The sequence below is a fragment of the Kribbella sp. NPDC054772 genome, assembly GCF_053611945.1.
In genome coordinates this window covers 80,929-136,068 of the sequence record NZ_JBSHBJ010000014.1, presented here as the reverse complement: position 1 = coordinate 136,068, position 55,140 = coordinate 80,929, and the positions used below count along the sequence as shown (strand labels likewise).

56 protein-coding genes (1 of these 56 only partly in view) are annotated in these 55,140 nt (G+C 68.7%); 16 read left to right on the top strand and 40 right to left on the bottom strand.

Annotation, left to right across the window (positions count from 1 at the left end):
• The 5 genes in view from ACWGID_RS22605 to ACWGID_RS22585 are tightly spaced (at most 2 nt apart) and all read right to left on the bottom strand, a layout consistent with a single transcriptional unit that may run on beyond the window.
• Positions 1–473: the 5' end (the start) of an ABC transporter ATP-binding protein gene (locus ACWGID_RS22605; RefSeq protein ID WP_452199485.1), read on the bottom strand. 487 nt of this gene lie to the left of the window's left edge; the window shows 473 of its 960 coding nt (coding positions 1–473); its start codon is at positions 471–473; its stop codon lies beyond the left edge, outside the window.
• Between the two features lie 2 nt (positions 474–475).
• Positions 476–1,435: an ABC transporter ATP-binding protein gene (locus ACWGID_RS22600; RefSeq protein WP_452199483.1), complete on the bottom strand. Its 960-nt coding sequence runs from the start codon at positions 1,433–1,435 to the stop codon at positions 476–478.
• Positions 1,435–2,319, bottom strand: a complete 885-nt coding sequence (locus ACWGID_RS22595) for an ABC transporter permease (protein ID WP_452199481.1) — start codon at positions 2,317–2,319, stop codon at positions 1,435–1,437. Before ACWGID_RS22595 ends, ACWGID_RS22600 begins: the two co-directional genes overlap by 1 nt.
• The gene (locus ACWGID_RS22590; RefSeq protein WP_452199479.1) at positions 2,316–3,338 is read right to left on the bottom strand and encodes an ABC transporter permease; all 1,023 of its coding nucleotides are present in this window, start codon (positions 3,336–3,338) and stop codon (positions 2,316–2,318) included. Before ACWGID_RS22590 ends, ACWGID_RS22595 begins: the two co-directional genes overlap by 4 nt.
• Positions 3,335–5,131: an ABC transporter substrate-binding protein gene (locus ACWGID_RS22585; RefSeq protein WP_452199477.1), complete on the bottom strand. Its 1,797-nt coding sequence runs from the start codon at positions 5,129–5,131 to the stop codon at positions 3,335–3,337. The genes ACWGID_RS22590 and ACWGID_RS22585 overlap by 4 nt, the downstream gene beginning before the upstream one ends.
• 381 nt (positions 5,132–5,512) lie before the next feature.
• Here ACWGID_RS22585 and ACWGID_RS22580 point away from each other — a divergent pair, with 381 nt between their 5' ends.
• From ACWGID_RS22580 to ACWGID_RS22570, 3 genes are read left to right on the top strand one after another with little or no spacing between them, the layout of a single operon-like run.
• Positions 5,513–6,121, top strand: coding sequence for a TetR/AcrR family transcriptional regulator (locus ACWGID_RS22580; RefSeq protein WP_452199475.1), 609 nt, complete (start codon positions 5,513–5,515; stop codon positions 6,119–6,121).
• 2 nt (positions 6,122–6,123) lie between these two features.
• Positions 6,124–7,020, top strand: coding sequence for an ABC transporter ATP-binding protein (locus ACWGID_RS22575; protein WP_452199473.1), 897 nt, complete (start codon positions 6,124–6,126; stop codon positions 7,018–7,020).
• Positions 7,017–8,603, top strand: coding sequence for an ABC transporter permease (locus tag ACWGID_RS22570; protein ID WP_452199472.1), 1,587 nt, complete (start codon positions 7,017–7,019; stop codon positions 8,601–8,603). Before ACWGID_RS22575 ends, ACWGID_RS22570 begins: the two co-directional genes overlap by 4 nt.
• A 5-nt stretch (positions 8,604–8,608) precedes the next feature.
• Here the strand turns inward: ACWGID_RS22570 and ACWGID_RS22565 are convergent, their stop codons facing one another.
• Positions 8,609–9,358: a DUF1206 domain-containing protein gene (locus ACWGID_RS22565; protein WP_452199470.1), complete on the bottom strand. Its 750-nt coding sequence runs from the start codon at positions 9,356–9,358 to the stop codon at positions 8,609–8,611.
• A 47-nt stretch (positions 9,359–9,405) separates the two neighbouring features.
• Positions 9,406–10,401, bottom strand: a complete 996-nt coding sequence (locus tag ACWGID_RS22560; RefSeq protein ID WP_452199468.1) for a stage II sporulation protein M — start codon at positions 10,399–10,401, stop codon at positions 9,406–9,408.
• Between the two features lie 82 nt (positions 10,402–10,483).
• Here ACWGID_RS22560 and ACWGID_RS22555 point away from each other — a divergent pair, with 82 nt between their 5' ends.
• Complete coding sequence (locus ACWGID_RS22555; protein WP_452199466.1) at positions 10,484–11,470, top strand: RDD family protein; 987 nt, start codon at positions 10,484–10,486, stop codon at positions 11,468–11,470.
• Positions 11,471–11,533: 63 nt separating this feature from the next.
• Here the strand turns inward: ACWGID_RS22555 and ahcY are convergent, their stop codons facing one another.
• Positions 11,534–12,964 carry an adenosylhomocysteinase gene (ahcY, locus tag ACWGID_RS22550; protein ID WP_452199464.1) on the bottom strand — a complete coding sequence of 477 codons (1,431 nt, stop codon included), beginning with the start codon at positions 12,962–12,964 and terminating at the stop codon, positions 11,534–11,536.
• 122 nt (positions 12,965–13,086) lie between these two features.
• On the opposite strand from ahcY, the gene ACWGID_RS22545 reads away from it, so the two are divergent.
• Positions 13,087–13,446: a MerR family transcriptional regulator gene (locus tag ACWGID_RS22545; RefSeq protein WP_452199463.1), complete on the top strand. Its 360-nt coding sequence runs from the start codon at positions 13,087–13,089 to the stop codon at positions 13,444–13,446.
• Between the two features lie 68 nt (positions 13,447–13,514).
• On the opposite strand, the gene ACWGID_RS22540 is transcribed toward ACWGID_RS22545, so the two are convergent.
• The 8 genes from ACWGID_RS22540 to ACWGID_RS22505 all read right to left on the bottom strand — a co-directional run bounded on the left by ACWGID_RS22540 (position 13,515) and on the right by ACWGID_RS22505 (position 20,791).
• Positions 13,515–14,474: a cation diffusion facilitator family transporter gene (locus ACWGID_RS22540; RefSeq protein WP_452199461.1), complete on the bottom strand. Its 960-nt coding sequence runs from the start codon at positions 14,472–14,474 to the stop codon at positions 13,515–13,517.
• A 22-nt stretch (positions 14,475–14,496) separates the two neighbouring features.
• The gene (gene manA / locus ACWGID_RS22535) at positions 14,497–15,651 is read right to left on the bottom strand and encodes a mannose-6-phosphate isomerase, class I (protein WP_452199459.1); all 1,155 of its coding nucleotides are present in this window, start codon (positions 15,649–15,651) and stop codon (positions 14,497–14,499) included.
• Positions 15,645–16,721: an SIS domain-containing protein gene (locus ACWGID_RS22530; protein ID WP_452199457.1), complete on the bottom strand. Its 1,077-nt coding sequence runs from the start codon at positions 16,719–16,721 to the stop codon at positions 15,645–15,647. Before ACWGID_RS22530 ends, manA begins: the two co-directional genes overlap by 7 nt.
• Positions 16,721–16,924: a Trm112 family protein gene (locus tag ACWGID_RS22525; RefSeq protein WP_452199456.1), complete on the bottom strand. Its 204-nt coding sequence runs from the start codon at positions 16,922–16,924 to the stop codon at positions 16,721–16,723. Before ACWGID_RS22525 ends, ACWGID_RS22530 begins: the two co-directional genes overlap by 1 nt.
• Positions 16,925–18,310: a phosphomannomutase/phosphoglucomutase gene (locus ACWGID_RS22520; RefSeq protein ID WP_452199454.1), complete on the bottom strand. Its 1,386-nt coding sequence runs from the start codon at positions 18,308–18,310 to the stop codon at positions 16,925–16,927.
• Between the two features lie 86 nt (positions 18,311–18,396).
• Entirely contained in the window at positions 18,397–19,149 is a 753-nt protein-coding gene (locus tag ACWGID_RS22515) for a ThuA domain-containing protein (protein ID WP_452199453.1), read from the bottom strand.
• Positions 19,142–20,230: a Gfo/Idh/MocA family protein gene (locus tag ACWGID_RS22510; RefSeq protein WP_452199452.1), complete on the bottom strand. Its 1,089-nt coding sequence runs from the start codon at positions 20,228–20,230 to the stop codon at positions 19,142–19,144. Before ACWGID_RS22510 ends, ACWGID_RS22515 begins: the two co-directional genes overlap by 8 nt.
• Before the next feature lie 114 nt (positions 20,231–20,344).
• The gene (locus ACWGID_RS22505; RefSeq protein ID WP_452199450.1) at positions 20,345–20,791 is read right to left on the bottom strand and encodes a metallopeptidase family protein; all 447 of its coding nucleotides are present in this window, start codon (positions 20,789–20,791) and stop codon (positions 20,345–20,347) included.
• 31 nt (positions 20,792–20,822) lie between these two features.
• Between ACWGID_RS22505 and ACWGID_RS22500 the strand changes: the two genes are divergently transcribed.
• On the top strand, positions 20,823–21,206 hold the full coding sequence (locus ACWGID_RS22500) for a DUF3499 domain-containing protein (RefSeq protein WP_452199449.1): 384 nt from the start codon (positions 20,823–20,825) through the stop codon (positions 21,204–21,206).
• A 1-nt stretch (position 21,207) separates the two neighbouring features.
• Here the strand turns inward: ACWGID_RS22500 and ACWGID_RS22495 are convergent, their stop codons facing one another.
• The 4 genes from ACWGID_RS22495 to ACWGID_RS22480 all read right to left on the bottom strand — a co-directional run bounded on the left by ACWGID_RS22495 (position 21,208) and on the right by ACWGID_RS22480 (position 27,642).
• Positions 21,208–22,686 carry a DUF5719 family protein gene (locus ACWGID_RS22495; protein ID WP_452199447.1) on the bottom strand — a complete coding sequence of 493 codons (1,479 nt, stop codon included), beginning with the start codon at positions 22,684–22,686 and terminating at the stop codon, positions 21,208–21,210.
• Positions 22,683–25,598 (bottom strand): glycosyltransferase, encoded by a 2,916-nt coding sequence (locus tag ACWGID_RS22490; protein ID WP_452199445.1) that lies wholly within the window; start codon positions 25,596–25,598, stop codon positions 22,683–22,685. Before ACWGID_RS22490 ends, ACWGID_RS22495 begins: the two co-directional genes overlap by 4 nt.
• 169 nt (positions 25,599–25,767) lie before the next feature.
• Positions 25,768–26,019, bottom strand: coding sequence for a WhiB family transcriptional regulator (locus tag ACWGID_RS22485; RefSeq protein ID WP_020389877.1), 252 nt, complete (start codon positions 26,017–26,019; stop codon positions 25,768–25,770).
• Positions 26,020–26,340: 321 nt separating this feature from the next.
• Entirely contained in the window at positions 26,341–27,642 is a 1,302-nt protein-coding gene (locus ACWGID_RS22480) for a hypothetical protein (RefSeq protein WP_452199443.1), read from the bottom strand.
• 115 nt (positions 27,643–27,757) lie between these two features.
• Between ACWGID_RS22480 and cofD the strand changes: the two genes are divergently transcribed.
• The 3 genes from cofD (at position 27,758) to ACWGID_RS22465 (ending at position 30,521) form a co-directional block, all read left to right on the top strand.
• On the top strand, positions 27,758–28,735 hold the full coding sequence (cofD, locus tag ACWGID_RS22475) for a 2-phospho-L-lactate transferase (protein WP_452199441.1): 978 nt from the start codon (positions 27,758–27,760) through the stop codon (positions 28,733–28,735).
• Positions 28,732–29,706 (top strand): coenzyme F420-0:L-glutamate ligase, encoded by a 975-nt coding sequence (locus ACWGID_RS22470; RefSeq protein ID WP_452199440.1) that lies wholly within the window; start codon positions 28,732–28,734, stop codon positions 29,704–29,706. Before cofD ends, ACWGID_RS22470 begins: the two co-directional genes overlap by 4 nt.
• Before the next feature lie 149 nt (positions 29,707–29,855).
• Positions 29,856–30,521: a DUF3105 domain-containing protein gene (locus ACWGID_RS22465; protein WP_452199438.1), complete on the top strand. Its 666-nt coding sequence runs from the start codon at positions 29,856–29,858 to the stop codon at positions 30,519–30,521.
• A gap of 221 nt (positions 30,522–30,742) precedes the next feature.
• On the opposite strand, the gene ACWGID_RS22460 is transcribed toward ACWGID_RS22465, so the two are convergent.
• The 9 genes from ACWGID_RS22460 to ACWGID_RS22420 all read right to left on the bottom strand — a co-directional run bounded on the left by ACWGID_RS22460 (position 30,743) and on the right by ACWGID_RS22420 (position 38,798).
• Positions 30,743–31,096 carry a hypothetical protein gene (locus ACWGID_RS22460; RefSeq protein WP_452199436.1) on the bottom strand — a complete coding sequence of 118 codons (354 nt, stop codon included), beginning with the start codon at positions 31,094–31,096 and terminating at the stop codon, positions 30,743–30,745.
• A complete protein-coding gene (locus ACWGID_RS22455; RefSeq protein ID WP_452199435.1) occupies positions 31,062–31,379 on the bottom strand; it encodes a hypothetical protein in 318 nt (105 codons plus the stop codon). The genes ACWGID_RS22460 and ACWGID_RS22455 overlap by 35 nt, the downstream gene beginning before the upstream one ends.
• Positions 31,376–31,900, bottom strand: coding sequence for a hypothetical protein (locus ACWGID_RS22450; protein ID WP_452199433.1), 525 nt, complete (start codon positions 31,898–31,900; stop codon positions 31,376–31,378). The genes ACWGID_RS22455 and ACWGID_RS22450 overlap by 4 nt, the downstream gene beginning before the upstream one ends.
• A 432-nt stretch (positions 31,901–32,332) precedes the next feature.
• Positions 32,333–33,427, bottom strand: a complete 1,095-nt coding sequence (locus ACWGID_RS22445) for a mannose-1-phosphate guanylyltransferase (protein WP_452199432.1) — start codon at positions 33,425–33,427, stop codon at positions 32,333–32,335.
• A gap of 11 nt (positions 33,428–33,438) precedes the next feature.
• Positions 33,439–34,509: an NAD(+)/NADH kinase gene (locus ACWGID_RS22440; RefSeq protein ID WP_452199430.1), complete on the bottom strand. Its 1,071-nt coding sequence runs from the start codon at positions 34,507–34,509 to the stop codon at positions 33,439–33,441.
• A gap of 99 nt (positions 34,510–34,608) precedes the next feature.
• The gene (locus ACWGID_RS22435) at positions 34,609–35,676 is read right to left on the bottom strand and encodes a hemolysin family protein (RefSeq protein WP_452199428.1); all 1,068 of its coding nucleotides are present in this window, start codon (positions 35,674–35,676) and stop codon (positions 34,609–34,611) included.
• Entirely contained in the window at positions 35,673–37,010 is a 1,338-nt protein-coding gene (locus ACWGID_RS22430) for a hemolysin family protein (protein WP_452199426.1), read from the bottom strand. Before ACWGID_RS22430 ends, ACWGID_RS22435 begins: the two co-directional genes overlap by 4 nt.
• A 9-nt stretch (positions 37,011–37,019) precedes the next feature.
• Positions 37,020–37,907 carry a siderophore-interacting protein gene (locus ACWGID_RS22425; protein ID WP_452199425.1) on the bottom strand — a complete coding sequence of 296 codons (888 nt, stop codon included), beginning with the start codon at positions 37,905–37,907 and terminating at the stop codon, positions 37,020–37,022.
• 42 nt (positions 37,908–37,949) lie between these two features.
• The gene (locus tag ACWGID_RS22420) at positions 37,950–38,798 is read right to left on the bottom strand and encodes an SDR family NAD(P)-dependent oxidoreductase (RefSeq protein WP_452199423.1); all 849 of its coding nucleotides are present in this window, start codon (positions 38,796–38,798) and stop codon (positions 37,950–37,952) included.
• 70 nt (positions 38,799–38,868) lie between these two features.
• On the opposite strand from ACWGID_RS22420, the gene ACWGID_RS22415 reads away from it, so the two are divergent.
• A complete protein-coding gene (locus tag ACWGID_RS22415) occupies positions 38,869–39,780 on the top strand; it encodes a LysR family transcriptional regulator (protein WP_452199421.1) in 912 nt (303 codons plus the stop codon).
• On the opposite strand, the gene ACWGID_RS22410 is transcribed toward ACWGID_RS22415, so the two are convergent.
• Positions 39,739–40,092, bottom strand: coding sequence for a twin-arginine translocase TatA/TatE family subunit (locus ACWGID_RS22410; RefSeq protein ID WP_452199419.1), 354 nt, complete (start codon positions 40,090–40,092; stop codon positions 39,739–39,741). The two genes, ACWGID_RS22415 and ACWGID_RS22410, sit on opposite strands and share 42 nt — an antisense overlap.
• A 74-nt stretch (positions 40,093–40,166) precedes the next feature.
• On the opposite strand from ACWGID_RS22410, the gene ACWGID_RS22405 reads away from it, so the two are divergent.
• Positions 40,167–40,847 (top strand): TIGR03089 family protein, encoded by a 681-nt coding sequence (locus tag ACWGID_RS22405; protein ID WP_452199417.1) that lies wholly within the window; start codon positions 40,167–40,169, stop codon positions 40,845–40,847.
• A gap of 2 nt (positions 40,848–40,849) precedes the next feature.
• Positions 40,850–41,629, top strand: coding sequence for an SDR family NAD(P)-dependent oxidoreductase (locus tag ACWGID_RS22400; RefSeq protein ID WP_452199415.1), 780 nt, complete (start codon positions 40,850–40,852; stop codon positions 41,627–41,629).
• Here ACWGID_RS22400 and galE read toward each other — a convergent pair.
• The 4 genes from galE to ACWGID_RS22380 form a co-directional block, all read right to left on the bottom strand.
• Complete coding sequence (galE, locus tag ACWGID_RS22395) at positions 41,626–42,579, bottom strand: UDP-glucose 4-epimerase GalE (protein WP_452199414.1); 954 nt, start codon at positions 42,577–42,579, stop codon at positions 41,626–41,628. The two genes, ACWGID_RS22400 and galE, sit on opposite strands and share 4 nt — an antisense overlap.
• A 61-nt stretch (positions 42,580–42,640) precedes the next feature.
• Positions 42,641–43,273, bottom strand: coding sequence for a class I SAM-dependent methyltransferase (locus ACWGID_RS22390; protein WP_452199412.1), 633 nt, complete (start codon positions 43,271–43,273; stop codon positions 42,641–42,643).
• Entirely contained in the window at positions 43,270–45,357 is a 2,088-nt protein-coding gene (locus tag ACWGID_RS22385; protein ID WP_452199410.1) for a spermine/spermidine synthase domain-containing protein, read from the bottom strand. The genes ACWGID_RS22390 and ACWGID_RS22385 overlap by 4 nt, the downstream gene beginning before the upstream one ends.
• A gap of 63 nt (positions 45,358–45,420) precedes the next feature.
• A complete protein-coding gene (locus ACWGID_RS22380; RefSeq protein ID WP_452199408.1) occupies positions 45,421–46,251 on the bottom strand; it encodes a S1 family peptidase in 831 nt (276 codons plus the stop codon).
• Between the two features lie 122 nt (positions 46,252–46,373).
• Between ACWGID_RS22380 and ACWGID_RS22375 the strand changes: the two genes are divergently transcribed.
• Complete coding sequence (locus ACWGID_RS22375) at positions 46,374–48,005, top strand: LCP family protein (protein ID WP_452199406.1); 1,632 nt, start codon at positions 46,374–46,376, stop codon at positions 48,003–48,005.
• Between the two features lie 6 nt (positions 48,006–48,011).
• Complete coding sequence (locus ACWGID_RS22370) at positions 48,012–49,016, top strand: glycosyltransferase family 2 protein (protein ID WP_452199404.1); 1,005 nt, start codon at positions 48,012–48,014, stop codon at positions 49,014–49,016.
• Between the two features lie 6 nt (positions 49,017–49,022).
• On the opposite strand, the gene ACWGID_RS22365 is transcribed toward ACWGID_RS22370, so the two are convergent.
• The 6 genes from ACWGID_RS22365 to ACWGID_RS22340 form a co-directional block, all read right to left on the bottom strand.
• Positions 49,023–49,781 (bottom strand): ABC transporter ATP-binding protein, encoded by a 759-nt coding sequence (locus ACWGID_RS22365; protein ID WP_452199402.1) that lies wholly within the window; start codon positions 49,779–49,781, stop codon positions 49,023–49,025.
• Positions 49,768–50,667: an ABC transporter permease gene (locus tag ACWGID_RS22360; protein WP_452199400.1), complete on the bottom strand. Its 900-nt coding sequence runs from the start codon at positions 50,665–50,667 to the stop codon at positions 49,768–49,770. The genes ACWGID_RS22365 and ACWGID_RS22360 overlap by 14 nt, the downstream gene beginning before the upstream one ends.
• A gap of 42 nt (positions 50,668–50,709) precedes the next feature.
• The gene (locus ACWGID_RS22355) at positions 50,710–51,411 is read right to left on the bottom strand and encodes a tyrosine-protein phosphatase (RefSeq protein WP_452199553.1); all 702 of its coding nucleotides are present in this window, start codon (positions 51,409–51,411) and stop codon (positions 50,710–50,712) included.
• A gap of 5 nt (positions 51,412–51,416) precedes the next feature.
• Positions 51,417–52,124 (bottom strand): hypothetical protein, encoded by a 708-nt coding sequence (locus ACWGID_RS22350; protein ID WP_452199398.1) that lies wholly within the window; start codon positions 52,122–52,124, stop codon positions 51,417–51,419.
• 106 nt (positions 52,125–52,230) lie between these two features.
• A complete protein-coding gene (locus tag ACWGID_RS22345) occupies positions 52,231–52,554 on the bottom strand; it encodes an AzlD domain-containing protein (protein WP_452199396.1) in 324 nt (107 codons plus the stop codon).
• Complete coding sequence (locus ACWGID_RS22340) at positions 52,551–53,237, bottom strand: AzlC family ABC transporter permease (protein ID WP_452199394.1); 687 nt, start codon at positions 53,235–53,237, stop codon at positions 52,551–52,553. The genes ACWGID_RS22345 and ACWGID_RS22340 overlap by 4 nt, the downstream gene beginning before the upstream one ends.
• 54 nt (positions 53,238–53,291) lie before the next feature.
• Here ACWGID_RS22340 and ACWGID_RS22335 point away from each other — a divergent pair, with 54 nt between their 5' ends.
• On the top strand, positions 53,292–53,867 hold the full coding sequence (locus tag ACWGID_RS22335; protein ID WP_452199392.1) for a helix-turn-helix domain-containing protein: 576 nt from the start codon (positions 53,292–53,294) through the stop codon (positions 53,865–53,867).
• A gap of 107 nt (positions 53,868–53,974) precedes the next feature.
• Entirely contained in the window at positions 53,975–55,051 is a 1,077-nt protein-coding gene (locus tag ACWGID_RS22330) for a ricin-type beta-trefoil lectin domain protein (protein WP_452199390.1), read from the top strand.
• The last annotated feature ends 89 nt before the right edge of the window (positions 55,052–55,140 follow it).

Genomic DNA, 55,140 nt, shown 5'->3' with positions numbered 1-55,140 from the left:
AGCGCGCCGGCGATGACCACGCGTTGCCGCTGGCCGCCCGAGAGCTCGTGGGGATAGCGGTGGAAGAAGCGCTCGGGCGGGCGCAGGCCGGCTCGGGACAAGGCCGAGGAAACGACCGATTCCTCGTCCGCGAGGCCGTGGATCCGTGGGCCCTCTGCGACCGCCTCATAGACGGTATGGCGGGGGTTCAGCGACCCCATCGGATCTTGCAGGACCAGTTGTACCTCGCGGCGGAACGCGCGCAGGGACCGGCTGGAGTAGCTCAGCGGCGTGCCGTCGTACGTGATCTGGCCCGACGTCGGGCGTTCCAGGCCGAGGAGGGTACGGGCGAGGGTGGTCTTGCCGCAGCCGGACTCGCCGACCAGGGCGACGATCTCGCCGGAACCGATCGACAGGTTGACGCCGTCGACGGCGCGGGCCCGGCGGCCGCCGCGGCCGGAGAACTCGACTGCGAGGTCTGTTGCTTCGAGCATCGTCATTCCCCCACTCGGACGCAGGCAGTGGATCGCTCCGCGCCCGCGGGCCGGAGATCGACATCGACGGTCGCGCAGGTGTCGAGCGCGACCGGACAGCGCGGGTGGAAGCTGCAACCTTCAGGCAGCTTCTGCGGATCGGGCGGATCGCCGGCCAGGCCCCGCGGCGCGAGCCGGGACGACGGGTCGCCGACGGTCGGGAACGCTGCGGCGAGCGCCTTGCTGTACGGGTGCTCGAAGGAACCTGACGAAGGACCGAGTTCGACCAGGCGACCGGCGTACATGACGGCGAGCCGGTCGCAGACGTCGGCGAGCACCGACAGGTCGTGCGAGATCATCAGCAGCGAGATGTCGTGCTCGGCGATCAGCTGGCGGATGAGGGCGAGGACCTGCGCCTGGACCATCAGGTCGAGGGCGGTGGTGGGTTCGTCGGCGATGATCAGTTGCGGCGAGCAGGCCAGCGCCATCGCGATCATGACTCGTTGCCGTTGGCCACCACTCAGCTCATGGGGATAGCTGCGAGCGCGCCAGGCTGGCAGACCGACCTGTTCGAGGAGCTCGCGGACCCGGGCGTCCGCGGCGGCTCCGGAGGCCAGCCGGTGGACAAGCAGCGGTTCGGCGATCTGGTCGCCGATTCGGCGGACCGGGTTCAGCCCGTGCTGCGCGCCCTGGAAGACGATCGACGCCGACGACCACCGGACGGCACGCAGCCGGCCCCACTTCATCGTCAGCACGTCCTCGCCGTCCAGCAGGACCCGACCACCGACGACGGCCGTGCGCGGCAGCAGTCGCAGCAACGCGAGCGCGACGGACGACTTCCCCGACCCCGACTCCCCCGCCAGCCCGACCGCCTCGCCGGCGGCCAGCGCCAGCGAGACGCCACGAACGGCGGGCACCTCACCGGACCCTGCTGCCGCGCCGCCGATCCGGTAGGTCACCGACAACTCTTCGAGACTGAGCATCACACCGCCCGGGTTCGCAGTCGGGGATTGAGCACGGACTCCAGCGCCCTTCCACACAAGGTGAACGCCATCACCACGATGACGATGCACAGACCCGGCACGAGGATGTACCACCACGCCCCGGCGGTCGCCGCGCCCCAGTCGTAGGACCCCCGCAGCATCGTTCCCCACGAGGTCTTGTTCGCACTCACCCCGAGGAACGCCAGCGTCGACTCGGTCACGATCGCGCTCGCCACCTCCAGCGTCGTACTTGCCAACAGCAACGGTGCGACGTTCGGCAATACGTGCCGGGTGGTGATGTGCCAGTGCCCGGCACCGAGCGCCAGCGAGCGTTCGATGTACGGGCGGGCCTCGACGGCCAGCGTCTGCGCGCGGATCAGCCGGGCCGTCGACGGCCACGACGTCACGCCGATCGCGATGATGATCGTCGCCGTCGAGCCACCGAGGATCGCCGCCAGCACCAGCGCGGTGACCAGCGACGGCAGCACCAGGAACCAGTCGGTCACCCGCAGGATCACGGCGCCGAGCCAACCGCGGAAATGTCCGGCAGCGATTCCGAGCACGGTTCCGATCACCATGCTCAGCAAGGCCGCCAGGAATCCGATCAGCAGCGATGTCCGCGCGCCCCACCAGATCATCAGCAGTACGGAACGTCCGGACTCGTCCGTTCCGAGCGGATCGCGCAGGCTCGGCGGCGCCAGTTTCGCGCCGGTCCCGCTGACCACGTTCGTGACGCCGGAATCGATGAACAGCGGCGCGATCAGCGCGAGCACGACAGCGAGCGCCAGAACGACCAATCCGGAAACGCCTGCTCGGTGTTTCCGGAAATCCGTCCAGAAACGACCGGCGGCGCGCCGACGACGTACCCAGGCGACGGTGCTCATGCCGACCTCACCCGTGGGTCCAGGAAGTGGTACACGACGTCCGCCAACGTGTTCATCACGATCACCGACACCGTGATCAGCAGGAACGTTCCTTGCATCAAGGTGAAGTCCGGAACCCGGATCGCCTCGTAGAACAGCTGCCCGAGCCCCGGCCAGCTGAAGATCGCCTCCACCGTCACCGCACCACCGACGACGAACCCGATCCGCATGAACACCAACGTCACGGTCGGCAGCAGCGCATTGGGTACGGCGTGCTTCCGGCGTATCTCGTCATCGCGCAGACCCTTCGCCCGCGCGGTCGTGATGTAGTCCTGACCGACCTCGTCGAGCACCGACGAGCGCATCACCAACAGGTACTGCGCATAGACGACGGCGACCAGCGTGAGACACGGCAACACCATGTGCTGCCCGACGTCCAGCACACCCGCGAACCCGTCCGGCTTGTCGACACTCGAGCTCCCGCGGGTCGGGAAGATCCCCGGAATCGGTCCGATCCCGGCCGCGAACACCATCAGCAGCAACAGCCCGAGCCAGAACGTCGGCACCGACCACAGCACCAGTGAGACCGCGGTGGACAACTTGTCGAACCGGCTGCCCGGCTTCCACCCGGCGCGGGCGCCCTGCCAGAGACCGAGGCTCACCGCGAGCACCAGCGCCGTCCCGGTGAGCAGCAGGGTCGACCCGATGCGCTCCCCGATCAGGTCGAGGACCGGCCGCTTGTACTCGTACGACGTGCCGAGGTCGAACTGCAAGGTCTGCTTGACGAAATGCACGAACTGCTCAGGGATCGGCTTGTCCAGACCGAGCCGCGCACGCTCCAGATCCAGCTGCTCGGGCGTCATGTTCCGGCCCTGCGCGAGGGCCCGGACCGGATCGCCCGGCAGCAACCGGAACAGGAAGAACGTCGCGACGATCACCATCGCGATACTGAGCAGGGCCCCGCCCGCCTTGGTCGCCGCGTACCGCAGCAGACCGTGGCGGGCCGGAGTCTGCTCGACCGCTTCGATCGTGGTCGTCATTCGCGCTCGTCGGCCGCGCCGCGCCGCCGACGCAGTACGAAGAAGCCCACGATGGCGAGGACAGCGACACCGCCGGCGACACCGGCGATCACACCGCTGCTCGTTCCGCTAGCGTTTTCCGACTTTCCGTCCTTCGACACCGCCTCGACGGTGTAGAACGGCCAGTACCCGGAACCGCCGTACAGCAGGCCCTTGTCCTCGGGAATCGGCGTGATGCTCGCGATCCGGTCCTTGCGGTAACCCTCGAGGTCGTTCGGGTAGTACAGCGCGATCACCGGAGCGTCGGTGTAGAGCCGTTCCTCCATTTTCTTGATCGTTTCCGCACGCTTTCCGCGGTCGAGTTCCTTCTGCTGCTGCAGGTACAGGCTCTCGTACTGCGGATCGCAGTAGAACGACTCGGTTCCACCACCCTCACCGGTCGCCGTCGGGCGCCGGCTGCACAGGTGCGTGCCGAGCACTTCCTCCGGATCCGGGTTCACCGACCAGCCGCTGATCGCGATGTCGAAGAGCGCCGTCGTACCGGTTTCCTCGGTGAACTTGCTCGAGTCCAGCCGCTTCGTGGTCAGCTGGATGCCGATCTCCTTGAACCAGCCGGTCAGGTACTCCGCGAGCTTGTCCTCGATCGGGGTGTCGGTGTGGATGCTGAACCGGAACTGCAGTTTCCGCGATCCGTCCGGCATCGTCCGGACACCGTCCGCGCCCTTCTTGTAGCCGGCGTCGTCGAGGATCTTGTTCGCCTTCGCCAGGTCGAACGAGACCTTCTCGTCGCGGCTCGCCTCCCAGAAGTAGTCCTTGTACAGCGGCGGGATGATCGATCCGTCGGCCGGTTTCGCGAGGCCGCCCTGGACCTCGTCGACCAGCTTCTGCTTGTCGATCGCGTAGTGCAGCGCGGTCCGCACCTTCGGGTCCTTCAGTGCCGGATGCCCGTCGCCGATCGGCTTGTTGTCGCTCGTCGTCGCCCCGTGGTTGATCTGCAGGTACGTCGCCCGCCGGCCCTGCGTGTTCCACTGGACGATGTTGTCGTCGCCCTTCAACGACTCGAAGTCCGGCGGGTTCAGCCGGCCGATCAGGTCGATGTCGCCCTTCTTCAGCCCGACGATCGACGCCGCCGGGTTGTCGTAGAAGATCACCTGCAGCTCGTCGATCTTCGGCCGTCCGCGCCAGTAGTCCGGGTTCGCCTCCAAGCGCACGTACTGGTCCTTCTTGTGCTCGACCGCGATGTACGGGCCGCTGCCGACGGTCGGGTACGTCTCGCCGTCGTACTTCGCGATGTCCTTGACCTTCTCCCAGACGTGCTTGGGCATGATCGGCACCGGGTTGTCGAGCATCGACGCCTGCGGGGCCTTGAGCTTGATGGTCAGCTCCTGGCCGTTCGCGGAAACGCTCTGGAAGTTCTCCACCGCCGGGCCGTTGCCGGTCTTCGCACCGTCGTCGGTCATCATCTTGTTGAACGTCCAGGCCGCGTCCTCGGCGGTGATCGGCTGTCCGTCCGACCACTTCGCCTGGCGGATCTTGAACGTCCAGGTCAGCCCGTCCGGCGACGTCGTCCAGGACTCGGCGAGGTCCGGGCTGGGTTGCAGGGTCTTCGAGTCCGGCACCGTCAGGAAGCCGTAGATCAACCGCTGGATCGACCCCGTCACCAGCCGCACGGCGAGGAACGGGTTCATCGAGTCCACCGACTGGGTGACACCGATCTTGATGACCTTCTTCGGTTCGGGATCAGCGGCCGCCGCCGTCCCCGGAACCATCGCCAGCAGACACAACGCCGCCAGCACCGCCAACAGCTTCCTCATGGGCCGCCCCACCTTCCCCAGCCGGTGTTGGTGTTTGAGGAAGAACCCACACCAGCGAGCCCACAGGTGTCAACGAGATACGAAACTTTGTCACATTGAAGTAATCAACTTACGGCCGCCGAGCACTTTCCGGCTATCACCGGAAGTTGCCGTCCCACCTTCGGCGGCGCCAAAGCCCGAGTCGTGGCGTGTGGCTCGCCTCCCCTGCGTCGAGTCGTGGATCTGTCGGCGTGTCGCCCAGCCGGTCCCCACGACTCGACGAACAACCGACCGAGAAAGGCCGGGGCGGAGCGCGCGGGCTGAGCGCAGTACATGGGTTCCTGCACTTGACTACACGGTTGTGTAGTAGTTTGCTTTTGTGTGTAGTGGGAGGAGAGGGTGATGGATCGACCGGCGGATGACCTGACGGCGCGGGCGCGGATTCGGGATGCGGCGATCAGGCTGTTCGGGGAGCGTGGGATCGAGGGGGCCTCGATCCGGGACATCGCGGCCGAGGCCGGGGTGTCGTCGGGGTTGGTGCGGCATCACTTCGGGTCCAAGGAGTCGCTGCGCGAGGCGTGTGACAAGTACGCCAAGGAGCGGATGGTCGAGATCGGCGCCGAGCTGACCCAGAACAACGACCTCACCGGGCTCGACCCGCTGGCTCTGCACCCCCGCGCGTTCCCGCTGCAGTTGTACATCGTCCGTTCGATGATGGACGGCTCGGAGACCGCGACTGCCCTGTTCCTCGAAGGGGTCGACGCGGTCGAGGAGTGGACGACCAGCTACGGCATCGACCCCAAGGACCGGCGCGGGTACGCCGCCGCGCTGGCCGCGATCAAGCTCAGCGTGTTCGTGTTCCGCGATCAGGTCTCGAAGGCGCTCGGCGAGGACATCACCACCCCGGCGGGCTACAACCGGATCGGCCAGGCCCTGATGGAGGTCTTCACGATCCCGCTGCTCACCCCCGAACAACTCGAGAAGATCCAGCAACGCTCTGAGGAGAAGTGATCATGCCGGCTGCGATCAGCACGGAAGGTCTGGTCAAACGGTTCGGGCGCACCCACGCCCTGGACAGTCTCGACCTCACGGTGCGAACCGGTGAGGTGCACGGGTTCCTCGGCCCGAACGGCGCCGGGAAAACCACCACGATCCGGATCCTGCTCGGGATGACGCGGGCCGACGCCGGCGTCGCGCGGGTCCTCGACGGCGACCCGTGGTCGGATGCGACCGAGCTGCACCGGCGGCTCGCGTACGTTCCGGGTGACGTCACGCTGTGGCCGAACCTGTCCGGCGGTGAGGCGATCGACCTGCTGGGCCGGATGCGCGGTGGCGTGGACAAGAAACGCAAGGCCGAACTGCTCGAGCGGTTCGACCTGGACCCGCGGAAGAAGGCGCGCGCGTACTCGAAGGGCAACAGGCAGAAGGTCGCGCTGGTCGCCGCGTTCGCGTCCGACGTCGAGCTGCTGCTGCTCGACGAGCCGACCAGTGGTTTGGACCCGTTGATGGAGGAGGTCTTCCGCGAGGTCGTGCAGGAGGTCAGCGACCGCGACGGCCGAACGGTCCTGCTGTCGAGCCACATCCTGTCCGAGGTCGAGGCGCTGTGCGACCGGGTGACGATCATCCGGGCCGGCAAAGCGGTCGAGAGCGGCTCCCTCAACGAGCTCCGGCACCTGACCCGTACGTCGATCCAGGCGGAGCTCGTCGGCCCGATGGACGGTCTCGCGCAGCTGAACGGCGTACACGATCTGCAGATGGACGACGGTCGGGTGCGGTTCGACGTGGACACCGACGAGATCAACCCGGTACTGCGGCGGTTGACCGAGATCGGCGTACGGAGTCTGGTGAGTCAGCCGCCGTCGCTCGAGGAACTGTTCCTGCGGTTGTACGAACCCGAGACCGTGCGATGAGAGGCCTCGTGGGGACCGGCGGGCTGATCCGGCTGATCCTGCGCCGCGACCGGATCGTGCTGCCGTTGTGGATCGTGCTGCTCGTCGCGATCTCGGCCAGCTACGTCAAGGAGTACGGCGACCTGTTCCCGACGCCCGAGTCCCGGGTCAAGTACGCGAGCAACGCCGGCTTCATCACCTTGTACGGCGAGCTGTCCGGATCGAGTCTCGGTGAGTTCGTCACCTGGCGGCTCGGGTTCGTGCCGGTGATGGTCGGGCTGATCAGCCTGCTCACGGTGATCCGGCACACGCGGGTCGAGGAGGAGACCGGGCGTCGCGAGTTGCTCGGGGCAACGGTCATCGGGCGGTACGCGCAGCTGGCCGCGGCGCTGATCGTGACGCTCGGCGCGAACGTCGTACTCGCTGTCCTGCTCACGTTCGCGATGCACGGCCAGGATCTGCCGATGGCGGGATCTGTCGCGATCGGCGTCGTCTACGCCGGCACCGGATGGTTCTTCGCGGCGGTCGGTGCGGTCGCGGCGCAACTGACCGCCAGCGCGGGGACGGCGCGCGGGATCGCGATCGGCGTGCTCGGCGGCGCCTACGTACTGCGGGCCGCGGGCGACACCAGCGCGCACACCGACGGTCCACTCGCCTGGCTGTCGTACCTGTCGCCGATCTCCTGGGCCCAACGGATCCACCCGTACGCCCAGAACCGTTGGTGGCTGGGCATCTTGGTGCTGGCGGCAACGATCGCGCTGGTGGCAGTCGCCGCCTGGCTGTCCACGCGCAGGGACATCGGCGGTGGGCTACTGGCCGACCGCCTCGGTCCGGCGGACGGCGCGATCGGCTCGCCGCTCGGGCTGGCATGGCGGCTGCATCGCGGACTGCTCGCGGCATGGACGGTCGGATTCGCCTTGCTGGGCTTGCTGTTCGGTGGGGTGGCCAAGGGCGTCGGCGACATGATGCGCGACGACCCGAGCATCCAGGAGATGTTCCGGCGGATGGGCGGGGCGGCCGGGTTGATCGACTCGTTCCTGGCCGGTGTGATGACGCTGGTCGGGCTGATCGCCTCGGCGTACGCGGTCCAGGCCACGCTGCGCCTGCGGGTCGAGGAGAGCAGCGGCCGGGCCGAGCCGGTGCTGGCGACCGCTACGAGTCGCTGGCAATGGGCGGCGAGCCATCTCGTCTTCAGCCTGCTGGGTCCGGCGGCCGCGTTGCTCGCGGCGGGTGTCGCCGAGGGGCTCGCGTACGGCGTGGCGATCGGCGACGTCGGCGGCCAGGTACCCCGATTGGTCGGTGCCGCGCTGGTCCAGCTGCCGGCGGTGTGGGTCCTTGCGGCGATCGCGCTCGCGATCTTCGGGTTCTTCCCGCAGGCGTCGATGGCATCGTGGGCTGGCCCGGCAGTCTGCATCCTGATCGGGCTGGTGAGCGCCGGTGTCGCGACGGCCGGCTGGATCCGTGACATCTCTCCGTTCACCCACCTCCCGTCGCTTCCGGGCGGTTCCGTGTCGGCGGGTCCGCTCATCGTCCTGCTCGCGATCGCCGCGGTCGTGGGGTTCGCAGGTCTGATCGGTCTGCGCCGAAGAGACTTGCCGGCCTAGGCAGGTCACCGGCGGGCGTTGCGGGACCAGATGAAGCAGTAGCCGCCGAAGGCCGCGATGCCGGCTGCCAGCACCGTCAGGAGGACGGAGCCGAACGGCTGCTCCTTGATGGTGTGCAGCGCGGTGTCGAGCCCGCCGGCCTTCTGCGGGTCGTAGGCGATGGCGGCCCAGCCGAACAACGCGCCGACGACCAGGAACGCGAGGCCCTTTGCGGCGTACCCGATCCGGCCGAGCAGGATCGTCAGGTCGGACACACCACCCGCGAGATCCTCGGTGAACTTCTTCGTGATCGCCTTGTGCAGCTGGCGGACGCCGATCCCGATGATGACCAGGCCGATGACGACGATGACGACCCGTCCGGCTCCGTGCGCCATCAGCCGGCCCGACATCGTCTCTTGCTGATTCGTGCTCGAACCGCTGGAACCGACACCGACCTTGACGGCGCTGATGCCAAGGAACAGGTACACGACGGCCCGGCCGATCGACGAGATCTTCTTCTCCAGCTCGAGGTGACCGTAGACGAGCTCCAGCACCCGCCACAGCACCAGGGCGAACATGCCGCCGGCGGTCACCCACAGCAGTACGCCGCCGAGCGGTTGGTCAGCCAACTCACGCAGAGCACCCTGCTGCGTCGCCTCCTGTGACGACTTGCCCCAGGCCAGCTGCAGCGCGATCCAGGCGATCAGCAGGTGGACGACGCCGTACGCCATCAGGCCGACGGTGATCGCGACGTCGTACGCGCGGCTGTGCCTCACTTCGGTGGCGGTACTCACGATCGTTCCGGTGCCCACCACGGAAACGGTCAGGCGGAGACGGGTGCGCTCGCTTCGCGGTCGGCTTCGTCGATGTCGCCGTACTCGCCGTGGCGGTAGGCGCGGCGGCCGAGGGTCCAGACGTAGGTGAAGAAGGCCAGTTCGGCGAGGATGCCGATCGTGACGCGGACCGGGGCGGGCAGGAACGGCGTCACGAACGCTTCGATCAGACCGGTGACGAGCAGGACCGCGCCGAGACCGATGGCCATCCCAACGGTTGCGCGGCCGGTCTGGGCGACCGCCTGCATCCGGGTGCGCGGACCCGGCACGATCCACGACCAGCCGAGGCGCAGTCCGGCTGCAGTCGCGACGAAGACCGCGGTCAGCTCGAGCAGACCGTGCGGAGTGATCAGACTGAAGAACAGACCGCCTCGGTCGTTGCTGATCATCAGACCGGCGCTGAGACCCAGGTTGAACGCGTTGTCCCAGAGGATGAAGACGGACGGGATCAGCAGGATGCCCAGCGCCAGTACGGCGGCACTGATAGTCGCGTTGTTGATCCAGACCCGGAGCGCGAAGTCCTGCGCCGGGTTCTCCGAGTAGTAGGACTCGAAGTCGTGGTTGACGAGCTGTTTGATCTGGTCCGGTGTGGCGACCGAGTCCAACGTCTCCGGATGCGCCAGCACCCGCCACGCGGTCCACGCAGCGACCAGGTAGAACAGCAGCCCGATGGTGACCCACCACCGCCTCGACGCGTACAGCGCGGCCGGAAAGGTCACCAGGAAGTACTTCGAGATGTCGCGCCACACAGGAGCCTGCGCACCCGTCACCGCACCGCGGGCGTCGGCGATCAGACCGGACAGCCGGCCGATCGACACCGGGTCCGCACCGGCGGCTCGGAGCGCGGCCAGGTGAGTGCCGACGCGTTGGTAAAGCGTGACGAGTTCCTCGGCCTCCGCACCGGACAGGCGGCGCTGGCGCCGGGTCAGGTACGCCAGGCGGTCCCACTGCGGCTGGTGCACCGAGACGTACGCTTCGACGTCCACTGCCGCACCTCCTCCACCCGGATGACTTCCTGCGCTGGCAGACTAGCCGGACCGGGTGTCTACGGAGGAGGGGGGCGACAACGTGTCTCAGCTGGTCACCGGTGAGGCGGTCGTCCTCCAGGTGCGGATCGCGCGGATGCCGACGCGGGCGCTGGCCTGCGCTATCGACATCGCGCTGCAGGGCGCCGTACTGGTGGCGCTGATCTCGCTGCTGGCCGGGTTCCTGCTCGGGGGCGAGGCCAGTGAGGCGCTGGGGGTCGCGCTGATCTTCATCGTCGTACTGCTCGTCGTGGTGGGCTATCGGGTGGTCATGGAGACGCTGACCCGCGGGCGCACGGTGGGCAAGATGGTGCTCGGGCTGAAGGTGGTGCGCGACGACGGGAGTTCGATCCGGTTCCGGCACGCGCTGGTCCGGACGCTGATGTGGTTCTTCGTCGACTTCGCCCCGTGGTTCGCGGCGTGCCCGGGGATCGTGGCGAGCCTGATGAACAAGCAGGGCAAGCGGATCGGGGACATGGTCGCCGGTACGGTCGTCATTCGCGAACGGCACCAGCCGATGGCGTCACCGCCGCTGTTCGTCCCGGCCCAGCTGGTGCAGTGGGCGCAGTCGCTGGAGCTGTCACGGCTGTCCGACGAACTGGCGAACGCCGCCCGCGACTACCTGGCGCGCTACACCGAACTCCTCCCCGGTGCTCAGATCGCCATCGGCGAGGCGCTCGCCACCCGCGTCGCCGCCGTCATCGCGCCGCCCCCACCGGGCCCGATCATCGCCCCGGCCTTCCTCTCCGCCGTCCTCGCCGAACGCCGGCGCCGCGAACTCCACCGGCTCTCCACGCAGCGCCCACTCAACACCGGCCCGTTCGCTCCCGCGTTCGCACCGGCGGCCACGCCGTCGTACGCGATCCCCGCGGGACCCTTCGCCCCGCCGAGCCCGTACGGCGTGCTCCCGCCGGCCGCGCCCGAGCCGGGCCCGTTCACCCCACCACCGCCGCCGAACTCCCGGCCGGCCGCCGTCAACGCCCAAGGCTGGGCGGCACCCGGCAGCAACGACGCCACCCAGTGGTTCTGAGCGGGTTATTGTTGCAGGCCGGGAACGCCCCGCAGGAAGCGGGGCGTTCGCGCTGTGCGGGACTCAGTAGCGGTAGTGCTCTGCCTTGTACGGTCCCTCGACCGGTACGCCGAGGTACGCCGCCTGCTCCTTGGACAGCTCGGTCAGCTTCACGCCGAGCGCGTCCAGGTGCAGCCGCGCGACCATCTCGTCCAGGTGCTTCGGCAGCACGTAGACCTCGGTCGGGTACTCCGCGGTCCGCACGAACAGCTCGATCTGCGCGAGGACCTGGTTGGTGAACGAGTTCGACATCACGAACGACGGGTGCCCGGTGGCGTTGCCCAGGTTCAGCAGCCGGCCCTCGGACAGGACGATGATCGTGTGGCCGTCCGGGAACCGGAACTCGTCGACCTGCGGCTTGATGTTGATCCGCTCGACACCGGCGGTCTTGTACAGCCCGGCCATGTCGATCTCGTTGTCGAAGTGACCGATGTTGCCGACGATCGCCTGGTGCTTCATCGCCGCCATGTGGTCGGCGGTGATGACGTCCTTGTTGCCGGTCGTGGTGACGAAGATGTCGGCGATCCCGACCACGTCGTCGACGGTCGAGACCTGGTAACCGTCCATCGCCGCCTGCAGCGCGCAGATCGGGTCGATCTCGGTGACGATCACCCGGGCGCCCTGACCACGCAGCGACTCCGCGCAGCCCTTGCCGACGTCGCCGTACCCGCAGACGACCGCGACCTTGCCGCCGATCAGGACGTCGGTGGCGCGGTTGATGCCGTCGATCAGCGAGTGCCGGCAGCCGTACTTGTTGTCGAACTTCGACTTGGTCACCGAGTCGTTCACGTTGATCGCCGGGAACAGCAGCGCGCCGGCCTTGTGCATCTCGTACAGCCGGTGCACGCCGGTGGTGGTCTCCTCGGTGACCCCCTTGATGCCCTGACCGATCGTCGTCCACTTGTCCTTGGACTCCGACAGCGAACGGGTCAGCAGGCTCAGGACGACGCCGTACTCCTCGGAGTCCGCGGTCGACGGGTCCGGAACGGCGCCCGCCTTCTCGAACTCGGTGCCCTTGTGGACGAGCATGGTGGCGTCGCCGCCGTCGTCCAGGATCATGTTCGGGCCTTCACCCGGCCAGGTCAGCGCCTGCTCGGTGCACCACCAGTACTCCTCCAGCGTCTCGCCCTTCCAGGCGAACACCGGGACACCGGCCGGCGCCTCCGCCGTACCCTGGCCGACGACGACCGCGGCGGCCGCGTGGTCCTGGGTGGAGAAGATGTTGCAGGACACCCAGCGCACCTCGGCGCCGAGCGCCACCAGGGTCTCGATCAGTACCGCGGTCTGGATCGTCATGTGCAGCGAGCCCATGATCCGGGCGCCGGCCAGCGGCTTGCTCTCGCCGTACTGCGCGCGCATCGCCATCAGACCGGGCATCTCGTGCTCGGCCAGCCGGATCTCCTTGCGCCCGAACTCGGCGAGACCGAGATCCGCCACCTTGTAGTCGAAGGTCATACCGCTCCCCTGAAGACTGTGCCCTGAATTGTGATTGCTTCCGACCTGAGCCTAGAGGGATGAGCCACGCGGTTTGATCGCTCCAGGCGCGAAATTGACACCGGAATGTCAGGATTGATGCTATGCGCATCGCCGAGGCCGCTCGCCAACTGGGTACCACTCCGCGCATGCTGCGCTACCGGGAGGCACTCGGGCTGCTCCCGCGCTCCCGGTCGGAGCACACCGCGCAACGCCAGTACGACGACCGCGACCTGGCCGCGGTACAACTCGCGCTCGACCTCGAACGCCGGTACGACGTGACGCCGGCCGCGCTCGCCTTCGCCCTGCGAGCCCTGGCCGAACCGTCCGTCGCGGCCGACATCAGGAACCTCGGCTACCGCACGGGGCGCCTGACAGCACCACCCACCCAAGCCCAGATCGACCGCGACCGGGCGCTGCGCTGGCTTGGACGCAGCGGCGTCCTGCCGGAGAAGCCTCGCTAGGAAAGGAAGGAAAGAAGGGAGGGGAGGGGGAAGCCCCGCCGTGGAAGGTCGGCGAGGCAGCGGCGGCGTTAGTGGGACGGGGCTTCGGGGACGGCGGGGCGGTCTTCGCGGACGTAGTTCTCTACGTAGATGTCGGGCTCGAGGTAGATGTGCTGGCTCATCGGCTCCGCCTCGCGGATGGCGTGCTCGGCGGCGTTGATGGTGTTGGCGACCACGGCGGCGTCGGAGGTGGGCTCGACGGCCAGCTTGGCCGCGACCAGCACCTCCTCGGGGCCGAGGTGCAGCGTGCGGATGTGGATCAGCCGCGTCACACCGGGAGTGTTCTCGATCGCGGCGACGATCCGCTGCTGGGACTCGCGGGTCGCGGACTCGCCGAGCAGCAGCGACTTCATCTCGATCGCCAGGAAGATCGCCACGCAGACCAGCAGCGCACCGATCGCCATCGAACCCAGGCCGTCGAACACACCGTTGCCGGTGGCAAGCGTCAGGATGACGCCGAACAGCGCCAGTACCAGTCCGGTGAGCGCGGCGAAGTCCTCCAACAGGATCACCGGCAGCTCCGGGGCCCGGGCGTTCCGGACGAACCGCACCCAGGAGACGTTGCCGCGCAGCTTGTTCGCCTCGACGATCGCGGTCCGGAACGAGAAGCCCTCCATCACGATCGCGATCAGCAGCACCGCGACCGGGACCCACTTCCAGTGCTCGATCCCGTGCGGGTCGTGCACCTTGTGGTAGCCCTCGTACAGCGCGAACAGACCACCCACGCTGAACAGCACGATCGACACGATGAACGAGTAGACGTACCGCTCCCGGCCGAACCCGAACTGGTGCAGCTCGTCCGCCGCACGCTTCGCACGCTGCCCACCGACCAGCAACAGCACCTGGTTGCCGGCGTCGGCGAGCGAGTGGATCGCCTCGGCGAGCATCGACGCCGACAGGGTCAGAGCCCAGGCGGCGAACTTCGTGATCGCGATCCCGGTGTTCGCCAGCAAAGCCGCGACAACGGCCTTGTTCCCGCCACCAGCCATGGTGTTCTGATCCTCCGAAGTGTCAGCGTGCGGACACGACGAAGGCCGTGCCGGAACCACGCAAGATACAGGGTCCGTCGGGTCCAGCAGCGAACGCGGACTGACCGGCGGACAACTTCACAGCAGATTCTTGGTCGGCAACCTCGATCTGCCCCGACACACAGCAGACGATCCGCGGACCCACACCGTCGACGGTCCGCTCGTCGTCGTCCAGATCGACGCGGTGTACGGCGAAGTACTCACACCCGGTCTCGTAGCCGCCGTCGTCACCGGCTGTCAGCACCGGGTCCGCGAGCGGCTCGAAGTCGACCACCGACACCAGCTCCGGGACGTCGACGTACTTGCTCGTCAGCCCGCCCCGCAGCACGTTGTCCGAGTTCGCCATCACCTCGAACCCGAGCCCGCGGATGTACGCGTGCACGTTCCCGGCCGGCAGGTACACCGCGTCGAACCGCTGCAGGCGAACCCGGTTCAGCAGCAGGGCCGCGAGTACGCCCGGATCGTCCGGGAAGTCCGCGCACAGCTTCGCCAGCGTCTCCCGCTCGAGCGCGAACGCGTCCCCGGCGTACTGCGCCACGGCCTCGCCGAGCGCACCGACCAGCGGACGGATCGTGTCCCGGTCGGTGCTCATGAAGTCGGTGAACGCCTCGCGGAGCTTTCCGTCCCGGAGCTGGTCGGTGAGCTTGTCGAAGCCCACCGGTGCGAGCGCCTCGAGCAGCGCGACGGTCTGCGCCAGCGGGCGGAAGCCGACCAGCGCGTCGAACGGCTCGAGCGCGATCAGGATCTCCGGCTTCGGCCAGGCGTCCTTGTAGTTGCGGTCCGCGGCGTCGCGGGGAATCCCGGCCGCCTCGTCCCGCGCGTACCCGTCGATCGCCTGGTCCCGCGAGGGGTGTGCCTGGATCGACAACGGCTGCGCGGCCGCCAGCAGCTTCGCGAGGAACGGGAACCGGCCCTCGAACCGCTCGGCCGTCTCCTCCCCCAGCACAGCCGCGGGGTCGAACGACACCGCGTCGTACAGGGTGTCCCCGGACGGCAGCACCGACGGCGCGGACTCGTGCGCGCCCATCCACATTTCCGCCTGCGGCTCGCCGGTCGGCTCGACGCCGCGCAGCTTCGGTAGCGCGGTCGGCGAACCCCACGCGTAGTCGCGGATCGTGTTCTGCAGCGGGACTACCACGCCATGTCCTCCGAGGGATTCCTCGGCTCGACCGGATCGTCCACGGTCGGCATCCCGTGCCGGCCGAGGCCGATCCCGAGGTACGCCGCGGCGTACCGGCCCTGCTGGGTCAGAGCGGCGTACCGCGCGACATCCGTGCCGTCGGCCTGCCTGATCGTGTGCACGCGGACGTCGTGCGCCTCCGCCTTGGACTCCAGCTTGCGGCGTTGCTCGGCGACACCGGCCTCTTCGGTCCCGTCGTCCAGGATGATCAGCGCCGGCCGCAGCTCCGCCGGCTTGTCGAACGGGTCCGCGAACAGATCCCGTGGCGGCTGGTTGAGCACCGGAAGCAGGTGGCCCGCGTCAGCGGCCAGCGCCGGCCGGCCACTGGCCAGCCGCAGCGCCTCAACCACGCGGCGAGCTGCGCGCGCGGCCAGCACGGAGCCACCCCAGACGAGCGGCAACGCGTCCGCCAGCACCAGCGCGAGGTCCTTCGCCGGGTTGGAGGACACGTCGTTGTTGGGCGAGCACTCGATCGCGACGTCGTCCAGCAACGACGCTACGGCCTTGTGATCCACCTCGGGACCAAGCTCCATCTGATGCAGCGCCTGCAGTACGGCGACGGCGGCGGCCAGCTGGTCGTCGGACTGGGACGGCAGCCGGATCGCATGCCGCAGACCGGCCGACGCGATCGCCACCGGAGAGTCCACCGGCGCAGCCACCATCAGCCCGCAACCACGGCGTACGGCTTCGCCCGCGGCCGACACCGCATCCGTGTCCTCGGCGGCACCGCCGAGGACGACGACCAGGTCCAGCGGACCGGCCCAGCCGGGCAGACCGGGGCCCGGCCAGGCAAGGAACGGAACCGGGCAGACCGGCTCGAGGACGGCCCGGACGAGCCGGGCGTCTCGTCCGGCCGCGACCACGGCCCGCGGCCGGAAGCCGTCGGACTCCAGCGCGGACAGCACGTCCTCGGACGCTTCGAGCTCGGCCCGGATCCGGGCACCGGCCATCGCCAGCCGGCGCAGCAGACCGTCCGCCGCCTCGAGGGCGGCCGGGTCGTCCAGCCGGGTGTCGTCGAAGACGCTCATCAATTCTCCGTGGCCGCCGGTTCGCGCGTGTCCCGGGCCTCGTCGATCAGCAGCACCGGGATCTCGTCACGCACCGGGTACGCCAGCGCGCAGCCGGCGTTGGTGCAGATCAGCTCGTTCGCCTCGTCGTCCACGCGGAACTCCGAGCGGCACTTCGGGCAGACCAGGATGCTCAGCAGGTCCGGGTCCAGATTGACTGCCATTCAGTTCTCCTCCACCGATGCGCCGGTGATCAGGGCCAGTACTTCGTCACGGACGCGCTCCATCGTGGCCTGGTCCGCCGCTTCGGCGTTCAGCCGCAGCAACGGCTCCGTGTTCGACGCACGGACGTTGAACCACCACTGTCCCGCTGACACGGTCAGCCCGTCCAGATGATCGACGGTCACGCCGTCGACGCCAGAATACGTATCTTCGATCGCCGCGACCGTCGCCGCCTGGTCGTCGACGGTGTTGTTGATCTCGCCGGACGCGACGTACCGCTCGAACTCGGCGAACAGCTCGCTGGCCGGCTGGTCCTGCTCACCGAGGGCGGCCAGCACGTGCAGTGCGGCGAGCATGCCGGTGTCGGCACGCCAGAAGTCGCGGAAGTAGTAGTGCGCCGAGTGCTCGCCGCCGAACACCGCGTCGGTCTCGGCCATCTTCTGCTTGATGTAGGAGTGCCCGACGCGCGCGCGGACCGGCGTACCGCCGTGCTCGGTGATCAGCTCGGGGACGGCCTTGGAGGTGATCAGGTTGTGGATGACCGCCGAGCCGGGGTGCTTGGCGAGCTCACGGACCGCGACCGCGCCGGTGATCGCGCTCGGGGAGATCGCCTCGCCCTTCTCGTCCACCACGAAGCAGCGGTCGGCGTCACCGTCGAAGGCGAGGCCGAGGTCGGCGCCGGTCTCGCGGACCTTGGCCTGCAGGTCGACCAGGTTCTTCGGGTCCAGCGGGTTGGCCTCGTGGTTCGGGAAGTTGCCGTCCAGCTCGAAGTACATCGGGACGATCGTCACCGGGCCGCCGGCGAAGACCGCCGGGACGGTGTGGCCGCCCATGCCGTTGCCGGCGTCGACGACGACGGTCAGCGGGCGGATGGCGGACAGGTCGACCAGGTCGTGCAGGTGGTCGGCGTACGCCGTCAGCAGGTCCTTGTGGGTGACGTGCCCGCGGGCGGGACCGGTCTCGGCGTTCTCGGCGAGGGCCTTGGCGACCAGGTCGGCGATGTCCCGCAGGCCGGAGTCGGAGCCGACCGGTGCGGCGCCTGCGCGGCAGAGCTTGATGCCGTTGTACTTCGCCGGGTTGTGGCTCGCGGTGAACATCGCTCCCGGCAGGTCGAGCCGGCCGGACGCGAAGTACAGCTGGTCGGTGGAGGCCAGACCGATGTCGATCACGTCGGCGCCGGTGCTGGTCACCCCCTCGGCGAACGCCGCCGCCAGCGCCGGGCTGGACGGCCGCATGTCATACCCGACCACGACCGCACCGGGTCCACCGAGCACGTCCAGCACCTCGACGAACGCGGCCCCGGTCGCCCGGGCCACCGACTCGTCCAGCTGGTCGGGCACAACCCCCCGCACGTCGTACGCCTTGAAGATCGCCGCAACGTCAACCATGCGTGGACCCTATCCGGCCCACCCCACAACCCCCACCTCAACCCGTCGAGAGCCGCACGGTGAGTTCGCGGAGTGGGCCGTCGGGCTCAGGCCTTCTCGAACCAGCCGATGTCCTTGCGGTGGTGGACCGTCGGGAGCTGGCGCGGGCTGCTCGGGGCGGCCCACTTGGTGGCGTTGGCCAGGATCTGCTGGATCTCCGGCTGATGGTACGTCGGGTACTCCTGGTCACCGGGGCGGAAGTAGAACACCCGGCCCTGGCCGCGGCGGTAGCAGCAGCCGGAGCGGAACACCTCGCCGCCGGTGAACGAGCTGACGAACACCAGTTCGTCGGGCTGCGGGATGTCGAACAGCTCGCCGTACATCTCCTCGCGCTCGATCACCAGCGGGTGCGGGACACCCTGCGCGATCGGGTGCCCGGCGGCGACCGTCCAGATCAGCTCGCGGTCGTTCTCGGCCCGCCAGTCGAGTGAGCAGGTGGTGCCCATCAGCCGGATGAAGATCTTGCTGAAGTGCGCCGAGTGCAGCGCGATCAGACCCATCCCGGACAGCACGTGCTGCTGGACCCGGTCGACGATCGCGTCGTCGACGTCGCCGTGCGCCGCGTGACCCCACCAGGTGAGTACGTCGGTGTCGGCGAGCACCTCCTCGGTCAGACCGTGCTCGTCCTGCTGCAGCCACGCCGTACGGACGACGACGTCCTGCCCGAGCTTGTCCCGCAGCGCCGCCGCGATCGTCTCGTGCATGGTGTCCGGGTAGACCTTGCGGACCGACTCGTCGCGGCCCTCGTGGACGTTCTCGCCCCAGACGGTGACGCGGATCGGACCCTTCGACTCAGCCATGGAGTACCACCTCTCGGCCCGCCTTCGCGGAGGCGTAGCAAGCGTCGATGACTTCGGTCCGGAGCAGCGCCTCGGACCCGTTCTGGCCTTCCCACTCGCCGCTGCGGACGATCCGGACGAACTCCCGGACCACCGCGCGGTGGCCGAGCCCGGCGCCGGTCGCCGGCTTCACCTCGGCCGGGATGCCGGCCACGTCGGTGAAGATCCGCAGCGTGTCCACGGTGGTGTAGTTCTGTACCTCGATCTTCGCGCCGCCCTCGGTGCCGAACAGCTCGATCCCGAAGTTGTCGCCCGGCGCGCGGTACGTCGCCCAGCTGGTCTCCAGCTGCAGCGCGCCGCCACCCTTCAGCCGCAGGTACGCCGTCGCCAGGTCCTCGACCTCGAACTTCGAGCCGAGCGTGTTGACGGTCGGGCGGTCCGGGCTGCTCGAGCTGCCCTTGCCCTGCGGACCGAGCTCGGCGAACGTGTCCGCGGACACCGTGGTGATCTGCGGCTCGCCGAGCAGGTGCAGCGCCATATCGAGGATGTGGACGCCGAGGTCGATCAGCGGACCGCCGCCGGACAGCTCCCGGTTGGTGAACCAGCCACCCATGCCGGGGATGCCGTTGCGGCGCATCCAGTGCGCCTTCGCGTAGTAGATCCGGCCGAGCTGACCCTCGTCGATCTGGTGCTTGAGGGCTGCGACGTCACCACGCTCGCGGTGGTTGAAGACGACCTTCAGCACCCGGCCGGCCTTCTTCGAGGCCTCCACCATCACGGTGCCCTCGGCGACCGTCCGGGCCAGCGGCTTCTCGGACAGGACGTGCAGACCCTTCTCGAGCGCCTTCAGCGCGATCGGGGCGTGCAGCTGCGTCGGCGTACCGATGCTGACCGCCTCCAGCCCCGGCGTCTCGAGCAGGTCTTCCCACTTCTCGTACAGATGCGGTACGCCGTGCTTCTCGCCGAGGCTGGTCAGCGTGTCCTTCTCCAGGCCCGCCAGCGCGATCACCTCGACATCCGGCAGCTCGGAGAACGCCTCCAGCGCCGTCCGACCGGCGAATCCCAGGCCGACCACACCGACCCGCAGTTTTTGATCGTTCACAGACACGATCCTCTCCCGATGACAACGAAGGTCACAAACCTCAATCCACAGTACGGAACACGTTCCAACATGTGCGAGGGGGGCGGCCTGTCGCCCACCGGGTGAGACGCGGAGTCAGTCCTCGTCGGTGTCGAAGTCCGGGTCGATCTGCTCCGGTGACAACGCGAGCACGTCGGCCAGCTCGAGCACCAGTGCGGAGCGGACCAGCCAGGCCAGGCTCGCCCCGGACCGCTCGGCGCGGAGCTCGATCGGCCGCCGGAAGACGACGATCCGGTACGGCTCGTGGGAGGTCCCGCCGGTCGCATGTGTGAGCGGGATCTCGGTCGCGTCGAGGTCCAGGTTCGGGACGTCCTCGATCGCGAACTCGACCCGCGCGATCACCTGCGGGAGCCGCTTCTCGAGCCGTGTCACCTCGATCGCGACCACCTCGTCGAACGAGGCCGCGAGCGAGCGCTGCAGCGGCAATCCACGCGGCGCGAACTTGCTCGGCCGGCTGATCGGGCCGAGCATGCCGCGCCCGTGGCGGTCGATGTGCCTGCGATGACGGCGAGCCTCGGTCACGCGCTCAGCCTAGTGGGGGTAACGTCTGCCCGTGAGCATCGCCAGGATTTGTTCGCGCGCCGGATGTCAGAAGACGGCTGTGTCGACGCTCACCTACGTCTATGCGGACTCCACGTGCGTCCTCGGCCCGCTGGCGACGTACGCCGAACCGCACTGCTACGACCTGTGCGCGGACCACGCCGACCGGCTGACCGCTCCGAACGGCTGGGAAGTCATCCGGCTCGCTCCTGACCCGGCAGCCGCCGGACCGTCCTCGGACGACCTGGAAGCCTTGGCGAACGCGGTCCGCGAGGCTGCGCGTCCGCTGCCGCCCCGCGAGCCCCGCACGGGTACGCCGGGCGCACCTGTCGAGGTAAAGCGCCGAGGTCACCTGCGGATGCTGCAGGACCCCGGCGCCAACTCCTCCGAAGGCTGAGCTACCGCAGCGCGGCGCTGACCTCAGGCTGCGCACCCAGCTGTGCACGGAACACCAGCGACGTCGACAGCGGCCACACAGCCACCTGAGGTACGTCCTCGTCCTTAGGCTTCGCCGCCGGCATCAGTGTGACGCCTGCCACGACCGTCCCCCGCGTCTGCTGCACCATCAGGTACGTCGCGCGCGGCTGCGCGGGGAACGCGATCTGTGTCGTCGCGCCGGCCACAATGTCCAGCGCCCGCGTCGTCAGCACCCGTCCGCGCGCGTCCCGCAGCTCGAACTTCACACTGCCCGTCTTACCGGGCGCGGTCACCTGCAACATCGCAGGCTGCTGGTGCGCCGGCAACACGAGGTACGCCGGTCCGGTCAGCGCCTCCGCCGACCCGATGGACGCGAACTCACTGCGGCTCGCGTCAGTGACCCGCAGCGACGCGGTCACCGGCTGGTCTGACGTGATCGTGACCCCACTCGCGTCACCGTGCAGCACTGGGTCGAGCATGAACGTCTTCACCGAGCCGGCCGCGATCTGGACGGTCTCCAGACCGGCAGGCTTGAACGGACCATTCGGGCCGTTCACGGTGAGGCTGGCGGTCGCCTGCAGGTCCGACGGGTTCGCCACCGACAGGATCCGCAGACCGCCACCGGCCGCCACCGCCGGCACGAACACCTTGGTCGCGGGCGCGGCCGACGCGTTCAGCCAGTCCACACCGACCGGCTGACTGCCGTTCGACGCGTTGGAGCGGACAGCGGCAGCTACGCGACCACCTGTCGACTCCACGTGCAGTGCGATGTCGCGGAGGTTCGGAGCGACCTCCTTGAGGAACAACGCGAAGAAGCCGTGTGCCGGGACCACGATGCCGCGGGCGGCGGGCAGGTCCTGCGCCCCGGAGCGCGCGAACACGCCGACGTTCACCTCCGCGTTGACGCTGTCCAGATTGGTCAGCACCAGGACGTCGCGCCGGTCACTCGCACCGGACGCCCCGACGAACCAGAAGTCCGAACCGGGCGCCTGGCAGCTCACGCTGGCCATCCCACGGTTCACACCCTCCTGTGCGGTCGTCGTACTCGTGCCGACCGTGCCGGCGGCGAGCGGACCGGTGCCCTGGATGGACAACGGCTCCGGCTTCACCGCCGGAGCGCTCGAAGCGATCGTTCCGCGGGTCAGCAGGGAACCGACCGGGTCGCCAGTGGCGGGCAGCGGCGCGATCGTCAACGGGTCGGCGTCGCCGGACGCGATCGGAGTACCTTCGGGCAGCGTCGGAGCCACCGCGTTCACCACGCTGGCCATCTTGCCGCCGGGTGACAGCACCGGGCACGACAGCGCCGTACGGTTCACCACCGCACGGGACGGCTCGGTCACGGCCGCCTGCGGGCGGGTGTCCGGCGACTTGGGATGGGTGACCACGCCGAGCCCGGCCAGTACCGCCATGGCGGCGACGACGGCCCCGATCCGCAGCCGCGGGTCGGACAGCAACCTCACCGGGGGTCCCTCCTCGCGTGTGTTCCTTGCGGTACGGCGACAGTGCGGCGGACCGTCGGCAGACAGAACACCAGTGCGATGATCCAGGCGATCAGACCGAGGATGCGCCACGCCGTGTGGGTCTGGTCGACCAGTGGGGTCTTGCCCTCGATCTTCGACCGGTCCACCAGCCAGGACGCGTCGCCGTCGCTCGCGCTGGCTCTGGTCAGACCAGGCAGCGAGTCGAGCGTGGCCTGCAGCGTGGTGTCCACCGGACCGGGCAGGTAGACGTAGTCGATCGCCAGACCGGCCAACTGCCTGCCCTCCTCACCGCTACCGCCGCCACCGAGGGTCGCCAGTACGTCGGCGATCGGTTTGGTCTGCGCAGCGGTCGGAGCCGCCTCGAGCGACCCCATCCGCGGTCCGCCGTCCTTGACCAGTGAGAACCGCATCTGGCCGTTCGGCGCCTTGCGCACCACCAGGATCGAGTTGTTGTCCGGCGGGTCCTGCGAAGACACGAGGTACGCCGGGAGGTCCTGAGCAGGCCCCCGCCACAGCGGACCGTCACTTCCACGCACCAGCCAGAAGCCTGCGGTCACGACAGTCGTCAGCAGGACGACGCCGAGCACGCCCTGCACGATGATCTCGGTGGACTTGCCGACCGAGTCCCACGCGACCGTCACGGCGATCACCCAGCCGGCGGTCATCAGGAACATCAGCGGCCCGCTGCCACCACCCAGTCGGCTCGCGACCAGCGTCCCGGCCAGACCGGCCAGTGCGGCGAACCAACCGAGCAACTCGTACCGGTTCCGCGACTGACGCAGCAGACACAACAGCGCCACCAGGATGAGCGGTACGGCGAGCCACCAGGGCGTCGGCGCACCGATCGGCGTACCGGTGAGCAGATGCGGGAGGCTGTCGCCCGGACCGACCGCAGCGGTCGGCGGACCGCCCGCCTCCTGGCCCAGCTTCGACGGGTGCAGCACCAGGTCGATCGTCCACGGCAGAACGAGCACGAGCCCCAGTACGACGGAGAACACCAACTGCCGGCCCTGTCGCCGCCAGCCCAGCCCGAACACGGCGCCGAGAACGAGCAGGACGGCCATCAGAAGACCGAGCGCCGGCGTGAACGCGATCAGCACGGCCAGGCAGATCCCGGCGAACCACGCGGCCCGCCAACTGCCCTGGATCACCACACGCCGCCGCCGCGCGACGGTGTGCACGGCAGCCCCGAGCAACGGCAACACGATGGCCGCCACAACAGTCCCGAGCCGCCCCTGCGTGATCGCCCCGTTCATGAACACGGCCAGCCCGTACGCCGCTGCGCCCCAGGCGCGCGCCACACGGTCGACGACGAACGATCGCAGCAACGCCCAGGCCGCCAGGCCGGCCAGCGGCACCGCACCGAGCAACAGCAGGTTCGTCGCACCGGTCGGGCCGAACATCACCGTCGAGAACGCCCACATCTGCGCCAACCACGCAGGTGGTGTCACGCCTGGCGGAGCGGACGCGGCCGCGTGCCACAGGGCCGCGAGGTTCTCCTGTGCCGGAAGCAGGAGGTTGGACCGGAGGACGCCGCCACCGATCAGGTCGCGCGCAGAGATCAGCGCACCGATAGCCAGCACGACCCAGGCGACCAGGAACGGCCGCCGGATCAACTGACGACGCCAGCGCGGCTGGTCGACCGCTACGCGGGCAGTGGACTTGGCCCGGCGAGCAGTGGTGACGACCTGCTCTTCCGGTTCGTCCGCCCAGGCTTCACGGATCCGCTCGGAGATCGTGCTGGTGGTTTCCTCCAGGTTGTGCCGCAAGGCGTGCACGGACCGGGAGAACAGGCCCTTGATGTCGTCGTACGGGACCTGGTCGAGGTTTTTGCGGTTCTTGCGGGCCGTTGTCCAGCCGCCGGCCAGGAGCGTGCCGAGCAAGGCGGTCCACTCGTCGACCGCACCTGACGGTGTCTTGCCGAGCAGGAACCAGATCGACCGCATCACGGTGCCGAGGAGGAACCGGAGGATCAGGAGGGGCAGCAATTTGCCCGGTGCGTTCGCGAGAACCGTGTAGTACGCGTGGGCGCGGTCCAGTTGGTAGGCGTGCCGACGAGTGCCGGCCAGCGCCCGCTCACCGGTCGCAGCGGCCTGCGCGTGATAGACGACCGCGTCCGGCGCGACTCCGACCTGGTAGCCGGCGCGACTGGCCCGCCAGCCGAAGTCGATGTCGTCGCGGAACATCGGCAGCCGCGGGTCGAACCCGTGCAGCGATTCCCAGACATCGCGACGTACCAGCATGCCGGCCGAACTGACCGCGAGCACGTTCCGCGGGTGGTCGTGCTGCCCCTGGTCGAGCTCGCCGTTCTCGATCCCGGTGTCGCGGCGGCCGCCGAGCGACGTGGTGACGCCGACCTCGAGCAGTTCGCGATCCCGCGGCCAGAGCCGGAGCTTCGGGCCCCAGACGCCGGTGTTCGGCGACATTGTGGCCTGGAGCAACAACTTCTCCAGGGCCTTCGGTGCCGGCGCGCAGTCGTCGTGCAGCAGCCACAGCCACTCCACCACGGGCATGTGCCCGTCGTCGCCGTACGGGCCGACGGCACTCGGGATCGGCGCGAAACCGTGCGTCTCCAGGCCGCGGGCCACGGCCAGGCCGAAACCGGTGCGCGCCGAGAGGCTCACCACCGGCTCCACACCAGGCATCGCGGCGAGTAGTTCGGCGGTGTCGTCGGTGGATCCGGTGTCGACCGCGATCAGCCGGTCCGGACGTGGGTTGAGCGCCCACAACGCCTCGGACAGACGCGGCAGCCAGGCCGCGCCTTCGTGGCCGACCACCACAGCGGTGACGACATGGCGGACCCGCGGACGACCCATGGCGTCGTCGATGTGATCGGTCGGGAAATCGACGGAGTCGAAGAATTCCCAGCCGGCCGGAGCTTCTTGTTCCATGCGGAGCTGTGACACCTCGATGCTTGCGGACGGTCACCGTGACCGCAGTCCCGGCGAGGAATCACCATACAGCCGCCGTCGGAGTGTGTGGAAAGCCGCGGGCCCCGGGGGTGATCACCCCGGGGCCTCGCGGAAGTCCATCGTGAAGTTGTCGCTTGCGTTCGGACCGTCAGACGGCCTTTTTCTTCAGCTTGCGGCGTTCCCGTTCCGACAGGCCGCCCCAGATCCCGAAGCGCTCGTCGTTCTGCAGCGCGTACTCGAGGCACTCGCCCCGGACATCGCAGCCCAGGCACACTTTCTTGGCCTCGCGGGTGGAACCGCCCTTCTCCGGGAAGAAAGCCTCTGGATCGGTCTGGGCGCACAGCGCCCTTTCCTGCCAGTTCGGCTCCTCCTCGATCGCCTCACCGTCGACAATCGCCATCAGGCCCTCTGTCACGGTACGACCTCCTCGACCCTGTTCGTTCCCCTGTACATGTGGGTTTGCGGTCCACATGCCTGACCTCGTCCGTCCTGCGCTCTGCAACGGTCCCCGATACCGAGTGTCCAACGAACGACACGGTTGAAATTACATTCCTGCAATCCACGAAAGTCAAGCCGTGCTCTGCTATTGGGATCATCCGCAACATGGCCGCAAAAGAACGAGAGGCCTGTAGATGCAGGCCTCTCGCGCTGTGTACCCCAGATTCAAACGCCCTCCTGGCGGATTTTCACACCCGGCCAGGAGAGGGCTTTCCCTTCCAGATCAGGAAGGTTGCGACCACCAGCCCTGCTGGCCCTGCTGCGGGTTCTGGTCGTTCTTGTCCGGCTCGACCCGCGGATCGACCCGGGTCTCGTCGCCGGCCTCGGTCTGCGGCGCGGGCGCCGGAGGCTCAGTGCCGCTCGGCTGCGGCTCCGCTGCCGGCGTCCCCTCGGCCTGCCAGGCCTGCTCCTGCTGCCAGGCCTGCTGCGCCTGCTGGGCTTCGCTCGGCTCGTGCGAGCCCTCCTCGACGACCGCGGCACCCTGAGTGCCCTGGTCCTGCTGGCCCCACTCCTGCTGACCGGGCTGCTCCTGCTGGCCGGCCGGCTCGTGCTGACCGTGCTGCTCCTGCTGGCCGTACTCCTGACCGGACCACTGCTGCTGTCCGGCGTCGCCGGCACCCCATTGGTGCTGCTGCTCCTGCGGCCACTGCTGGCCCTGACCCTCGTCGTGGCCACGCCACTGCTGCTGGCCCTCGGAGCTCCACGCCTGCGTGGGCTCAGCTGCCTGCTGGCCCTCGGCGGACCAGGCCTGCTCGCCCTGCTGACCGGAGTGCTGCGCGGAGTGCTGACCGGGCTGGGCCTCGGCCTGACCGGCCGACCAGTTCTGCTGTTCGCCCTGGTTCCAGCCCTGCTCCTGCGGCCACTGCTGCTGGTCGCCCTGACCCGCCGCATAGCCACCCGCAGCGCCGGCCGCCGGGTAACCGCCGTACTGGCCCTGGTCGTGTCCCTGGTCGTACTGGCCGCCGTACTGACCCTGCTGGCCCTGCTGACCCTGCTGGTAGCCCTGCTGGCCGTACGGCGCGGTCTGGCCGTACTGCTGGCCCTGCTGACCCTGCTGCTGGAACTGACCGGGCTTCGGGGCGCGGACCGGCGCGGGCATCGCCTGGAACGTCTTCAGGATGTAGAAACCCGCCGCGGCGTACAGGGCGAGCGCCCCGAGCGCGGTCAGGAAGTTCGTGATGTTGACCCCGGCGGACGCGCCGCTGTTGAAGGTCGCGAACCCGGCCAGCAGCACGACGAGAGCCAGCACACCCGTGATCACGAGCGCGACCAGCGCGACGAGCCGCGCGTTCGGGGTCCGCTCACCCTCGTTCACCAGCCAGACCGCGCCGACCAGCGCGATCAGCAGCGCCAGCCCGGAGGTCTGGAACGGGCCGATATCCCGGAACGCACCGGCCGAACCAGCGACGAAACCGGAGCCGGTGACGAACAGCTGGAGTAGCGCCGACAGCGCGAACAGGGCAGCGAAAGCGAGCAGAATATACGCGACCGGCTCTTTGAGCTTCTTGGTTGCGTCGGTGACCACGAGGGCTCCTCGGATGTTGGGGGGCCGTACAACTGAGCTGTGCGGATGCATCTGACCCTCCGCAGCATAGTCGTGCGGTGGTCCGCCGCATTGACGACTCGTGCAGACTCTTCCCATGCGATTGACAGTGCTGGCCGGTGGCATCGGCGGTTCCACCTTCCTGCGCGGGCTGCTCAAGGCCCGGCCGGACGCCGAGATCACCGTCGTGGGGAACACCGCCGACGACATCACCCTGTTCGGGCTGCGGGTCTGCCCCGACCTCGACACCGTGATGTACACGCTCGGCGGCGGGATCTCCGAGGAACGCAAATGGGGCCGTGAGGACGAGACCTGGGTGATCAAGGAGGAGCTCGCGGCGTACGGCGTGGAGCCCACCTGGTTCGGGCTCGGCGACCGCGACGTCGCGACGCACCTGGTGCGTACCCAGATGCTCGACGCGGGCTACAGCCTCACCGCGGTCACCGAAGCACTGTGCAGCCGCTGGAAACTGCCGGTCCGGCTGCTGCCAATGAGTGACGACCGGATCGAGACCCACGTCGTGGTGGACGACCCGGAGAACCCGGGACGCCGCAAGGCGATCCACTTCCAGGAGTACTGGGTCCGCTACCAGGCCGAGGTCCCCGCGCACCAGATCATCGCCGTCGGCCAGGACAAGGCCAAGCCGGCGCCGGGTGTCCTGGAGGCGATCGCGGAGTGCGACGTACTGATCGTCCCGCCGTCCAATCCCGTGGTGTCGGTCGGCACGATCCTCGGCGTACCCGGGATCCGGGAGGCGGTCCAGGCGACGGCCGCGCCGGTCATCGGGCTGTCGCCGATTATCGGCACCGGTCCGGTCCGTGGAATGGCGGACAAGGTGCTGGCCACGGTCGGTGTCGCCTCGACCGCCTCGGCCGTCGCGCGGTACTACGGTTCGCGATCGTCCGGCGGTGTGCTGGACGGTTGGTTGATCGATACCTCGGACGCGATCCAGGCGGATTCGATCGCCGGAGCCGGAATCAATGTCCAGGCCGTCCCGTTGTGGATGACGGATGAGACCACGACCGCCGCGATGGCTGACGCGGCACTGAACCTCGCGGAGGCCGTACGGCGATGAGGAAGCACCTGGAGATCTTCCCGGTGACCGGACTGCCCGAGGTGGCGGCCGGGGACGACCTGGCCGCGCTGATCGCCGACGGCGCCGACTTGCGCGACGGCGACGTCGTCTCGGTGACGTCGAAGATCGTCAGCAAGGCGGAGGGCCGGTTGACGCACGGCACCCGGCAGGAGGCGGTCGACGCCGAGCTCGTCCGGGTCGTCGCGCAACGCGGTGAGACCCGGATCGTGCAGACCCGCCACGGCCTGGTGATGGCCGCCGCGGGCACCGACACGTCCAACACCGCGCCCGGCACCGTGCTGCTGCTCCCCGTCGACCCGGACGCGTCGGCGCGCGAGCTGCGCACCGCGCTGAAGGAGCGGTACGACGTGAACGTCGGCATCGTGGTGACGGACACACTCGGCCGCCCGTGGCGCAACGGTCAGACCGACCTCGCCATCGGTGCCGCCGGGGTGCGCGTGGTCGAGGACCTGCGCGGTACGACGGACAGTCACGGCAACGTCCTCGCGGTCACCGAGCCGGCGCTGGCCGACGAGATCGCGAGCGCCAGCGAACTGGTGAAGGGCAAGGCGGACGGTGTTCCGGTCGCCGTACTGCGCGGGCTGGACGACGCCGTACTGCCGGTCGGCGAGCGCGGTCCCGGGGCGCGGGCGCTGGTGCGGGACGCGGAGTACGACATGTTCAGCCTGGGTACGCGGGAGGCCGCGCGGGCCGCCGTACTCGATCGGAAGGCGCCTGCCGGTCCGCGGGAGGTCGATCCCGCCGTGTGGTCGGGGTTGCTGGCCGAGGTCGACGACGTACGGCTCGAGGTGGGTGACAACGCTGTCACGGTGTTCGGTGAGGAGCCGGTGACGGTCGGGGTGGTGGCCGAGCGGCTCGCCGTCCTGCTGCACGCCGAGGGGTACGGCGTCGCGGTGCGGCCCGGGCCCGGAAGCGAGGCGACGGTCACGTTCGGCTCACGGTCTGCCTAGATTGGCAGTAGTTTTCTAGGCAACTTCTTAGGGTCACCTCGTACACTGCCATCGCACGGCGGCGCGGTGGCCGCCCTAATCCGGGAAGACCAAACACTGTGGGTAAAGCGTCGTCGCAGAAACAGTCGCGCCGCGAGATGATCGAGAAGATGCAGCGCGAGCAGGCCCGCTCGGACCGCCGCCGCACGATCATCATCGTGGTGTGCTCCATCGTGGTCGGCCTGGCCATCATCGCCTACCCGGCGATCAAGCTGATCCAGGACTCCCGGACCAAGAACCAGGCGCTCACCGACTTCGGCGTCGCCGCCTCCGCCGCGTCCTGCGACCCGGCCACCAACGACGCCGCCGGCGGCACCCAGGACCACCGCCCCGACGGCGAGAAGATCATGTACTCGGTGTCGCCGCCGTCGTCCGGCCCGCACTACGCCGTCTGGGCGCCGTTCGACAAGAAGTTCTACTCGACCGGCGACCGGCCCCCGGTCGAGAACCTGGTGCACAACCTCGAGCACGGCTACACGATCCTCTGGTACCGCGACACGCTGCCGAAGGACCAGATCGACCAGATCGAGAAGATCGCCAAGGCCCAGCTCCCCGACAGCGCGAACGGCAAGTTCATCGCCGCCCCCTTCAAGGAGTCCGACGGCAAGGCCTGGCCGGCCGGCAAGAACCTCGCCTTCGCCCACTGGAGCGGCCCCGACGCCTCCCAGAAGTCCTTCGGCCACCGCCAGTTCTGCGGCTCCGTCAGCGGCGACGCCCTCAAACAATTCATCGAGAAGTACCCAGCCGCCGACGCCCAAGAACCCAACGGCGGCTGACACTCCCCGCACACCGAACGCCCCCGAGGATGCATCCTCGGGGGCGTTCGCCTTGTACGTCGTCCGCTCGAACGGACCTCGGACACCCTCTGCGGACGGGAGACACGCTATTGCCTGTCCAAGGTCCGGATCGGATGTTCGAGGTCCACCCCGAGGGCGGCAGACCGTGCGGCGTGCGTGACCGCGAGCGTCCGACCATGTTCGAGGGACAGACCCTGACATCACCGCGGCCCGCCCGCGGTGCCATCCGGACTTCCAGACCCCTCCCGCGAGCGAATACCGGCTTCCTGCGCCCGTTGTGCCGCCCGGGCACGAACCTTCTCCAGCTCGGCTCGATCTCTCTCGTCCAGCGCAGCCAGGGTCGCGGCATCGATGGCGATCGGCTCTTGGCTCAACCGGAAGTCGAGGCTGCGATAGGCCACGCCGGCGATGGGCAGTTCGATCCCGCCCTGCCCAGGCAAGAACTCACCACCGAGCTCGAGGACCTGCACCATCGGCTCGTACGGGTCGTCGAACGCCGGAAACCGTTCATACGGCCGGTCACCGAGCGACGCCCACCGGAACATGTCGGTCACCACCCTTGCGTACCTGCGGCATCAGCTCGTGGCCGACTGCAGCCTCCAACCGCTCCAGCCAGACCGGATCGGTTTCCAAGGAAGGATCGAACGCCAGAGCAACCTCAGCGAGAGGCCACAGTTGAGTGATGCCTAGCGCGTTGGCCCAGACAGCCTTACGGCGGAAGAACTCGCTGGCCAACGCGCCTCGCGACGTCTGGTGCAGGTCTTCGGCCTCCTGGTCGTCCCACCGCGCCGCGACCAGGCGCTCGAGCAATCGCTGACACGCCGCCGTGTCCGTCACAACCCCAGTCCTTCCTTCGCCAACCGAACCACTTCGTCCAGGTTCGGCAGATCCTCCGCCACCCGCAGATCACCTCTCGGTATGTCCAGCTTGTCCCAGTGCGCCAGCAGGTCAACCATGCGCGCCTGCAGGCTCCGCGGCGCCGTGTTGTGGGCCGAAGGGTGATCCGGCGAGACCCTCGACATCTCGTACTCGTCCCAGGCATCTGCGTGGGACGACTTGTAAGGGACTCCGGCTTCCATCAGCTTCGCTTCAACGTATTCGTGCGCGATCAACGACCAGAGCTGCGCCTGTTGCTTGTCCGTCAGCTCGGCGCCCGATGCGGCTCGGTCCCACAACGACCCAACTCCGTCGAGAGGCGTGAAGTATCCACGTCTGACCACTCCCGGTTCCACCGCCACATCGTGCTGGCGGATGAACAAGTTGTCTTTTGCGATCTCGACGACCTCGCGGAGGAATCCGCTGTTCTCAGCCACAGCGTCGACATCTTCGGTTTCGCGGATCCGCCGGTATGTCTCCATGTCCTTGGGATCGGCGTTCTCGACGAACTCGTGACCTGGCGTGTCTGTGGTGACTCCGGCCGGGTCATGCTCCGACTTGGTCGTGTAGCGATCGGTTGTTCGATCGCTAGGGTCGTCACCCGCATTCGGGTCAGCCGTTGGTGGCCGACTGCCATCAAGTCCTGTACGGGATGCCTGCCCCGTCTCGTTGGACCTGTCCGCATCGGCGCCCGCCGATTGGTTGCCGATGGCATCGTCGCTTGGTGATTGCCCGTCGACGTCAGCACACTACTGCACCCCGCGACGCCACGACTACGCTAAGTCGCACCTCCCCTGCAGGCCGGACCTCGGACACCCTCTGCGGACGGGAGACACGCTATTGCCTGTCCAAGGTCCGGATCGGATGTTCGAGGTCCGCTGCGAGGGCGGCAGACCGCTGGACCGTGGTGCGGCTCAGATGTAGTTCGCGTGGTCGGATTGGACTTGGGCTACTAGGTCTTTGACGCGTTCGCCGTCGGAGAGGGGGCAGACCATGGTGACGTCCTGGGTGTGGACGATGATGTGGCTGCGGAGGCCTACGGTGGCGATCAGGTGGTCGGGGTCGTCGGTGACGATGATGTTGTCGTGGGAGTCGAGCAGGCAGCTCAGGGTGATGCTGTCGGTGCGGTTGCCGTTCGGGTCGGCGTCGTACGTGTCGGCCAGGGCGGCCCACGAGCCGACGTCGAGCCAGTGCACCGGCATCGGTACGACGACCACGTCGGCGTCCACCTTGCCTTGGGAGGCGGGCTCCATCACGGCGTAGTCGACGCTGATCTTGCGCAGGTTCGGGTAGATCTCGGCCAGCGTCGCGTCGCGTTCGGGGGTGTCCCACACGGACGCGACCTCACGCAGCCGGGTCGCCGACTCGGGCAGCAGCGAGTCCAGGACGTTGAGCACGGTCGATGCCTGCCAGACGAACATCCCGGAGTTCCACCAGAAGCGCCCGGTCGCCAGGTACTCCTCGGCGGTCGACCGATCCGGCTTCTCCCGGAAACGGTCGACGACGAAGGCCGACGTACCCTCGATCGCCGCCCCGCGCTCGATGTAGCCGAGCCCGGTGTGCGGATGCGTCGGCTCGATGCCGAACGTCACCAGCGACTTCGGCCGCGCCTCCACCACCTCGAACCCGTGCTCGATCGCCGCCCGGAACTCGTCCTCCGGACTGATCAGGTGGTCCGACCCGACGAACGCGACGACCGCGTCCGGATCGTTGCGCGCCACCACGGCGGACGCGAGCCCAACCGCGTTCGCGGTGTCCCGCCGGGCCGGTTCGCCGATGATGTTGTGCTCGCCGAGCTCGGGGAGTTCCTTGCGTACGACGTCGGTGATCGCGCCGACCGTGCACACATAGATGTTCTCCGGCGCGACCAGTCCGCGCAGGCGGTTGTACGCCACCCGCAACAGCGACTGCCCGGCCGCCAACGGCAGCACCTGCTTGGGCCTGTCGTCTCTGGACATCGGCCACAGCCTGGTCCCCGAACCACCTGCCAGGATCACCACGTTCCGCATGGGGACAGACCCTACCGGTCGTCACCAGGCGGTGGCGGGATGCGCAGGTGCTGCAGGTCGGGCGGCACCGGCGAATCGGCCGGCTGCCAGAACAACTCGGACTGCCCGTCGAGCGCCGTCGCCGGCGCGTCGGTGAGCTGGAAGCGATCGCGCAACCGTCCGTAGAAGTCGGTCGGACGCAGGCGCACCAACCGCAACCGCTGCGGCGATCCGTACACCCCGATCCAGTCCCCCGGGTCGAGCACGCCGCGCAACTGCCCGTCGATGCTGACCGCGGCCTGTCCCGAATGCGGCAGCACCCGCAGCGCGATCGCCTCGTCCGGCGCCGCGACGACGGTCCGATTGAAGGTCATGTGGGGCGCGACCGGAGTGAACACGATCGCTTCGGTGTTCGGCGACAGGATCGGTCCACCCGCTGCGAAGCTGTACGCCGTCGATCCGGTCGGCGTCGCGACAATCACCGCGTCCGCGGAGTACGACGCCAGCAAGCGCCCCGAAAGGTAAACGCCCAACGCCACTTGATGATCGCGCGCCAGTTTCTCCACGACCACGTCGTTCAGCGCGGTGACGTCCAGCGCCATCCCCCAGCCGTCGCCCTCGGCCATCTCGTGCCGCACCGGTGGTGGCGGCAGCGCCGGTCCGTGCCCGTACCGCAGCAGTGACTCGATCCCGGTCGGGATTTCCAGCGGCCGCGACGCCCGCATGGTCAGCGTCATCCGTTCCTCGTACGTCGCTCCGCCGTGCTGTACCGCCTCGAGGGCGGCCTCGACGTCGCGGCATGCCACCTCGGTCAGGAACCCGACCTTCCCGAGGTCGACGCCGAGCACCGCCGCGTTGTTCTTCGCCGCGATCCGCGCGCCGCGCAGGAACGTGCCGTCGCCGCCGAGCGTGACCACGAGGTCCGGATCACCGGCGTGGTGCAGCTCGTCGGTGCCGCTGCGGCGTTCCTGATGGTCCTTCCAGACGTCGATGTCGGTGCACCCGATCCCGTGGTCGGCCGCCCACTTGCGTACGGTCCCGGCGGTCTCCACTGCCACCGGCCGCCCCTGATGAACCACAAGCCCGATCCGCTCAATCGCCACTGGCCCTCCTCCGCCCTCGCAACCACCGTATCCGGCGACTTTGTGCACCCACCGCCTATCTGGAGCACCCCGAAACGCGCGGTGGGTGCACAAAGTGTGTCAGTCGGCGGCCTCGGTGCGGGCGGCGGTGACAATCGGGTCGGTTTCGTCGTCGAACTCGCCGATGACTTCCTCGAGGAGGTCCTCCAGGGCGACCACGCCGATGGCCTGCTCGCCGCCGCAGACGACCGCGAGCTGTGACCGTTCGTCGCGCATCGTGCGGATCGCCTTGGCCACCGGGGTGTTCTCGCCGAGTTCGAGGGCCGCCATCATCAGGTCCGAGGCGCGGCTGCCGGTGTCGCCGGCGGTCGTCGCGCGGGCGGCGTCGCGGACGTGCACGATGCCGCAGATCGACGTACCGGAGCTGACGACCGCGAGGCGGGAGTGGCCTTCGCGGCGGCTGATCAGCTCGACCTCGCGGGCCGACGCGGACGCCGAAACCGTGGAGAGCTGGGCGATCGGCGTCATCACCTGGCCGACCGTGGTGTTCTGCAGTGCGAGCATCGCGGTCAGGAGCTCGTGCTCGGGTTGCTCCAGGGTCCCGTGTTCGCGGGAGGACTCGATCAGCAGGCGCAGCTCGTCCGGCCCGTGGGCGTTGGCGATCTCGTTCTGCGGCGTCACTCCGACCGCCCGGACGCAGAGGTTGGCCATCCAGTTGAGGACGCTCAGCAACGGCCGGAAGACGTACGTGAACCCGCGGAACGGCAACGCCAGCACGAGCGCGGACCGCTCGGGGTCGCTGATCGCCCACGACTTCGGCGCCATCTCGCCGAGCAGGACGTGCAGCAGACCGATCCCGCCGACCGCGATGATCAGCGCGATCACGTGCCCGACGCCCTCCGGTACGTGCGCGAGCTCGAACAGCGGGTGCAGCAGTTGCGCGATCGCCGGCTCGCTCAGCGAACCGAGACCCAGCGTGCACAGCGTGATCCCGAGCTGCGCGCCCGCGAGCATCAACGACAACTCGCTGACCCCAGCGATCGCGGCCCGCGCCGAACGGCTGCCCGACGCCGCCATTTCCTCTAGCCGATGCCGCTTCGACGCGACCAGCGCGAACTCCGCGGCCACGAAGAACCCGTTCAACGCCAGCAGTACGGCGGAGATGATCAGCGCCCACGTCGTACTCATGCGACCCGCTCCATCAGCACGATGCCAGGCACCCGCCGCTCGATCGTCTGCACCGTCAACCGCACCGACTCGGTCGGGATCGGCCTGCCCTCGTGGTCGATCCGCTGCGGCAGCTCCACGACCAGGTCGTCGCCGACGACCGGGATCCGCCCGAGCCGGGCCATCACCAGCCCGGACACGGTCTCGTAGTCGTCACTGTCCGGCAGTTGTACGCCGGTGGCCTCCTCGACCTCGTCGAGTCGCCACCTGGCCGGGACCACCCACGCCCCGTCCCCGCCCTGCACCAGCCCGGTCTCGGGCAGGTCGTCCTCGTCGCGGATCTCCCCGACGAGTTCCTCGGCGATGTCCTCCAGCGAGACGATGCCCGCGAAACCGCCGTACTCGTCGACGACGATCGCGAGCTGCCGACGGGCGACCCGGAGCCGCTCGAGCACTCCCGGCAGCGGCAGCGTCGTCGGTACGGCGACCGGCGGCGACGCCAGCGAACCGACGGCGATCGTCCCGCGATCGGCCGGCTCCAGCTCGACCACGTCACCGATCGCGACGACACCGATCACCTCGTCGACCGACTCGCCGATCACCGGGAACCTGCTGTGCCCGGTGTCCTGCAGCTCGACCACCCGGGTGAGCGGCTCGTCACGATGCATGGTGACCACGTCGACGCGCGGGACCATCGCCTCGCCCGCGGTCCGGCCGCGGAAGTCCAGGCCGCGGTCCAGCAACCGCATCGTGTCCTGGTCCAGCAGACCCTGCTCGTACGACGTCTCGATGATCCGGTCGAGCTCCTGCGGTGTCGCGCCCTGCGGCAGTTCTTCGACCGGTTCGATGCCGACGCGGCGGAGGATCCGGTTCGAGGCCGAGTCGAACAGATGAATGACCGGACCGGCGACCGTCAGGTACACCAACGTCGAACGCGCCAGCCGGAGCGCGATCGCCTCGGCCTTCGCGATCGCCAGGTTCTTCGGAGCCAGCTCGCCCAGCACCATCTGGATGATCGTTGCCAGCAACAGCGCCAGGATCACCGAGACGGACCTACTCACGGCTGTCGGGACCCCGGCCCCGCCGAGCAGGTGCTCGAGACCCGCGCCCAGATAGGGCTCGGCGAAGTAGCCGGCCAGCAGCGCGGTGATGGTGATGCCGACCTGCGCGCCGGACAGCACGAACGACAGCCGTGCGGTGACCTTCAGCGCCCGGGCGGCCGCCGCGTCACCGCCTTCGGCGAGGGTCCGCAGACGGCTGCGGTCGACGGCGACGTACGCGAATTCCTGGGACACGAAGTAGCCGGTGGCAACGGTCAGCACCAGGATCAGGCCCAGGCCGGCCAGGATCAGCATGACAAAACCTTATGAGAACTCCAGCGACTGCAGTACCGCGGGGTCGGTGACGTCGAGCCCTTCCTCGGCGGCCTGCGCGAACACCCGCGTCCGGAGCGCGTCCCCGCCCTCGGCGGTCTCACCGGCGATCCAGTAGGCGACCGTGTGCAGATCGTCGCGATCGACCCCGAGCTCGTCGACGAGGTACGGCCGGATCGAGCGCACCACGCCCGCCTCGGCCGCACACCACGCTTGCAACCGCCCGGCCGGCCGCCGGAACCCGCGGACCGCCTCCTCCAGCGCACTCCCCGGCCCGGCGAGCGGCGGCGAATGGATCCACTGCACGTCCCCCTTCACCAGCGACCGCTCGGCCGGCGTCTCCGCCTGCAGGAAAACGGTCGCCGGTACGTCGAGGCTCTCGACGATGCTCGCGATCGCGGGCAGGGACGTGGAGTCGCCGATCAACAGGTGATGATCGACGTCGCCGGCGTGGAACTCGCGCCGCATACCGACCAGCACCGCCCTGTCGCCGCGTCGGGTGTTGTCCAACCATGTGATCGCCGGCCCGTCGCCGTGCAGGGCGACGTCGAACGTGAGCCGCCGGGTGTCCGGGTCGAACGCGCGGACCGTGAAACCGCGGGTCAGCGGCGTCGGGCGGTCCTGCGGCCAGACCGGCGCACCGGCCGGGCTGATCTTCGGCATCCGGACGCTGCCGATCCCGTCCGGCGGGATCACCAGCTTGAACGCGTCCGCCGGCCGGATCGTCCGGTACGCCGCGAGCCCGTCCCCCTGCACCGTCACCCGGCTGAACCGTGGGGTCAGTGACTCGATGGTCTCCACCCGGACCGGGCAGATCACCCGGGAGTCACCGGAACGGGTCAGCCGCCTGATCTCACCGCGTATCGTCGATCCCCTCACAGAAAGTTAGGTTAACCTAACCGTGAGGGGTGGACGAGGGGCTTACCGAGGGGTGGACGGCGTCCACGCGACGACCTCACCGTCGCGGATCAGTTCGCCGTACTGGGCGGGGTCGACGTGGTCCGCGAGGACGAGGTCGACGATCGGCTGGACGGCATCGGCGGGCGACTTGGCCTGACTGAAGTCCTCGAACCACGGGCGTGAGGCGCGGGTGTCAACGAGCCCGGGGCAGACCGAGGCGATCAGCGTGTTGGACGCAAGGTCACCCTCGCGCCGGTCGTCGGCGACCGCGCGGACCGCGGCGACCTGCGCGACCTTCGACGGGAAGTTGATCCACTCCGGCCAGCCCTGCGCGGTCGCCGTACCGTCGTGGACCGCGGTCCGCCACTCCTCGACGACCTTCTCGATGTCCTCGAGCGAGGCCCCGTCGAACCGCGACCACAGGTGCTCCGGCAGGTGTTCCAGGGTGCCCAGCGAGCTGGCCACGACGATCAGCCGGCCGCCCGGCCCCAGGATCGGGCCGAACGAGCGGAGCATGTACTGCGCGCCGAGGTTCGCCACGTCCACGAACTCGTCCACCTGCTCGACGGGCTCCTTGCCCGGTTCCAACGGCCCCACGGCGTTGGACACCACGATGTCCACACTCCCGAGCTCCGCCGCCAGCCGCGCCACGGCGTCCCCGTCGGTCACGTCGAGGACCCGGCCTTCGACGCGAGCCTGGAGCTCGGTACTGCGATTCAGTTGGTCGACGGCGTTGGCGACACGTTCGGGGTTCCTGCCGGTGAGCAGGACCAGGTCCTCCGGGGTCATCCGGTGCGCGAGTTCTTGGACCAGTGCATACCCGATGCCTTGGTTGGCGCCGGTGACGAGGGCGATGCGTTGTGCTGTCATGTCGCCAACGTAGGCCTGGAGCGGGTATGACTCCAACGAAAGTTCAGCACATGTGGTATGCGTAAACGTCATGGACTTCACCGACGTCTCGCTGGTTGCGTTGCGGGTGTTCCGGGAGGTGGCCGAGCGGGGTACGTTCACGTCCGCCGCGACGGCGCTCGGGTACACGCAGTCCGCGGTGTCCCGGCAGATCGCGACTCTCGAGCGGGCCGCGGGCGGACAGCTCCTGGAACGTCGCCGCGAAGGCGTCGCGCTGACGACCGCCGGCCAGGTGGTACTCCGGAACGCGGCCACCGTCCTGGATCAGATCGACGCCACCGCGCGCGAACTCGCCGGCCTCCCGGTCGCAGGCGGGACCGTCCGGCTGGGCTGGTTCCCGAGCGCCGGCGCCGTCTTGTTGCCACGGGCAATCAGCGCGGTACGGCGTACGCACCCGGCGGTGACTGTCACGACGCGAGAGGGTTCCACACCCGCCTTGGTCCGGGCGTTGCGGGCCGGGACGATCGATCTCGCGGTGATCGCGTCCGCGCCGCCGTTCCGGCCGCCCGACGCCGAGTCACCGGCACTGAAGCTGGAGACGCTGGCCGAACGGAGCCTGCGGCTGGCGGTGCCGACGGGGCACGCGTTGGCGGCGTACGACTCGGTGGACGTTGACGATCTGCGGGGTCAGCGGTGGATCGCCGGGCCGGCATCGAGCAGCGAGATGTGGATGGGTGTGTGGCCGGGGCTGGACGAGCGGCCGGTGATCGCGCATACCGTGCGTGACTGGTTCGCGAAGCTGCAGTTGGTCGCGGCCGGGGCGGGGGTGACGACGATCTCCGCGTCGATGGCCTCGGCGGTGCCCGTGGGTGTTCGGGTGGTCACCGTCCGGGGTGGACCGCAGGAACTGCGGCGCATCCTCCTCGCCCGGCTGCCCGGGCGGATGCCGGAGCCGGTCGCCCTACTGGCCGCCGCCCTGCGCGCTGCCGCCGCCGAGGCCTGACCCATCCCCAGGCACCTGAGGCGCCGGAGCGATGGGCGCGGGTGCCTGCGGCGCCGGGGTGGAGGTGTCCGCCCCCGGAGCTTGAGCCGGCTGGTGCGGAGTGTCCTGAGTGGTGGCGGTTGGCTGGGGCTGTTGGGCGGTGACCTGCGGCGTTTCGTCGTCGTCGCCGTTGCGGGCCTTCTCGAACTCCTTCATCGCCCGGGCCGCGTTCTTGGTCAGCTCAGGGAGCTTCTTCGCGCCGAACAACAGCACGACGATCACCAGGATGACGATCCATTCGCCGCCCTCGGGCAACGCGAGCATTGGCATCATGACAAGCCTCTTTCACCCAACAACCACCGGTCGGTTCCACGGTACGTCGGCCCCCGAACCGTAGGCTGGGCCATATGTCACGAGTCCTGCCCGAGCTGTTCGCGGCCGCGGTCCGCCGGGACGGTGCCGCCCCGTTCCTGACCTACTACGACGACACCACCGGCGAGCGCATCGAGCTCAGCGCGGTCACCACCGCGAACTGGGTCGCGAAGACCGCCAACCTACTGGTCGACGAGTACGACGTGGAATCCGGCGAGACCGTCGCGATCGGCCTCCCGCCGCACTGGCTCGGCGTGGTCTGGGCGCTGTCCACCTGGTCGGTCGGCGCGTCCCTCACCAGCAAGACCGGCGCCCTCGCGATCACCGGCCCGGACTTCGCGATCCGCGGCGACCGCGAGACTGTCGCGTCCGCGCTGCTGCCCCTCGGCGGACGCTTCCGCGAACCGCTGCCGGACGGGATCCAGGACTACGGCGCCGAGGTCTACAACCACCCCGACGTCTTCGTCCCGTTCGACCCGCCGACGCCGGCATCACCGGCGTACGACGACCTCTCCCACGACGACCTGATCGGTACTGCGGAACCGATCGCCGACCGCATCCTGGTCACCCGGACGCTGACGGACCGCGACGGGCTGGGTCTGCTCGTCGGCGTGATCTCCGGAGGTGGTTCGATCGTGCTCTGCCGCAACCTGGATGCCGCCAAGCTGGAGCGCCGGGTCGCGGACGAGAAGGTCGACCGAATCGTGGAGGGGTAGGCGTGCGCAGGTTCGAGGGGAAGGTCGCGCTGGTCACAGCCGCGGCGCAAGGGATCGGGGCGGCCGTCGCGCGGCGGCTGGCGGACGAGGGTGCGTCGGTGGTGGTGACCGATCTCCAGCAGGAGAAGGTCGGCGAGGTCGCGGCGAGCATCGGTGAGCAGGCGCTCCCGCTGCAGGTCGACGTGACGAGCCGCGACGACGTGGACGCCGCCGTCGCGGCCGCGGTCGAGCGGTTCGGCCGGCTGGACGTCGTGGTGAACAACGCCGGCGGTTGCATCGTGCGGTCCGTCCCGGAGGACGCGACCGCCGAGGAGTTCCACGCCCAGCTGGACCTCACCCTCGTCGGCGCCTCACGCTGCATCCAGGCCGCGCTCCCCCACCTGGTGAAGAACCGCGGCAACGTCGTCACGATCAGCTCGGTGAACGGTCTCGCCGCGTTCGGCAACATCGAGTACGCCGCCGCGAAGGCCGGCCAGATCGCGATGACGGTCAACTACGCAGCGCGGTACGGCGAACTCGGCGTCCGGTTCAACGTCGTTGCCCCCGGCACCATCCGGACGCCGAACTGGGACAACCAGCCGGACACCCTGGAGCGCTTCAGCAAGATGTACCCGCTCGGCCGCGTCGGCGAGCCCGAGGACATCGCCGCGGCGGTCGCCTTCCTGGCCTCCGACGACGCCTCCTGGATCACCGGCCACACCCTGCCCGTGGAGGGCGGCGTGCTCACCGGACCCGGCGGCATGAACCTCGGGCCTTCCGGCTTCTTCAAGAAGGAGTACTAGCCCTTCGGCCAGGCTTCCCACGAGGTCGCGAACATCTGGTCGACCGTGTAGGTGTTCGCCCAGCCGAGGTCGCGGGCGGCGAGGTCGCCGTTCGCCACCACACGAGACGGGTCGCCGGGGCGGCGTGGGCCTTCGGACGGGGTGAAGTCGATCCCGGTGACCCGGCGCGCGGCGTCCATGATCTCGCGGACCGACGTACCGGTGCCGCTACCCAGGTTGTAGACGCGCTCGAGGGTCTTGCCGGACTCGAGCGCCCGGGCGGCCGCGACGTGGGCGCGCGCCAGGTCGGCGACGTGCACGTAGTCCTTCACCGACGTACCGTCCGGGGTCGGGTGGTCGGTGCCGTAGATCTGCGGCACCTTCCCCTGGGTGAGCAGGTTGCAGACGATCGGGAACAGGTTGTACGGGCTGGCGTCGTACACCGCCGGGTCGCCGGACCCGACGACGTTGAAGTAGCGCAGCGAGGTGTGCCGCAGGTCCGTCGCGGCAGCCTGGTCGCGGAGCAGCCACTCACCGATCAGCTTGGATTCCCCGTACGGCGACTGCGGGTCCGGCGCGGTGTCCTCGGTGACGACCTCGTCCTTCGGGGTCCCGTAGACACCCGCGCTGGACGAGAAGACGATGTTGCCGACGTTCTTCTCCGCCATCGCTTCGAGCAGCGACACCATCGCGGTCACGTTCTGCGTGTAGGTGTGCAGTGGGCGGTCCACCGAAACTCCGGCGTACTTGAAGCCGGCCAGGTGCACGACCCCCTCGACGCCGTCCAGCGCCTGCCGGACCGCTGCTCCGTCGAGCAGGTTCGCCTGCACGAACGGCACGCCGTCCGGGACGAACTCCGCCTTCCCACTCGACAGGTCGTCGATCACGACCACGTCGATCCCGTCGTTGCGGAAGGCGCGCACCACATGCGCCCCGATGTATCCGGCACCACCAGTCACGAGCCAAGTCATGTCTCAGATCCTGCCACCACACGCCGCCCGGGACCTCGGAAACGGGCCGAACCTGTACCAACTAGCAGACAGTTGCCAGCCAGAAATAAGCGAGTTCGGTCCACTCGACCTCGCGCGGGGCGACGTCGGCGGTGAACTGTTCCCGGGTCGGGAAGTTCTTCAGTACCTCGAAGCTGCGCCCGTCCGAGAGCTGCCGGTCCTGGTAGGTGTCGCCGGCGGCCGATGTCCGGGTGATCGGGTAGTTGCTGCCTTCGACGTAGCGGTTGTCCGCGAGGATCACCACGCCACCCGGCTCGACCCGGTCCAGCAGCCCGGCTGCGAACCGCCGTACGTCGGCGCGCAGCACGTGCGACCAGAAGAACCCGGCGAAGATCGCGTCGAACCGGCCCTCGACCGCACCGAGGTCGTAGGCGTCCGCGGTCTCGAACCGCACCTCGGCCGGACCGTACGACCGGGTCCGCGCGACGGCCAGCGTCTCGTCGTTCAGGTCCGTCGCCACCACCGACCGGGCGGTGGTGGCGAGCGCCTTCGTCCAGTAACCGGTGCCTGCGGCAACTTCCAGCACGGAACGGCCGCTGACCAGCGGCGGCAGGAGGGCCCGCAGGCGCGCCAGGTCCTCCTGCCGTTCCGGCTTCTCGTAGACCGCGTCGTACTCGCCGGCACGGCTGCGGTAGTAGTCGCCGAGATCGCTCATCGGAGTGCTGTTCTGACCTTCGGCGTCAGGATGAACGCTCCGGCGTAGAGCAGTGCGGCGATGATCAGCAGGCCGTGGAAGCCGATGATCAGGGCCGCGTACTCGAGGCAGCCGCCGAGCATCGCGCCGAGCAGGTTCGCCCCGAAGGACGCCGTACCGTCGGCGGTGTCGGTGAAGCGCTTCGCGAAGATCACGTTCGCGGCGAAGATCGGCAGGAACGCGATCAGCACCGCGACCAGCGCCCGGAGGCCGACCGGCATCTCCAGCAGCCAGCTGTCGGGGAAGATCCACGACAACGCCAGCCCGCCGAACAGCACCGCGAACATCACCTTGATCGGTGGTGTCTTGAACCGTCTCGTCACTTCGACCGCGGCCAACACCGCCACCAGCACGCCGGCGAACACGATCGCGTTGACCACCCACGTCGTACCGAAGAGCAACGCGAACCCGGTGATGCTCTTGGTCTCGAGCAGCATGAACCCGGCGCCGAGCAGGAACAGGTCGGCGTACGGGCGCATCCGCTTGTACGACGCCCCGCCGCCGGCGATCCCGACGCCGACGAGACCGGCGACCAGGACCAGCCCGAGCGTGATCAGGTACAGACTCGGGATCCGGTCGGTGAACAGGTACAGGAACGGGCGGTTGTCCGTCGCCGGCGGCGGTGTGATCGCGGACGCCCCGGGCCACTCGGCCGCGCAGGTCTGGTCCTGCTCGGTCAGGCCGACGGTCACCACGGCCTGCTGCAGGCCGTCACCGATCTTGTCCACACACGGCTTGTGCCCGAACGCCGTCTGCGCCGTCAACGCCAGCCGGTCGATCAGCCAGGTCTCGCGGTAGTAGTTGTACATCGCGAAGGCACCACCCGGGTTCAGGTGGTCGCGCGCGGCCTCGAACGCCTGCTGGGTGAACAGGTAGCTCTCCAGCCGCAGCGAGCTCGCGCCGTTCACCAGCGTCAGCGAGTCCGGCAGCGCGAGCAGGATCATGTCGTACTTCTTGTTCGTCCGGGACAGGAACGCCCGGCCGTCGTCGATGTGCGACGTCACCCGCGGGTCCTGGTACGGACGGTCCGGGTGCAACTGCTTGCCGAGGTCCCGGATCCGCGGGTCGATCTCGACCGCGTCCACGTGCGTCGCGCCCTTCTTCAACGCGATCGCCACGTCCGACCCGGAGCCGGCGCCGATGATCAGCACGTTCTTGGGCGTCTTCCCGGTGTTCGCGCGCTCGTACGGCAGTCCGTACTGCGGTTCCCACTCCAGCCGCGCGTCGGCCGGGATCGCCTGCTGGTGCGGTACGCCGTTCACCGTGATGGTCAGCAGCGGCACACCCTCCCAGGTGTACTGCTTGGTCTGCACCTTGTAGTACGGCGACCAGCTGTTCTGCGGCTGCGTCGACTCGTGGAACAACACACCGAGCATCACGATCAACGGAGACAGCACGAGCGCGGCACTCACGCCGGTCGCGACCGCGCGCCGGCCAGGAGCCGTCGCGGTCCGCGGGATCAGCAGCGTCGCGAACACCACGGTGACGATCAGGCCCCACCAGATCGGCGGTGCGCCGAGGAACGACAGTCCGGTGAAGGCGGCGATCCCGACCAGGCTGCCGATCAGGTCGAAGCGGTACGCCGTGAGTCGGGGTACCTCGGAGAAACAGCGGCCGACGAGCTCGGCCGGACCGGCCAGCACCACAGCCGCGGCGACGAAGATGATCGGCAGGATCACCCAGACCGGCGGGCCAGTGGTGTTCAGGCTGGTGAAGTAGATGACGCTCGACGAACTGCCGCGGTTGACCGTGACCGGCTTCCACGCGATCACCAGGACCAGCAGGCCCAGCATGATCGGCGAGTAGTACGGCAAGCGTTTCGCCCGGCCGGACCGGAGGACACCGATCCCGATGCCGAGGAACGAGCCGAGCAACACGAAGTTCGAGAAATAGCTCAGATGGACCACGTTCGAGCCGGTCCAGCGAATCAGCGCGAGCTCGGTGAACAGCATCAGCGCACTGGACGCGACCAACCGCGTCCGTACTCCGAACGGGCTCGGCCAACTTGTTGTCGTGACGTGGTCAGTTGCGGAGTCGACTGCCATGCGGGGGGACGTTACCGGATAAGCAAGTGGTCTGCGTCACCCCCGCGGCAGCGTTACCGACTGTCAGTGCCGACGGGCCGGTTTCGGGAGCTCGCAGCCGGACTTGTTCAGGTCGATCGCGCGATCGGCGGTCAGGCAGGTGTAGAGCCACCAGGTCTGCTCGCCGTACGCCGCGCCCTTCTCGACCGTGACGTTGCCGTCGGCGTCGACCTCGCACGGGTTGTTCACCGTGCACTGCTCGCCGTCTTCATTTCCGGTGTTGTTCACGCCGATGACTTCACCCGTTGTGGTGCTGACGACCGGCGAACCCGACGTACCGCCGATGGTCTCGCAGCCGGGCTGCTGGTACTTGATCGAGTTCTGCCAGGTCCAGTCGCCCTCGCGGAGCTGGGGAATCGTGGCCTGCACCGAGCAGGTGTAGATGCGCTGCCAGTAACCGGACACGACCGCCATCCCGGTGCCGTTCGCCGGCGCCTGCTTGGCCAGTGTCAGCGGGGTGACGTTCAGCCGGGTCTTGATCGACGCGTAGGTCTCGTTCACCTCGTAGACGATCATGTCGGTCTTGGTCATCGTGCCGAACAGGATCTTGTCGGCGCGGACCGTACCGGCCCTGCTCGCGTCCGGCTTGAGCAGAGTGATCGAGCGCGTCGACGCCTTGTTCACCAGCACCTGGCCGGGTTGCAGGAACCCGCCCTCGTAGCAGTGCCCGTTGGTGAGTACCAGGGCCTTGTCGGTGTCCACCGATTCGGCGTACCGGACGAGGGAGGCGGAACAGTTGCTCAGGGCGGCGATGCCGGTGAAGTCCGCGCCGGGGGCCGCGTGGGCGGATGTGGCGCCGAGCAAGGTGGTGGCTGCGACCGTGGAGGCAGCCAGGAGCGTACGCAGGAGTTTCATGGGGGCGGTTTCCTCACTGTTTGTGCTTGCAGGACTTCGTAACGCATCCGTTGGCCGGTCTCCATCACAACTGTGTGAAACCGCCTGTCCACAGGGTCAGTACACGGGTTTTCCTGCGCTGCGTGAAGGGACTGCTACTCTTCGTCTCCGGATCCGCCCGGTCCCGAACCATCGCCTACCCCGGCACGTCGTACCAGTCGATGAGGAACGACAAGGTACGGTCGGCAGCAGCCGCCCCGGATGGATTACGGAAGGACGTCATGCCGCAGGAGAAGCCAGACCTGCGCAACCTCCGCGAACCGGTGCGGTTCAAGCGGGCGCTGACGCTGTTGCTGATGACACTGTTCCTGCCCGGGTCGGCGCAGATCGTCGCGGGCAGCCGGAAGACCGGGCGCTGGGTCTGGCGGATCGTCGCCGGCCTGCTCGCGATCGTGATCTTCTTCGTGGTGCTCGGCCTGATCTGGCGGTCCGGCACGATCAACATCCTGGTCCGTCCGGGCACGCTGCGGTTCGTCCAGGTGCTGCTGATCCTGCTCGCGGTCGGCTGGGCGGCGCTGTTCGTGGACGCCTACCGGCTCGGCCAGCCGCTGATGCTGGAACGCAACCACCGGCTGACCGCCAGCATCCTGGACGGCGTGATGATCTTCGTGGTCGTCGGCGCCCTGATCTACGCCAGCGTGATCGTGAACACCCAGCGGGACTTCGTCGCCAGCGTGTTCGGCAGCGGCAAGACCTCGAAGGCCGAGAAGGGCCGCTACAACGTGCTGCTGATGGGCGGCGACTCCGGCGCGGACCGGATCGGTACCCGCCCGGACAGCATGACGGTGGCCAGCATCGACGCCGACACGGGCCGCACGGTCCTGGTCGGCCTGCCGCGGAACCTGGCCAAGGTCCCGTTCCCCGCCGGTACGGCGATGGCGAAGCAGTTCCCGGACGGCTTCAAGTGGAAGAACTGCGGTGCCGAATGCCTGCTGAACGCGGTGTACACCTACGCCGCGAACCACAAGAACCTGTTCCCCGGTGACCCGAACCCGGGCGAGACCGCGACCACCCAGGCCGTCGAGGCGGTCACCGGACTGAAGATCAACTACTACGTGCTGATCGACCTGGCCGGCTTCCGCGACCTGCTGAACGCGGTCGGCGGGATCACCCTGGACATCGGCAAGCGGGTTCCGATCGGCGGCGGCAGCTCGCCGATCAAGGGCTACATCGAACCCGGCAAGAACCAGCACCTGGACGGGTACCACGCGCTCTGGTTCGCCCGCTCCCGGGCCGAGTCCTCGGACTACGAGCGGATGGCCCGGCAGAAGTGCGTGATGTCGGCGATGCTGAACCAGCTGTCGCCGTCGACCGTGCTGACCAAGTTCCAGGGCATCGCGTCGGCCAGCAAGGAAGTGGTCAAGACCAGCATTCCGGCCAGTGAGCTGGGCACCTTCACCGACCTCGCGCTGGACGCGAAGAAGCTGCCGGTGTCAAGCTTCTCCGCGGTCCCGCCGTTGATCCACACCGGCGACCCGGACTTCGCGTTGATCCGTACCAAGGTCGCGGAAGCGATCGCGAAGTCGGAACAACTGGACAAGGGCGGCTCGGGAGGAGACGGTAAGACCTCGAACACTCCGAGTAGTACCGCCAGCAAGCACCCGAGCAGCACTTCGACGAAGCAGCCGACCACCGGCAGCACCAAGAAGCCGACCACCTCACCGACCACACCCGCCACCGGCGTCGACGACGTCGCATCGATCTGTAAGGCCTGACCTGATATGCCGCTGTCCCACTGGCCACCCGTGTCCGTCGTGATGCCCGTGCTGAACGAGGAACGCCACCTCGAGGAGGCGGTCGGGCGTGTCCTCGACCAGGACTACCCGGGTGAGCTCGAAGTCGTGCTGGCGATCGGGCCGGGCAAGGACCGGACCGAGGAGATCGCGGACAAGCTGGCCGAGAAGGACCACCGGATCAGCATCGTCCCGAACCCGACCGGCAAGACCCCGGCGGCGCTGAACGTCGGGATCGCGCACGCCAAGCACGACATCCTGGTCCGGGTCGACGGGCACGGCGCGCTCACCGACGGGTACATCACCCGCGCGGTCGAGGTGCTGGAGGAGAGCGGCGCGGACAACGTCGGCGGCGTGATGGCCGCCGAGGGCCGGACCCCGACCGAGATGGCGGTCGCCTGCGCGTACCGCTCCCGCCTCGGGCTGGGCGCGTCCACGTTCCACCAGGGCGGCAAGGCCGGACCGGCCGACACCGTTTACCTCGGGGTGTTCCGGCGGGCCGCGCTGGAGCGGGTCGGCGGTTTCGACGAAACCATGCACCGGGCCCAGGACTGGGAGCTGAACTACCGGATCCGCAAGACCGGCGGTCTGATCTGGTTCAGCCCGGACCTGTCCGTCACCTACCGGCCGCGCTCGTCGCTGTCCGCGGTGGCCAAGCAGTTCTTCCACACCGGTCAGTGGCGCCGTGAGGTGATCCGCCGGCACCCGGAGACCGCCAGCAAGCGGTACCTGGCTCCCCCGGTCGCGGTGATCGCGCTGGCCGTCGGCACGATCCTCGGCATCATCGGCCTGGCCACCGGCATCAGCTGGCTCGACATCGGCTTCCTGGCCCCGCTCGGCTATGCCGTGCTGCTGCTCTTCGGCTCGGCGATGGAGGGCCGGTACCTGCCCTGGAAGGCGCTGGCCTGGCTACCGCTGGTCTGCGCGACCATGCACGTCTCCTGGGGCCTCGGCTTCCTGGTCGGCCTCCGGGAGCACCCGAAGGCCGTCTAGCCCCGGCTAGCCGGCCCGTGTGGCCTTGATGTAGGCCGCGACGACCTCGTCCACCGGCCCGTCGAGCTTCAGGACGCCGCTGTCCAGCCACAGCGCGCGGTTGCAGGTCTCCTGCACCACGTCCAGGCTGTGGCTGACCAGGAACACCGTCCCGGCCTGGTCGCGGAGTTCCTTGATCTTGCGCTCCGACCGGACCCGGAACTCGGCGTCACCGGTGGCCAGCGCCTCGTCCACGAGCAGGATGTCGTGCGTCTTCGCCGAGGCGATCGCGAACTTCAGCCGCGCCTGCATCCCGGACGAGTACGTCGACATCGGCAGGTCGATGAAGTCCCCGATCCCGGAGAACTCGACGATCTCGTCGTACCGGTTGTCGATCTCGGCCGGGGACATGCCCATCGCAAGACAGCCGAGCACCACGTTCCGGTCGCCGGTGAGGTCGTTCATCATCGCGGCGTTGACGCCGAGCAGCGATGGCCGCCCGCCGGTGTAGACCGCGCCGGAGGCCGGCGGCAGCAGGCCGGCGATGGCCCGCAGCATGGTCGACTTGCCGGAGCCGTTGCGGCCGATCACGCCGATCGCATCGCCCTTGTACGCCGTGAAGGTGACCTTCTTGACCGCGTGCACCTCACGGATCGTCGGCCGGTCCTGGCGTTTGACGATCCGCCGCAGCGCCGTCGCCGCCGTACCCTTGCCGCCTTGGCCGGCGATCACCTTGTAGATGATGTCCAACCGGTCGGCGATCACTGTGGGATCAGCCGCGCCCATAACGGTCCTCCGCCCGCCAGAAGTACCAGAACCCACCGGCCAGCATCACGAATGACCAGACGATCGCGATCGTCCAGGCGTGTGGCAGTTCGTTCGCCTGGTGTTCCTGCAGCAGCGACCGCCGGACGATGTCGATGTACGCCGAGATCGGGTTGAGCGCGAGCACCTGGGTCACCCACGGCGGCGCATCGAGCTGGGTCAGCTTGGCCGGCAGCGAGAAGAAGATGCCGGACGCGTACAGCCAGGTCCGGGTGATGAACGGCAGCAGCTGGGTGACGTCGGAGACGAACGTCCCGATCCGCGCGAACACCAGCGTGATCCCGATGTTGAACATGATCTGCAGCAGCAACGCCGGTACGACGAGGAACCAGCGCCAGGCCGGTCCGTCGGTGAACCCGACGACCACGAACAGGATCGCCAGCGAGACCAGCATTTGGTTCAGCTCGTTCAGCACATAGGCCAGCGGGAGTGTCGCGCGCGGGAAGTGCAGGGTGCGGATCAGGGACATGTTCAGCGCCAGCGAGCGGGACCCCTCGGTCATGCAGCGCTGGGTGAACGTGAACACGAAGATCCCGCTGAGCAGGAACGCGACGTAGTTGTCGATCCCGTTCTTGGTCCCGAGCAGGACACCGAAGGCGAGGTAGTAGACCGCCGCGTTCAGCAGCGGTGTCAGTACCTGCCAGATCGAGCCCAGGCGGGCTCCGGCGTACATGGCGTAGGTGCGCGCGGTGGCATAGCTGAAGACGAACTGGCGACGGCTCCACAGCTCGCGAAGGTACGAGCCGAGCGGAGGGCGGATCGAGCTCTTGGAGAGTCCGTAGCGTTCGGCCAGCCCTGCAAGCTCCGTCGGGTCGGTGACCCCGGTCTGCTCTGCGGCGGTCGGCATTGCGTTAATGTACTGCGCTCCGTGACGCCCGGGTGACGCAGGTCAGGCCACCAAGCGTGCTCTCAGCTTGCTGAGATCGGTGTCGGTAAGACCACCGTGCCGCAGGTATGCCTCCGGTCCGCCGTAGTTCGCGTCCAGGTGCCGCAGGATCGCGACGATCGACTCGGCCCGGGTGTCGCGGAACTCGCGCATCTCCGGGTGCCGCGACAAGTCCGGCTCGTCGGCCAGCTGCTCCTCGAGCCAGGCCGCCATCCGCGACTGCGTGCGGAAGTAGTCGGCGACGATCTCCTGCTCCGGTACGCCGGCCACGCTCAACGCCAGCGCCACGACCATGCCGGTCCGGTCCTTGCCGCCGTGACAGTGCACGACGACCGCGCCGTCCGGCTCGTCCGCGATCGCCTTCACCGCGGCCGCGAACCGCTCGGGCCGCTGGTCGAGCATCCAGAGGCACGCCGCGATGATCGTCGGCTGACCGTGGTCCGGGTCGGCCGGGTCGTGCACCGATTGCCGCACCGCCAGCGGCGTACCGGTGAACGGTGTCGGGAACTGCGCGACCTCGGCGTCGCCGCGCAGGTCGAGGATCCGGGTCACGCCGGACCGGCGCACCGCCGCGACGCCGTCGTCGGTCAAGTACCCCAGGCTGTCGGCACGGATCAGCACCCCCGCGCGGATCACCCGCCCGTCGGCGGTCGGCAGGCCGCCGACGTCCCGGACGTTGCGGCAGCCCGGCCAGTCGAGGTCCATCCCGGTCACCGGTCCTGCGGACGGTCCGGGTTCGGGCCCGGGTTGTACGGCGGGGGCGCGGGGAACGTGTGGTCGGACGGCGGCGGCTGCTGCGGGTAGCCGGATTGCGGGTAGTTCGACTGCGAGTAGTTGGGCTGGGGATAGTTGCCCGGGGCACCAGGTTGGGTCGGGAAGGTCTGACCCTGACGATTCCGACGACCCTTGCGGACCGCCCCGATCACCAGGAACGTGCTGCCGAGCCCGACGAAGATCAGCAGCGCGAACACCGCGCCGAGGATCGACAGGACGAAGCGCACGACAGACATCTTCGGCCCGGCGGCGTACGTCGCGTTGGTCTCGTCGTCCGTGCACGAGATGTTGTAGGTCCCGGCCGGTACGGTCTGCTCCGACTTCGCGATGACGTACCAGATGTCGTCGTTGATCGTGACGGTCTCCGACCCGGTCGGCCGCTTCAGCGGTACGTCGTTGCCGTTCGCGTCCTGCGCCTTGCACGGCGGGGCGAGCACCGGGACGGACGCGTAGATCGTCAGCCCCTCCTTCTTCAGCACGACCTGCCCGGACTCGATCGGCTGCGGCTTCCGCGGTGCCGTCACGACGATCTGCCAGGCGAAGATCCCGGTCACGATCGCCCCGACGACGAAACAGGCGATGGCGATCTTCGGCAGGATCGACTTGGCGGGTGCCGGTCCGGGCTGCCCGGGCTGCATGCTCATAGCCGCACGGTATCCGCTGCGGGGATGACCACGCCCACTCTTGCGGCTGCCGGGTTGTCTGACCGCTGACGTGCTGCAGCCCGCTAGCGGCCCGATACCCCGCCGGCTACGGGACGCCGAGCAGGCGTAGGCCGGCCGCGGTGACTGCGGCGGCCACCACGATCAGGACGAACGGCGCCTTCCGCCACGCCAGCACACCGCCCACCAGCACTCCGGCCGGACGTGCGATCCCGGCCGGACCGTGGCCCTCGGTCAGCGCGGAGGTGGCGACCAATGCGGTCAGCAGCACGATCGCGGCCGCGGCCAGCAACTGCTGCACCCGCTCCGGCACCTCGAAGCGACTCCGCAGCGCGGGCCCCGCGAACCGCAGCGAAAAGGTCCCCACAGCAAGCACTCCGATGCCGACCAGCAGGAGCGGGGTATTGGTCATGGGGCCACCTCCACGGCGGGCTTCGTGGCGCGGTAGCAGAGCAGCCCCGCCAGCGCGCACAGGACGGGTAGACCGGCTGGCAGGAACGGGGTGGTCGCCAGCGCGACGACGACGCCGACGAGGGCCGCCGTACGCGTCGATCGGTCGCGCAAGGACGGCAGGACCAGGGCCAGCAGGACCGCCGGGAACGCAGCGTCCAGGCCGAACATGTCAGTATCGGTGATGACCGAGCCGGCCAGTCCACCGACGACGACGCCGATGTTCCAGCAGACGAAGATGCCGATCCCGCCCGCCCAGTACGCCGCCCGCTTCTGCCGTACGTCGTCCTGTCCCATCGCGAACGCCACGTTCTCGTCGGTCATCACGTGACTGCCGGCCCAGCGCCGCCAGCCACCACCGATCACGTCGCTCACCGCCAGGCCGAACGGGACGTGCCGGGTGTTCACCAGCAGACCCGCGATCATCGCCGCGATCGGGCTGCCGCCGGCCGCCACGATCCCGACGAACAGGAACTGCGACGCGCCCGCGAAGACCACGATCGACAACAGGATCGGCACCCACAACGGCAGCCCGCCGCCGACGCTGATCGCGCCGTACGAGAGCCCGACGACGCCGTCGGCCAGACAGACCAGACCGATGTCCCGGGCGAGTCCCCGATCGAGTGTTCGCCAGATCGAACGCATGGGCATTATGATGAACAACGCGCCGCCCGTTCGTCAAGCCGAACAACCAGACCGATGGAGCGAACGATCGTCATGGACAGCACCAGAGCACCGCTCGACGTGATCGCAGCCTCTCTGCGCCGGCACCGGGCGCGCGCCGGACTGTCACTGACCGAGGTCGCTAAGCGGGCGGGAGTCGCGAAGTCCACGCTCTCTCAGCTCGAGTCCGGCACCGGCAACCCAAGCGTCGAAACGCTGTGGGCGCTGGCCGTTGCCCTCGACACCCCGTTCGCGGCGCTGCTCGACCCGCCGCGGCCGAAGATCCAGGTGATCCGGGCCGGCGAAGGACCCGCGATCTACTCCGACCAGGCCGAGTACAGCGCCACCCTGGTCGCGTCCAGCCCGCCGAACGCCCGCCGTGACCTCTACCGGATCGTCGCCTCCCCCGGCCCCGGCCGGAAGTCCGAGCCGCACATGCCGGGCGTCGTCGAGCACGTGATCCTCGGCTCCGGACGAGCCCTGGTCGGCCCGGCCGACGAGCCGGTCGAACTGCTCCCGGGCGACTACATCGCCTACCCCGGCGACCTCCCGCACATCTTCCAGGCACTCGAGGAAGGAACGGCGGCAACGCTCGTTTCCGAGCACATGTAACGTTAACCGCTCACCTCTGGACATCTGCGCGCAGCTCTGCGCATCATCGTCGATGAGAGCTCTCGAAGTCGAAGTACCGCCCGCTTCGCTTGGAGGTAGCACCCCCGATGAGACTCAAGTCCTTACTGCTCTGCGCCCTGCTCGGCCTCGCCGCCGCGCTGATCCCCGGCAGCGCGTCCGCCATCGGCGTCACGCCCGGCACCTACGTGAACTACACGTTCGACACTCCCTCGCTCACCCAGGCCGAGTTCCGGATGACGATCAACAACGCACCCGGCCGCGCGAACGTCTACTGGTCCAACCAGTTCGCCTTCACCGGCGGCGACGTCGGCGGGTACACCGGCATGCAGACCCACCGCGACGGCGAAGGCATGTTCCTCTACTCGCTGTGGAACTCCACCGCCTGGAAGGTCGGCGACGCCGGCACCTACTGCATCCAGTTCCAGGAGGACGGCACCGGAGGTAGTTGCCGCCTCGACCGAGCCCCGACGCCCGGCCACACCTACGCGTTCGCCGTCGCCAGTGAAGGCAGCGGCTGGTATGGCGTGACCGTCCGCGACCTCACTGCCGGTACGTCGTTCAAACTCGGCAGCCTGCAAACGGGAGCAGGCAACACGATCAGTACGTCGGGCATGGTCAGCTGGACCGAGTACTTCGACTGGAACAACGCCAAGGCGACCTGTGACGACGAGCCGTACTCGAAGCTCACGATGAGCGCACCGACCAGCGGCAGCCTCACCGCGCACTTCACCGGCAGCTCGGTGAGTACGGGCTGTGCCGCGGACAGCAAGGTCACCCTCAACGGATCGTCCGCCGTGCAGGAGAACGGCATCGGCAACTCCGCGTCCGGTGACATCCGCGGCAGCGGCGGCTGCCTCGACGTCTCCGGAACCGACGGTACGACGATCCTGCTCTACAGCTGCACCGGCGGCGACAACCAGAACTGGGTGCACGCCGAGAACACCACGTTCCACGCGCAGTTCGGCTGTCTGGACGCCAGCGCCACACAGGCCGGCGCCGTCATCCTGTACAGCTGCCACGGCGGCACGAACCAGCAGTGGAGCCTGCCCGGTGACGGCACCATCCGGTCCGGCGGCCGCTGCCTGACCGCACCCGCTGCCCTGGGCAACCCGGTAACCGTTGCCACTTGCAACAACTCGGCCGGACAGCGCTGGACGTTCTGAAAGCACAGCGGGGGGGCCCGCCCGCGCGAGCGGGGCGCCCCCGCGCCGAGAGCGCCAAATGACTGGGGGCCGGGCCCCGCCCACGAGAC

What these genes read in the sequence shown, in the direction of transcription:
- ACWGID_RS22410 (WP_452199419.1), bottom strand. Translation starts at nt 40,092, where the DNA reads ATGATGCCAATGCTCGCGTTGCCCGAGGGCGGCGAATGGATCGTCATC.
- ACWGID_RS22350 (WP_452199398.1), bottom strand. Translation starts at nt 52,124, where the DNA reads ATGAGCATGCAGCCCGGGCAGCCCGGACCGGCACCCGCCAAGTCGATC.
- ACWGID_RS22360 (WP_452199400.1), bottom strand. Translation starts at nt 50,667, where the DNA reads ATGCCGACCGCCGCAGAGCAGACCGGGGTCACCGACCCGACGGAGCTT.
- ACWGID_RS22390 (WP_452199412.1), bottom strand. Translation starts at nt 43,273, where the DNA reads ATGAGCGATCTCGGCGACTACTACCGCAGCCGTGCCGGCGAGTACGAC.
- ACWGID_RS22335 (WP_452199392.1), top strand. Translation starts at nt 53,292, where the DNA reads ATGGAGCGAACGATCGTCATGGACAGCACCAGAGCACCGCTCGACGTG.
- ACWGID_RS22470 (WP_452199440.1), top strand. Translation starts at nt 28,732, where the DNA reads ATGAGGAAGCACCTGGAGATCTTCCCGGTGACCGGACTGCCCGAGGTG.
- ACWGID_RS22435 (WP_452199428.1), bottom strand. Translation starts at nt 35,676, where the DNA reads ATGAGTACGACGTGGGCGCTGATCATCTCCGCCGTACTGCTGGCGTTG.
- ACWGID_RS22570 (WP_452199472.1), top strand. Translation starts at nt 7,017, where the DNA reads ATGAGAGGCCTCGTGGGGACCGGCGGGCTGATCCGGCTGATCCTGCGC.
- galE (WP_452199414.1), bottom strand. Translation starts at nt 42,579, where the DNA reads ATGACTTGGCTCGTGACTGGTGGTGCCGGATACATCGGGGCGCATGTG.
- ACWGID_RS22465 (WP_452199438.1), top strand. Translation starts at nt 29,856, where the DNA reads ATGCAGCGCGAGCAGGCCCGCTCGGACCGCCGCCGCACGATCATCATC.
- ACWGID_RS22530 (WP_452199457.1), bottom strand. Translation starts at nt 16,721, where the DNA reads ATGAGCGTCTTCGACGACACCCGGCTGGACGACCCGGCCGCCCTCGAG.
- ACWGID_RS22600 (WP_452199483.1), bottom strand. Translation starts at nt 1,435, where the DNA reads ATGCTCAGTCTCGAAGAGTTGTCGGTGACCTACCGGATCGGCGGCGCG.
- ACWGID_RS22580 (WP_452199475.1), top strand. Translation starts at nt 5,513, where the DNA reads ATGGATCGACCGGCGGATGACCTGACGGCGCGGGCGCGGATTCGGGAT.
- cofD (WP_452199441.1), top strand. Translation starts at nt 27,758, where the DNA reads ATGCGATTGACAGTGCTGGCCGGTGGCATCGGCGGTTCCACCTTCCTG.
- ACWGID_RS22525 (WP_452199456.1), bottom strand. Translation starts at nt 16,924, where the DNA reads ATGGCAGTCAATCTGGACCCGGACCTGCTGAGCATCCTGGTCTGCCCG.
- ACWGID_RS22490 (WP_452199445.1), bottom strand. Translation starts at nt 25,598, where the DNA reads ATGGAACAAGAAGCTCCGGCCGGCTGGGAATTCTTCGACTCCGTCGAT.
- ACWGID_RS22385 (WP_452199410.1), bottom strand. Translation starts at nt 45,357, where the DNA reads ATGGCAGTCGACTCCGCAACTGACCACGTCACGACAACAAGTTGGCCG.
- ACWGID_RS22345 (WP_452199396.1), bottom strand. Translation starts at nt 52,554, where the DNA reads ATGACCAATACCCCGCTCCTGCTGGTCGGCATCGGAGTGCTTGCTGTG.
- ACWGID_RS22365 (WP_452199402.1), bottom strand. Translation starts at nt 49,781, where the DNA reads ATGGGCGCGGCTGATCCCACAGTGATCGCCGACCGGTTGGACATCATC.
- ACWGID_RS22515 (WP_452199453.1), bottom strand. Translation starts at nt 19,149, where the DNA reads ATGGCTGAGTCGAAGGGTCCGATCCGCGTCACCGTCTGGGGCGAGAAC.
- ACWGID_RS22545 (WP_452199463.1), top strand. Translation starts at nt 13,087, where the DNA reads ATGCGCATCGCCGAGGCCGCTCGCCAACTGGGTACCACTCCGCGCATG.
- ACWGID_RS22520 (WP_452199454.1), bottom strand. Translation starts at nt 18,310, where the DNA reads ATGGTTGACGTTGCGGCGATCTTCAAGGCGTACGACGTGCGGGGGGTT.
- ACWGID_RS22430 (WP_452199426.1), bottom strand. Translation starts at nt 37,010, where the DNA reads ATGCTGATCCTGGCCGGCCTGGGCCTGATCCTGGTGCTGACCGTTGCC.
- ACWGID_RS22595 (WP_452199481.1), bottom strand. Translation starts at nt 2,319, where the DNA reads ATGAGCACCGTCGCCTGGGTACGTCGTCGGCGCGCCGCCGGTCGTTTC.
- ACWGID_RS22585 (WP_452199477.1), bottom strand. Translation starts at nt 5,131, where the DNA reads ATGAGGAAGCTGTTGGCGGTGCTGGCGGCGTTGTGTCTGCTGGCGATG.
- ACWGID_RS22370 (WP_452199404.1), top strand. Translation starts at nt 48,012, where the DNA reads ATGCCGCTGTCCCACTGGCCACCCGTGTCCGTCGTGATGCCCGTGCTG.
- ACWGID_RS22420 (WP_452199423.1), bottom strand. Translation starts at nt 38,798, where the DNA reads ATGACAGCACAACGCATCGCCCTCGTCACCGGCGCCAACCAAGGCATC.
- ACWGID_RS22540 (WP_452199461.1), bottom strand. Translation starts at nt 14,474, where the DNA reads ATGGCTGGTGGCGGGAACAAGGCCGTTGTCGCGGCTTTGCTGGCGAAC.
- ahcY (WP_452199464.1), bottom strand. Translation starts at nt 12,964, where the DNA reads ATGACCTTCGACTACAAGGTGGCGGATCTCGGTCTCGCCGAGTTCGGG.
- ACWGID_RS22445 (WP_452199432.1), bottom strand. Translation starts at nt 33,427, where the DNA reads ATGCGGAACGTGGTGATCCTGGCAGGTGGTTCGGGGACCAGGCTGTGG.
- ACWGID_RS22405 (WP_452199417.1), top strand. Translation starts at nt 40,167, where the DNA reads ATGTCACGAGTCCTGCCCGAGCTGTTCGCGGCCGCGGTCCGCCGGGAC.
- ACWGID_RS22575 (WP_452199473.1), top strand. Translation starts at nt 6,124, where the DNA reads ATGCCGGCTGCGATCAGCACGGAAGGTCTGGTCAAACGGTTCGGGCGC.
- ACWGID_RS22355 (WP_452199553.1), bottom strand. Translation starts at nt 51,411, where the DNA reads ATGGACCTCGACTGGCCGGGCTGCCGCAACGTCCGGGACGTCGGCGGC.
- ACWGID_RS22340 (WP_452199394.1), bottom strand. Translation starts at nt 53,237, where the DNA reads ATGCGTTCGATCTGGCGAACACTCGATCGGGGACTCGCCCGGGACATC.
- ACWGID_RS22590 (WP_452199479.1), bottom strand. Translation starts at nt 3,338, where the DNA reads ATGACGACCACGATCGAAGCGGTCGAGCAGACTCCGGCCCGCCACGGT.
- ACWGID_RS22415 (WP_452199421.1), top strand. Translation starts at nt 38,869, where the DNA reads ATGGACTTCACCGACGTCTCGCTGGTTGCGTTGCGGGTGTTCCGGGAG.
- ACWGID_RS22450 (WP_452199433.1), bottom strand. Translation starts at nt 31,900, where the DNA reads ATGGAGACATACCGGCGGATCCGCGAAACCGAAGATGTCGACGCTGTG.
- ACWGID_RS22380 (WP_452199408.1), bottom strand. Translation starts at nt 46,251, where the DNA reads ATGAAACTCCTGCGTACGCTCCTGGCTGCCTCCACGGTCGCAGCCACC.
- ACWGID_RS22330 (WP_452199390.1), top strand. Translation starts at nt 53,975, where the DNA reads ATGAGACTCAAGTCCTTACTGCTCTGCGCCCTGCTCGGCCTCGCCGCC.
- ACWGID_RS22485 (WP_020389877.1), bottom strand. Translation starts at nt 26,019, where the DNA reads ATGGCGATTGTCGACGGTGAGGCGATCGAGGAGGAGCCGAACTGGCAG.